Source organism: Phyllobacterium lublinensis (assembly GCF_020164435.1).
GTDB lineage: Bacteria > Pseudomonadota > Alphaproteobacteria > Rhizobiales > Rhizobiaceae > Phyllobacterium > Phyllobacterium lublinensis.
The window spans coordinates 1-55,702 of the sequence record NZ_JAIUDQ010000016.1; the positions used below are offsets into that span (position 1 = coordinate 1).

60 protein-coding genes, 1 tRNA gene and 1 pseudogene (1 of these 62 cut by a window edge) are annotated in these 55,702 nt (G+C 56.7%); 33 read left to right on the plus strand and 29 right to left on the minus strand.

Going from position 1 to position 55,702, the window contains the following annotated elements:
• From K9U38_RS17685 to K9U38_RS17715, 7 genes and pseudogenes are all read right to left on the minus strand, one after another.
• Positions 1-925 (minus strand): annotated as a pseudogene (locus tag K9U38_RS17685) (hypothetical protein); the annotation flags it as partial.
• Between the two features lie 1,033 nt (positions 926-1,958).
• On the minus strand, positions 1,959-2,117 hold the full coding sequence (locus K9U38_RS17690; protein WP_224495675.1) for a hypothetical protein: 159 nt from the start codon (positions 2,115-2,117) through the stop codon (positions 1,959-1,961).
• A gap of 157 nt (positions 2,118-2,274) precedes the next feature.
• Positions 2,275-2,715 carry a DUF982 domain-containing protein gene (locus K9U38_RS22150; protein ID WP_370631982.1) on the minus strand — a complete coding sequence of 147 codons (441 nt, stop codon included), beginning with the start codon at positions 2,713-2,715 and terminating at the stop codon, positions 2,275-2,277.
• A 418-nt stretch (positions 2,716-3,133) separates the two neighbouring features.
• Entirely contained in the window at positions 3,134-3,502 is a 369-nt protein-coding gene (locus K9U38_RS17700; RefSeq protein ID WP_224495676.1) for a hypothetical protein, read from the minus strand.
• Between the two features lie 182 nt (positions 3,503-3,684).
• A complete protein-coding gene (locus K9U38_RS17705; RefSeq protein WP_224495677.1) occupies positions 3,685-3,876 on the minus strand; it encodes a hypothetical protein in 192 nt (63 codons plus the stop codon).
• 769 nt (positions 3,877-4,645) lie between these two features.
• A complete protein-coding gene (locus K9U38_RS17710; RefSeq protein ID WP_370631983.1) occupies positions 4,646-6,052 on the minus strand; it encodes a DUF1254 domain-containing protein in 1,407 nt (468 codons plus the stop codon).
• Between the two features lie 821 nt (positions 6,053-6,873).
• Positions 6,874-7,128 carry a hypothetical protein gene (locus K9U38_RS17715; RefSeq protein WP_224495678.1) on the minus strand — a complete coding sequence of 85 codons (255 nt, stop codon included), beginning with the start codon at positions 7,126-7,128 and terminating at the stop codon, positions 6,874-6,876.
• A gap of 558 nt (positions 7,129-7,686) precedes the next feature.
• Here K9U38_RS17715 and K9U38_RS17720 point away from each other — a divergent pair.
• From K9U38_RS17720 to K9U38_RS17730, 3 genes are all read left to right on the plus strand, one after another.
• Positions 7,687-7,863, plus strand: coding sequence for a hypothetical protein (locus K9U38_RS17720; protein ID WP_224495679.1), 177 nt, complete (start codon positions 7,687-7,689; stop codon positions 7,861-7,863).
• A gap of 139 nt (positions 7,864-8,002) precedes the next feature.
• Complete coding sequence (locus K9U38_RS17725) at positions 8,003-8,233, plus strand: hypothetical protein (protein ID WP_224495680.1); 231 nt, start codon at positions 8,003-8,005, stop codon at positions 8,231-8,233.
• A gap of 4 nt (positions 8,234-8,237) precedes the next feature.
• A complete protein-coding gene (locus K9U38_RS17730) occupies positions 8,238-8,462 on the plus strand; it encodes a hypothetical protein (RefSeq protein ID WP_224495681.1) in 225 nt (74 codons plus the stop codon).
• Between the two features lie 808 nt (positions 8,463-9,270).
• On the opposite strand, the gene K9U38_RS17735 is transcribed toward K9U38_RS17730, so the two are convergent.
• The 3 genes from K9U38_RS17735 to K9U38_RS17745 form a co-directional block, all read right to left on the minus strand.
• Positions 9,271-9,468: a hypothetical protein gene (locus K9U38_RS17735; protein ID WP_224495682.1), complete on the minus strand. Its 198-nt coding sequence runs from the start codon at positions 9,466-9,468 to the stop codon at positions 9,271-9,273.
• 38 nt (positions 9,469-9,506) lie between these two features.
• Complete coding sequence (locus tag K9U38_RS17740; protein WP_224495683.1) at positions 9,507-9,719, minus strand: hypothetical protein; 213 nt, start codon at positions 9,717-9,719, stop codon at positions 9,507-9,509.
• 165 nt (positions 9,720-9,884) lie between these two features.
• Positions 9,885-10,085 carry a hypothetical protein gene (locus K9U38_RS17745; protein WP_224495684.1) on the minus strand — a complete coding sequence of 67 codons (201 nt, stop codon included), beginning with the start codon at positions 10,083-10,085 and terminating at the stop codon, positions 9,885-9,887.
• Positions 10,086-10,123: 38 nt separating this feature from the next.
• On the opposite strand from K9U38_RS17745, the gene K9U38_RS17750 reads away from it, so the two are divergent.
• The 3 genes from K9U38_RS17750 (at position 10,124) to K9U38_RS17760 (ending at position 12,142) form a co-directional block, all read left to right on the plus strand.
• Positions 10,124-10,372 (plus strand): hypothetical protein, encoded by a 249-nt coding sequence (locus K9U38_RS17750; protein WP_224495685.1) that lies wholly within the window; start codon positions 10,124-10,126, stop codon positions 10,370-10,372.
• A gap of 175 nt (positions 10,373-10,547) precedes the next feature.
• Positions 10,548-10,913, plus strand: coding sequence for a c-type cytochrome (locus K9U38_RS17755; protein ID WP_224495686.1), 366 nt, complete (start codon positions 10,548-10,550; stop codon positions 10,911-10,913).
• A gap of 908 nt (positions 10,914-11,821) precedes the next feature.
• The gene (locus K9U38_RS17760; protein ID WP_224495687.1) at positions 11,822-12,142 is read left to right on the plus strand and encodes a hypothetical protein; all 321 of its coding nucleotides are present in this window, start codon (positions 11,822-11,824) and stop codon (positions 12,140-12,142) included.
• A gap of 263 nt (positions 12,143-12,405) precedes the next feature.
• Here the strand turns inward: K9U38_RS17760 and K9U38_RS17765 are convergent, their stop codons facing one another.
• From K9U38_RS17765 to K9U38_RS17780, 4 genes are all read right to left on the minus strand, one after another.
• A complete protein-coding gene (locus tag K9U38_RS17765) occupies positions 12,406-12,741 on the minus strand; it encodes a hypothetical protein (RefSeq protein ID WP_224495688.1) in 336 nt (111 codons plus the stop codon).
• 160 nt (positions 12,742-12,901) lie between these two features.
• Positions 12,902-14,038, minus strand: coding sequence for a hypothetical protein (locus K9U38_RS17770; RefSeq protein WP_224495689.1), 1,137 nt, complete (start codon positions 14,036-14,038; stop codon positions 12,902-12,904).
• A 305-nt stretch (positions 14,039-14,343) separates the two neighbouring features.
• A tRNA-Arg gene (locus K9U38_RS17775) sits at positions 14,344-14,420 on the minus strand.
• 37 nt (positions 14,421-14,457) lie between these two features.
• A complete protein-coding gene (locus K9U38_RS17780; protein WP_224495690.1) occupies positions 14,458-14,787 on the minus strand; it encodes a hypothetical protein in 330 nt (109 codons plus the stop codon).
• On the opposite strand from K9U38_RS17780, the gene K9U38_RS17785 reads away from it, so the two are divergent.
• Positions 14,777-15,277, plus strand: coding sequence for a hypothetical protein (locus K9U38_RS17785; protein WP_224495691.1), 501 nt, complete (start codon positions 14,777-14,779; stop codon positions 15,275-15,277). The genes K9U38_RS17780 and K9U38_RS17785 overlap by 11 nt on opposite strands.
• Positions 15,278-15,493: 216 nt before the next feature.
• Here K9U38_RS17785 and amaB read toward each other — a convergent pair whose 3' ends face one another.
• Both amaB and hglS read right to left on the minus strand, forming a co-directional pair.
• Positions 15,494-17,005: an L-piperidine-6-carboxylate dehydrogenase gene (gene amaB / locus K9U38_RS17790; protein ID WP_370631990.1), complete on the minus strand. Its 1,512-nt coding sequence runs from the start codon at positions 17,003-17,005 to the stop codon at positions 15,494-15,496.
• 77 nt (positions 17,006-17,082) lie between these two features.
• Positions 17,083-18,489, minus strand: coding sequence for a 2-oxoadipate dioxygenase/decarboxylase HglS (hglS, locus tag K9U38_RS17795; RefSeq protein ID WP_224495692.1), 1,407 nt, complete (start codon positions 18,487-18,489; stop codon positions 17,083-17,085).
• 124 nt (positions 18,490-18,613) lie between these two features.
• Here hglS and K9U38_RS17800 point away from each other — a divergent pair, with 124 nt between their 5' ends.
• From K9U38_RS17800 to K9U38_RS17810, 3 genes are all read left to right on the plus strand, one after another.
• Positions 18,614-19,540 carry a LysR family transcriptional regulator gene (locus tag K9U38_RS17800; protein WP_224495693.1) on the plus strand — a complete coding sequence of 309 codons (927 nt, stop codon included), beginning with the start codon at positions 18,614-18,616 and terminating at the stop codon, positions 19,538-19,540.
• 106 nt (positions 19,541-19,646) lie between these two features.
• Entirely contained in the window at positions 19,647-20,930 is a 1,284-nt protein-coding gene (locus K9U38_RS17805; protein ID WP_224495694.1) for an NAD(P)/FAD-dependent oxidoreductase, read from the plus strand.
• Positions 20,931-21,048: 118 nt separating this feature from the next.
• Positions 21,049-21,891 carry an endonuclease/exonuclease/phosphatase family protein gene (locus K9U38_RS17810; RefSeq protein ID WP_224495695.1) on the plus strand — a complete coding sequence of 281 codons (843 nt, stop codon included), beginning with the start codon at positions 21,049-21,051 and terminating at the stop codon, positions 21,889-21,891.
• Here the strand turns inward: K9U38_RS17810 and K9U38_RS17815 are convergent.
• Together K9U38_RS17815 and K9U38_RS17820 are read right to left on the minus strand one after the other, a co-directional pair.
• Positions 21,863-23,323, minus strand: a complete 1,461-nt coding sequence (locus K9U38_RS17815) for a phospholipase D-like domain-containing protein (protein ID WP_224495696.1) — start codon at positions 23,321-23,323, stop codon at positions 21,863-21,865. The genes K9U38_RS17810 and K9U38_RS17815 overlap by 29 nt on opposite strands.
• Before the next feature lie 17 nt (positions 23,324-23,340).
• Positions 23,341-24,840 (minus strand): sensor histidine kinase, encoded by a 1,500-nt coding sequence (locus K9U38_RS17820; protein ID WP_370631984.1) that lies wholly within the window; start codon positions 24,838-24,840, stop codon positions 23,341-23,343.
• Positions 24,841-25,097: 257 nt separating this feature from the next.
• Between K9U38_RS17820 and rpmH the strand changes: the two genes are divergently transcribed.
• From rpmH to yihA, 4 genes are all read left to right on the plus strand, one after another.
• Positions 25,098-25,232 (plus strand): 50S ribosomal protein L34, encoded by a 135-nt coding sequence (rpmH, locus tag K9U38_RS17825; RefSeq protein ID WP_040853797.1) that lies wholly within the window; start codon positions 25,098-25,100, stop codon positions 25,230-25,232.
• A gap of 37 nt (positions 25,233-25,269) precedes the next feature.
• The gene (rnpA, locus tag K9U38_RS17830; RefSeq protein WP_224495697.1) at positions 25,270-25,632 is read left to right on the plus strand and encodes a ribonuclease P protein component; all 363 of its coding nucleotides are present in this window, start codon (positions 25,270-25,272) and stop codon (positions 25,630-25,632) included.
• Positions 25,633-25,665: 33 nt separating this feature from the next.
• On the plus strand, positions 25,666-27,513 hold the full coding sequence (gene yidC / locus K9U38_RS17835) for a membrane protein insertase YidC (RefSeq protein ID WP_224495698.1): 1,848 nt from the start codon (positions 25,666-25,668) through the stop codon (positions 27,511-27,513).
• Between the two features lie 122 nt (positions 27,514-27,635).
• Positions 27,636-28,307, plus strand: a complete 672-nt coding sequence (gene yihA / locus K9U38_RS17840) for a ribosome biogenesis GTP-binding protein YihA/YsxC (protein WP_224495699.1) — start codon at positions 27,636-27,638, stop codon at positions 28,305-28,307.
• Between the two features lie 91 nt (positions 28,308-28,398).
• Here the strand turns inward: yihA and K9U38_RS17845 are convergent, their stop codons facing one another.
• The 3 genes from K9U38_RS17845 to K9U38_RS17855 all read right to left on the minus strand — a co-directional run bounded on the left by K9U38_RS17845 (position 28,399) and on the right by K9U38_RS17855 (position 30,302).
• Positions 28,399-28,950: a fasciclin domain-containing protein gene (locus K9U38_RS17845; protein WP_224495700.1), complete on the minus strand. Its 552-nt coding sequence runs from the start codon at positions 28,948-28,950 to the stop codon at positions 28,399-28,401.
• A gap of 102 nt (positions 28,951-29,052) precedes the next feature.
• Positions 29,053-29,766 carry an anti-sigma factor gene (locus K9U38_RS17850; RefSeq protein WP_224495701.1) on the minus strand — a complete coding sequence of 238 codons (714 nt, stop codon included), beginning with the start codon at positions 29,764-29,766 and terminating at the stop codon, positions 29,053-29,055.
• On the minus strand, positions 29,763-30,302 hold the full coding sequence (locus K9U38_RS17855) for a sigma-70 family RNA polymerase sigma factor (protein WP_224495702.1): 540 nt from the start codon (positions 30,300-30,302) through the stop codon (positions 29,763-29,765). The genes K9U38_RS17850 and K9U38_RS17855 overlap by 4 nt, the downstream gene beginning before the upstream one ends.
• A gap of 166 nt (positions 30,303-30,468) precedes the next feature.
• On the opposite strand from K9U38_RS17855, the gene argB reads away from it, so the two are divergent.
• Positions 30,469-31,371 (plus strand): acetylglutamate kinase, encoded by a 903-nt coding sequence (gene argB, locus K9U38_RS17860; RefSeq protein WP_106711596.1) that lies wholly within the window; start codon positions 30,469-30,471, stop codon positions 31,369-31,371.
• A 22-nt stretch (positions 31,372-31,393) separates the two neighbouring features.
• Here the strand turns inward: argB and K9U38_RS17865 are convergent, their stop codons facing one another.
• Positions 31,394-31,876, minus strand: a complete 483-nt coding sequence (locus K9U38_RS17865; RefSeq protein WP_224495703.1) for an Lrp/AsnC family transcriptional regulator — start codon at positions 31,874-31,876, stop codon at positions 31,394-31,396.
• A gap of 123 nt (positions 31,877-31,999) precedes the next feature.
• Here K9U38_RS17865 and phhA point away from each other — a divergent pair, with 123 nt between their 5' ends.
• On the plus strand, positions 32,000-32,833 hold the full coding sequence (gene phhA / locus K9U38_RS17870; RefSeq protein WP_224495704.1) for a phenylalanine 4-monooxygenase: 834 nt from the start codon (positions 32,000-32,002) through the stop codon (positions 32,831-32,833).
• Positions 32,834-32,875: 42 nt separating this feature from the next.
• Here the strand turns inward: phhA and K9U38_RS17875 are convergent, their stop codons facing one another.
• The gene (locus K9U38_RS17875; RefSeq protein WP_224495705.1) at positions 32,876-33,631 is read right to left on the minus strand and encodes a GGDEF domain-containing protein; all 756 of its coding nucleotides are present in this window, start codon (positions 33,629-33,631) and stop codon (positions 32,876-32,878) included.
• 175 nt (positions 33,632-33,806) lie between these two features.
• Here K9U38_RS17875 and K9U38_RS17880 point away from each other — a divergent pair, with 175 nt between their 5' ends.
• The gene (locus K9U38_RS17880; protein WP_224495706.1) at positions 33,807-34,526 is read left to right on the plus strand and encodes a pyrimidine 5'-nucleotidase; all 720 of its coding nucleotides are present in this window, start codon (positions 33,807-33,809) and stop codon (positions 34,524-34,526) included.
• A gap of 1 nt (position 34,527) precedes the next feature.
• Here K9U38_RS17880 and K9U38_RS17885 read toward each other — a convergent pair whose 3' ends face one another.
• On the minus strand, positions 34,528-35,370 hold the full coding sequence (locus tag K9U38_RS17885; protein WP_224495707.1) for an LOG family protein: 843 nt from the start codon (positions 35,368-35,370) through the stop codon (positions 34,528-34,530).
• A 150-nt stretch (positions 35,371-35,520) separates the two neighbouring features.
• On the opposite strand from K9U38_RS17885, the gene dapD reads away from it, so the two are divergent.
• Complete coding sequence (gene dapD / locus K9U38_RS17890; protein WP_224495708.1) at positions 35,521-36,375, plus strand: 2,3,4,5-tetrahydropyridine-2,6-dicarboxylate N-succinyltransferase; 855 nt, start codon at positions 35,521-35,523, stop codon at positions 36,373-36,375.
• Positions 36,376-36,388: 13 nt separating this feature from the next.
• On the opposite strand, the gene K9U38_RS17895 is transcribed toward dapD, so the two are convergent.
• Positions 36,389-37,414: a 2-dehydropantoate 2-reductase gene (locus tag K9U38_RS17895; RefSeq protein ID WP_224495709.1), complete on the minus strand. Its 1,026-nt coding sequence runs from the start codon at positions 37,412-37,414 to the stop codon at positions 36,389-36,391.
• 96 nt (positions 37,415-37,510) lie between these two features.
• On the opposite strand from K9U38_RS17895, the gene dapE reads away from it, so the two are divergent.
• Positions 37,511-38,698 (plus strand): succinyl-diaminopimelate desuccinylase, encoded by a 1,188-nt coding sequence (gene dapE / locus K9U38_RS17900; RefSeq protein ID WP_224495710.1) that lies wholly within the window; start codon positions 37,511-37,513, stop codon positions 38,696-38,698.
• A 15-nt stretch (positions 38,699-38,713) separates the two neighbouring features.
• On the plus strand, positions 38,714-39,325 hold the full coding sequence (locus K9U38_RS17905) for a hypothetical protein (RefSeq protein WP_224495711.1): 612 nt from the start codon (positions 38,714-38,716) through the stop codon (positions 39,323-39,325).
• Here the strand turns inward: K9U38_RS17905 and truA are convergent.
• From truA to def, 4 genes are read right to left on the minus strand one after another with little or no spacing between them, the layout of a single operon-like run.
• Positions 39,277-40,062 (minus strand): tRNA pseudouridine(38-40) synthase TruA, encoded by a 786-nt coding sequence (gene truA / locus K9U38_RS17910; protein ID WP_224495712.1) that lies wholly within the window; start codon positions 40,060-40,062, stop codon positions 39,277-39,279. The two genes, K9U38_RS17905 and truA, sit on opposite strands and share 49 nt — an antisense overlap.
• Positions 40,062-40,559: a GNAT family N-acetyltransferase gene (locus tag K9U38_RS17915; protein ID WP_224495713.1), complete on the minus strand. Its 498-nt coding sequence runs from the start codon at positions 40,557-40,559 to the stop codon at positions 40,062-40,064. The genes truA and K9U38_RS17915 overlap by 1 nt, the downstream gene beginning before the upstream one ends.
• A complete protein-coding gene (gene fmt / locus K9U38_RS17920) occupies positions 40,556-41,485 on the minus strand; it encodes a methionyl-tRNA formyltransferase (protein ID WP_224495791.1) in 930 nt (309 codons plus the stop codon). The genes K9U38_RS17915 and fmt overlap by 4 nt, the downstream gene beginning before the upstream one ends.
• Positions 41,486-41,495: 10 nt before the next feature.
• Positions 41,496-42,026 carry a peptide deformylase gene (gene def / locus K9U38_RS17925; protein ID WP_224495714.1) on the minus strand — a complete coding sequence of 177 codons (531 nt, stop codon included), beginning with the start codon at positions 42,024-42,026 and terminating at the stop codon, positions 41,496-41,498.
• A gap of 195 nt (positions 42,027-42,221) precedes the next feature.
• Between def and K9U38_RS17930 the strand changes: the two genes are divergently transcribed.
• The 13 genes from K9U38_RS17930 to lnt form a co-directional block, all read left to right on the plus strand.
• Positions 42,222-43,457 (plus strand): DNA recombination protein RmuC, encoded by a 1,236-nt coding sequence (locus K9U38_RS17930; RefSeq protein ID WP_224495715.1) that lies wholly within the window; start codon positions 42,222-42,224, stop codon positions 43,455-43,457.
• A 97-nt stretch (positions 43,458-43,554) separates the two neighbouring features.
• Positions 43,555-45,570, plus strand: a complete 2,016-nt coding sequence (locus tag K9U38_RS17935) for a hydantoinase/oxoprolinase N-terminal domain-containing protein (protein WP_224495716.1) — start codon at positions 43,555-43,557, stop codon at positions 45,568-45,570.
• 104 nt (positions 45,571-45,674) lie between these two features.
• Positions 45,675-47,852: a malate synthase G gene (locus K9U38_RS17940; RefSeq protein WP_255607387.1), complete on the plus strand. Its 2,178-nt coding sequence runs from the start codon at positions 45,675-45,677 to the stop codon at positions 47,850-47,852.
• Positions 47,853-47,867: 15 nt separating this feature from the next.
• Entirely contained in the window at positions 47,868-48,383 is a 516-nt protein-coding gene (locus K9U38_RS17945) for a DUF3859 domain-containing protein (protein WP_224495717.1), read from the plus strand.
• A gap of 55 nt (positions 48,384-48,438) precedes the next feature.
• Entirely contained in the window at positions 48,439-49,263 is an 825-nt protein-coding gene (locus K9U38_RS17950) for a DUF2066 domain-containing protein (RefSeq protein ID WP_224495718.1), read from the plus strand.
• 60 nt (positions 49,264-49,323) lie between these two features.
• On the plus strand, positions 49,324-50,010 hold the full coding sequence (tsaB, locus tag K9U38_RS17955; RefSeq protein WP_224495719.1) for a tRNA (adenosine(37)-N6)-threonylcarbamoyltransferase complex dimerization subunit type 1 TsaB: 687 nt from the start codon (positions 49,324-49,326) through the stop codon (positions 50,008-50,010).
• Positions 50,007-50,510, plus strand: a complete 504-nt coding sequence (locus K9U38_RS17960; RefSeq protein WP_224495720.1) for a GNAT family N-acetyltransferase — start codon at positions 50,007-50,009, stop codon at positions 50,508-50,510. Before tsaB ends, K9U38_RS17960 begins: the two co-directional genes overlap by 4 nt.
• 1 nt (position 50,511) lies before the next feature.
• On the plus strand, positions 50,512-51,363 hold the full coding sequence (olsA, locus tag K9U38_RS17965; protein WP_224495721.1) for a lyso-ornithine lipid O-acyltransferase: 852 nt from the start codon (positions 50,512-50,514) through the stop codon (positions 51,361-51,363).
• A gap of 10 nt (positions 51,364-51,373) precedes the next feature.
• On the plus strand, positions 51,374-52,813 hold the full coding sequence (gene miaB, locus K9U38_RS17970) for a tRNA (N6-isopentenyl adenosine(37)-C2)-methylthiotransferase MiaB (protein ID WP_224495722.1): 1,440 nt from the start codon (positions 51,374-51,376) through the stop codon (positions 52,811-52,813).
• Between the two features lie 29 nt (positions 52,814-52,842).
• Positions 52,843-53,862, plus strand: a complete 1,020-nt coding sequence (locus tag K9U38_RS17975) for a PhoH family protein (protein WP_224495723.1) — start codon at positions 52,843-52,845, stop codon at positions 53,860-53,862.
• A complete protein-coding gene (ybeY, locus tag K9U38_RS17980; RefSeq protein ID WP_224495724.1) occupies positions 53,837-54,379 on the plus strand; it encodes an rRNA maturation RNase YbeY in 543 nt (180 codons plus the stop codon). Before K9U38_RS17975 ends, ybeY begins: the two co-directional genes overlap by 26 nt.
• A gap of 5 nt (positions 54,380-54,384) precedes the next feature.
• Positions 54,385-55,470: a hemolysin family protein gene (locus K9U38_RS17985; RefSeq protein WP_224495725.1), complete on the plus strand. Its 1,086-nt coding sequence runs from the start codon at positions 54,385-54,387 to the stop codon at positions 55,468-55,470.
• A 57-nt stretch (positions 55,471-55,527) separates the two neighbouring features.
• Positions 55,528-55,702, plus strand: partial view of an apolipoprotein N-acyltransferase gene (lnt, locus tag K9U38_RS17990; protein WP_370631988.1) — the 5' portion only. It continues 1,415 nt past the right edge of the window; only the first 175 of its 1,590 coding nucleotides appear in the window; the start codon lies at positions 55,528-55,530; its stop codon lies beyond the right edge, outside the window.

Below are 55,702 nucleotides of genomic sequence, written 5' to 3' on the forward strand. Positions count from 1 at the left end.
CGGGTGCTTCGGGTCGGTGCCACACGGTTTCGACTGCAACAGCCAGAAGCCCAAGGCCAATTATGTAAACGATCAGGCTCCTGACGCTGGGCGTAAAATTAAGCACGATCATAACGCGGGCCACCGCCCATCCGGTAAAGAAGATACCGGTGAACAAGGCAATCCGGCGATACCAAAAGGCTGCCATCACATCATCCATCGGGATCAGGCGAACTGTGGAGTGGTTGCCATCGTTCAGTTGCTGGCGATCAGTGCCGAGCAGGATGGCGGTCATTCGCATGATCACGCGCCACGCGATCAACGCGACCAGCATGGGCAACATGATCGCAGCCAGCAGCGGCGGCCAGGTAAAGGCCAGGAAAGCGCCGATGCTGGCAAAAGTAAAAACCATCAGTGGTGCGATAGCGGCGAAGATCGTCCGGCCAATCAGGTGGTGCCGTGCTGGCGTGCCTACCTCCACCGTGGCTGAGGCAACATTCCGGCTGCCCCCGGTCACTAAACGCCGGAAGGCAAATTCGGCGCCAAAGCCCAGCGCCGCAAATGTGACGAAGAGCACGAGTATCGCTCCCGGACGATGTCCGCTGATCTCAGTCATGATTGTGGAGCGAGCCTCCATAAATTCATCAGGTACCGCCGGAATGGCTTGCGCGATGCTCCGCAGATGCGCACGAACGGTATTCGACCAGAGCATGAAATCGCTCGCGGTTGGTACAGCAGGTACTTCTGCGGCGGAGGGTGCACCCTTCGTGTTGATCCACGCTTTGATTTCCGGATCATCCAGGAGTTTGATCAGTTCCTCAACCTTTGCGGGCGGCGGCGCTGCCGCGGTCTGCGCTGGCGAAGGCGTGATAGACGCACACAGCAGTGCAAGGCTTAACGACAGCCAGACGCCCACCTTGTCGGTCAAGATCGCACCAATTCGCATTCAAATCCCCTGACATTCGGTCCTACACCATACGCGCAATATATCGTCCTGTCTCGGGAAGTGGCCTCCAGTGCGCCGGCGAGCAATCGCGGGCGTCGGGCATTCGCGCGAGGTCAGGGCGACTTTGCTGATTTGGCTCGCGCTGGCGAAGGAACGATGCCTTCCCTGCCCGATAGCGGCTCGGTCGGTCGCTTGAGTGCGATAATTGGCGGACCTACAGGAGCTGGCGCAGGCGTAGGTGCTGGTGTTGGTTCCGCCATTGGAATGCCTTGGCTTGGGGGCGCGGTTGGAGCTGTAGCGCCGCATTTTGCAGGCCGTGCCGCGTTGACGGATTTGGGCTGCAAATACCTCGCCAATCAAATCAAGTCAGGTAGCGGCTTAAACCGGCAGGGAGTAGCCGCCGTGGTCCAGGCCCTGATTGCAAACATGGCCAGACAACAGGAGCAGTCGAAATGACATTTGCAACCTTCATCGTATGCATCGGGATAGGCATTCTTTTCAGCTGGTCCATCTCGATCGTCACGTGGTTATTCACTTGGCCCCTGCAACCCAAGAAACCAATCGAGCGAAACTGGCGGGGTATACCGAAATGAAAGTGCTGGTATTGATGTTTATGGTCGGCATGGCGTGACTTCCGCGCTGGCATCCGATGACTACAATGACGAGCGACTGCCGCTTCCAGTTGACTTATCTGGATCTAACGCGCGTAACGGTTCTGGAGCCTATTGATCCCGGTCTGATCGTTTATTTCGATTGCCGCTCTGATGTCAGCGCTGGTCCTGGCCTTTCCGTAGCTCAATCTTCGTTTGATTGATCCGGGACCTATTGCACTGGGGATTTGAGCGATAATGCTTGAATTGCGGCGGATCAGAATTGTAAGGCACTACATTCTTCATGCAATCAGGGCAGACGAAGATGTTCTTGGGAATTCGAAGCGCATCCTCAATCCCAATACGATCCAAGGATTGATCGTACAGTCTCCTGAAGGCAATAGTCATCGGCGGGGAAGCTGTCTTACTTTTTGCGTCTGACATTAGCGTTTTTTCTTGAATTTTCGCAGCTCCGTCTCCACGGATAGCAACACATTTTCATGCATAGCCAGGGCAGTATCATCCGCCAGCGCGATCATAGCCGCCAAAATTTCGTCTTTGCTCCAGCCGGCGTCGATCGCGTCCCCAAGCAGCCCAAGCATGTGGTCCTCTATTGCCCTCTGGCATTCGCCGAAGCGCTCAGGATGGAATGGAGGATGCTGTGGCCTCGGTATACTCATACCCGAGGATATCCTATCTCGGACGGAGTACCAATAAGCCTGCGATGGCGTGGCAGGCCGGGCCAAGAACGCATATGGATTACTTGGGTCTGCGATCCCGCGCCAAGGTTTTGCGCTTACCCCAACGCTGCAGCTTCTGGGGACCGGTAAACTCTGGCCGAGGGTTCGCCTCAACGTAGATGCCAGCTTCCCGCGCTGCCTCCACAAACGCCACACGCGCTACAGCAGCAGAACAGCCTCCCTCAAGGCACTTCAAAAAAATCTCCAGGCACATTAGGTATTTTGGACCGCGTTCCTCCGGCCGTTTCTGAACGGCGAACACGGAAGCGTCATACGCAGTGTTGATGTTCGTCGTGGTGCCATGCTGCATGAGGGCGACGTTCTGAAAATACTTGTAATCTTCCATGACCAGAAAACGGTAGCAGAATGGAGAGAGTTCCGGATTAGACCAATTGATGTAACGTCCAACGTCGCAAAAAGACCCGGTCTGCGTTGAAGGCGGGCCGGGTCCTTTGAACATGGCTTAGTCGAGGGGGAAACGGCCACGTTCGGCTGACAGGTAACAGCTAATGAGTAAACGAGTGTGAGAGACTAAGGTTCCAAGCGATGGACAGCTTCTAAAGAAACAGGCTCGGCTTTAGGGGGCGGGGGTTGGGGCACCTTCGCCGAGCCTATGCTGCAAGGGACACAGCACTTGGTAATCATACCCTGATGTCCGATATCAAACCATCTACAAGAATGGGCTATGCCGGGGCCCATCCTTCCGGAACTAAATCCCAGCAGTCCACTCGCAGTCAATAGCGGCAGTGGCCTGCCTTTGGATTGGAGCGCATTATTGCCTCCAGGTCTTCTAGAACCGAAAATACATCGTTGTCGGCGGTGGTGAGGCTGGTTAAGCCATTAAGCCTCTGCATCGCAGTTATCGAACAGGCATCGACCTAGATGGTCTGCCCGGTGCCAACTGAGAGTACGCAAGTGTCTTCCCCTTCGAATAGCTCGAAATGATTACGACGGTAAAACGCATGTCCGGTACTTAGTCCTTTCGGATTGGTCTTCACAATCTTCTTAGACCGCCTTGTCGTCGCGACCGCGACACGTTGCAGTTGCTCGATTTCGCAGCGGTTGAGCTCGATCTGCATGAGTTTGATTTTTTCTATCAGATCGGCCATCAAATCATCCATGACTCGCCCCAGAGATGCTTTCCTCACTTTTTGACCCAAATCGTCCATCTGCTGGCGTATGATCGCGGCTTCGATGGTTAGCGTGTCCAACTCAGACAATTCCGGCGATCGCCGTTTGGGTGTCATGGTTCATTCCTTTCGGATATGCCGTCAAATTTGTGCTCGCTACAGTACTCCTGGCCGTAACGCCTTTCGAAGCCAAACGCTCCCCACGACTTGCAGTCCTCATGCATGCAGTAGTGTTCGAAAAGCCCGGTCGCGCCTTCTCCATATGCGCCGGATAGGGTTGTGGCGGCAGACTAATGGGTTCATCGCTCATGTTTTTGGCGCTCCATGACTGATTCTATTTCGGCGACCCTATCTCTGATGGCTTTGAGGGCGTCTGGATAATCAATGGAGTTCTTGGCGAAGATTTCACTGCTTTCAATCACGGCGAGATCATCACGCAAATTCGACAGTTCTACCCGAAGCTCCTCCATTGTTGGCTCGTCTACGCCCATTTCCTCTCTCCCAACCTGAAGAAATGCAACGTCTCATATTAGAAGCGGTTCCCCCGCTGCCAGTCGATCAGAGAGGACCTTGACTTGGTGGGAATATGTTCTCATTTTGTTCTCATGACAAGAACGATGAGAACTTTGGGTGAGGCGGCTCGGCACAGCATGCTCGTGCGGGTAACTTGCCGCAAATGCAATAAGACCGGATTCTTCGTTGCAAGTGATCTGGCTACCGTCAATGGCCACGGTCGCACATTTAAAAGCCTGAAATTCCGCTGCCGGCAGTGCGATGTGGCTGACTGTGAAGTCGTACCATTCGAAGACGATCGTGACCGGGTTCACAAGAAGCGGACCGTGTGGCGTCCGGTACAGATGTAGCCATGATGATGTCACTCGGAACCATTGGAGCATTGATCGACACCGATCATGTTCTTAGCGCCTGCTGCAACAACCCGACGTGTCGGCATTACGCGAGGCTCGATCTAGCGTTGTTGGCCAGCAAGATTGGTCGCAATCACAGCAGCATGCGTAAAGACTTAGTGCCGAAGCTAAAATGTTCGAAATGCAAGTCGAAAAACATCAGTCTGATCCTATCAGCGAAGAGCACGGAGGGGTTTGGTCATATGTAATCGGTGGCGAAGAATCGAGTTTCAACTTTTGGCAGTTGTGCCGCACGTTGATGCAACGGAAATTTTGAAACGTTTGTTGATTTAAAAGGGCAATCTATCGGCCTGTCACGCCGGAAGTTTAGCCGCTCCTGGCCCTTGCGTAGGTTTTATTGCACCCGCCGGACATCGGGCAGGACCCAAGCTTTATCGAACAATGCTTTGGTCGGGGCGTAAAGTCGGAACATCAATTCGAAGTCTCGCTTAGGATCGGTGGGTATCCAGTTCGCGTCCTTGCCGTTCGGTGCTTGAGGTCCAAGAAAAATGTCGATCGATCCATCCCCGTTTTTTTGGAGATCCGATATCTGCGAAGAGCGGCTCGCACGAGGCATGTTGCGGATCAGAGCATGGGTTTCCCGGTCATATGCTGTCAGTGACCAATATTGCTCAACCGGAACGGCAGCGGGAACATTAAGGCGATATGTTTTAGCACCGTCAAAAGTCTCGCCATGCTCGTCCTTGATGGAAATCAGATAAAACTGTCCCGCACCCAGGCGCTTGATGCCGATATAGGCGTAGCTGTAAGTCAAACCTCGGATGTCGACCGGATAGGCGTCGGGTTCGTCAAACGAGGCCACTGCGGCCTTTACCAGGTCCGGATTTGCGGGAAAATTCCAATGTCCTTTTTCGTAAAAGGGTATCAGTTCTGTATCGTATTTTGCTTCGAGCCATTCGCGGGCTTCTTTGATGCCTCCCTCAAGCCGCTCGCGCGTCACCGCGTCCGGCTGGAATGGCTTGCCTTTCTCGATGCCCAACGATTTAAGCTGGTCGATCATGACCCGATCACGAGGCAGCCAGGGTTCACTCTGCACAATACGGTCGAGGGATTTGAAAAAGCTTGTGTCGTAGCGGATTGTCGAGTCGAACAGAATGTCGCTGGCATCGGTGAAGACCGTCTCCGGGGGATTGGCGGCTTTGGAAAGCGGATAGACCTTCAGCCCCTTTGCGTAAGTGACTGCCTTCTCGATATCGTTATCGCTGTGACTGGCGAGGTTTGAGCGGAGAAGCGCGTATCCGCCATAGGTATTCGATACCAGGGGAATGTAGCCATCGGGAACCGGCTCTTTGTATCCAGGAGGCAGGATCAGGTATTTTCCTCCTTTACCCTGGTCGGCTCCTGACGGTCCGGCATCCTCTAGCGGCATTTGCCAGACGTCGACGATGTTGCCGTTGATCGAACCGCCCTCAGCAGCGGGCACCTCGATAACGACAGGTCCGATATCTCGCGTGTCAGTGAAAGTCATCAGATAGATCGCGTCTGGATTCGGTGTCAGGGTCTGATTGTGCCAGTCAAGCGGACGCGACCAATAGATGATCTCATTCACCTTGCCTTTGGTCTTTGTGAGCATCTCCTGCAGCATCAAGTCATAATTGACCGCCGGGATTCCCCAAATGACAGCTTCGACCGCGCGGCGCTCAACCGTCCGTTGTTTCAGTCCACTGGGGGATAAGGCATTGGCTACCGATATCATCGCAACAAACGCCGATGCCGCCGCCACCAATTTAGCTCCTCTCATGCCGCCGTCCTCCTGTTGTCGACCTGCAGACTTGTTTAATTCGTCGGTCAGGGAAAGTACGTAACCGTAAATGCGGTTTCGTTTTCCGATTAATTGTGCGGTATGGATGCAGAATTTTTAGCTCCAGAATTAGGATAGCTTTTTTCTGGGTGGCTGGCCCAATTGAGGGCGGGTACAACCGATGATCATATAGAAAGGGGCCCGCATTGGTGGCCTATCCCCGCAGCGTGAATTTCTCGGCTTAACTTGGTTCTGATTTAAGCGCACTTTAGGCCACATATTGCGCCACATAATGCGCCACAACTTTGGTGCGTTAATCAGAAACTCTGAATGTGATCAATAGTGCGCGCATTCTGGATTTGCGTCTCTACCGCATCGAACTTACCGTCTCCCATTGGATGCTGCGAAAAAGACCCGGTCCGCGTCGGACGGGCCAGGTCTCCTGAACATGGCTTAGCCGGGGTGACAGCCACGTTCGGCTGACAGGTAGCAGCCAATTTGCGAACGAGTGCCAGAAATTAAGGTTCCACGGTTTTGTCATCATGCCCTGCGTATGATTTGGCCATCGTGCATTTCGAAAATTCCTGCGCACCCGCCTTGAGCAAAAAAATCCGCTTCAAGTTCGCGCCATGTGCCCAAATACGTAGCGCACGAACTGCAATGGATCGGGGTATAGCTGCTCACATTCTGCGTAAGGGCCAAATAGATCGTGTGGCAGCGGGGGCATTCCAATTTGTTATCAATTCGGTTCAGCTCAGTACTGGACATGCTCCTCTCTCCTCCAGCGGGACCCCTGTTGCGAAACTTGCGGGTAGACTGGGTTATGAGCCTTGCAAATTGGATCGCAGAGATAATGTTTCCGCAATGAAACGTTCCTGACGGACAGCGGCCGCCGCGATAACATTCTCATCGCGCAAACCACAGTCAAACAGCGTCATTACCCGTTTGGCCAGGCGGCGTTGCTTTTCCTCAGCGTTGGTAGACACCGAAAGTTCTCGGCAAGCACTGCGATGCGCTTGCTCCATCACATCCCAGTCTTCGTGAGAATAGAATTTGAATGTCTTTAGATTTCCCATGTTATTAACCTCCAGGGGCGGTGACGTGGGGGAACGACCGTCGTCTGCCACACCCGATTGTCATTCGAAGCCTTGACCCACGTTTCGGTCACTGTGGCTTTCAGGACCGCGCTGTCTCGCTGGCTCCAGATATTGGTCACGGTAACTTCCTGCTCCACGGCCCGCGTGGCAATCAGCAACTCATCGCGCAAGCCTTGGCCGAAAAGATTCATTAAGTCCGAGCAAGTCGGTTAGCGTTCTTGTGCGTCTTGGGACAGCGATGCAGGATCGCAGATGCTTTGGCATGGCAGCGCTGCATCAGAGCCCAATCTTCGGAAGAATAATTATACTGAATGAGAAGGTGAAGCATGGAGTTCTCCCCATGGGTGTAAGGCGGGAGCACGTTCCATCTCTCTAGCACCAGTGGCCACAAATGCCTGGCGACTTTGGAATTGTCCTCCAGTGGACGCTTGGAGTCAATTTAATCGAATTAATCGAACAAATTCGGACGCTTGTATCGGCCAGTTGGAACCATGCCTTGGCGTTTATCGTTTTTCCCCTCCGGAAAGGTCATGTGTGGTGAACGAAAAAGAGGTAAAGCCGGACATCGCAAAAGTGGTCAGAGAACAACTGAACCGCAGCGCCTATAAGCATGCGCTGCGCAGTCGCTACAAGCCGATCTCCGACGAGCCGATGAGTGATGAGCTGCTAAAGCGGCTGGCAGAGCAAGAGGCCAAGAAGGACTCCGAAAAGTAAACTGTTAGACTTCGACGTCGGCATGTGTTCGCTGCAGTAGGGCCCGCATGCCCTGCTAGTGTAACCGGGAATTTATTTGATTGGGCGGAAACGTCGCTGTAGATCAAGCAGCCAGTCAAGATCACGGTGGGAGGCAATGGTGACCAGCCTAGTCGACAAGGTGGCGATAGCCATGATCGCGGCAATGGACAGGAAACAAGCTTTTATACAGCATACGTCGAACCTCAAATCCGTCAGCATTGACGGACATGTGGACATGAAAGCGCTAGCGCGTGCTGCGATCCTTGCAGTACGCAGCGACCTTGACGCCGGGACGATGCGTGATGGCGATATCATTCCCTACCTGGACAGGTGGTTAGACGGAGCATGAAGAAATGAGCAGTTTACGTGTGATCGATATGACGCTGGATCAGGCCTTGCAGATCCTTGCACGAGTGCATTTGCGCGAAGACAGCGAAGTGGGCTTCGTCATCGAGATAGGTGCAACCCCCAGCTTCGGCTCAATGGTGAGTGAGGGTGAATACGTCGACGCTTGGGCAGTTGTGTGGCAGTACACCCAAGGCGACAAGCCGACGCACAAGCCTGACAGCATAAATTGACCGATCAATCCGACAACGGCATGTTCGGTGGGCTGATCGATCATCATGCAGATCTGGATATCGATGCCCTTGCGTTGAAGTTTGGCCGCAATCACGTCGATCACAGTTGATCTGTTGCGATTTTTAAAGTGCTCTAAATGCGGTTCTAAGAGGTTGACGTTAATATACTCTCCGAAAGAACGATCGGCTAACATAGGCAGAGCGCACGAGAGTCCCAAACTAAGAAAAACCGACCGCTGATGGGGAGCAGCGGCCGGGTGCACTGACCAGTATCAGGGACTTGGGTGGGGTCAGCCACTCAAGGCTGCTCCTGCATGGTTAATAAATGATTAAGGTCGCGGGGATGGGTGAGGCCTGATGCGTTGAACGGGGTGACTCTTCATCAGGCCTCTGTCGGGGACGGGCCTCCAACGCGCTATAAACTTGCGAATGTGACAAACGTTCCGTTTGCCGACCTGTGATGAGTACAACCCCTTGCGATATTCAGGGAAACCCCGATTGTCCCTCGCAACAATTGGGATAAACTTGATGGTAGGCTTTGGTCCCCCCTAACCAGCCTAACCTCTCACACCGCCGCTGCCTCCCAGCGGCGGTTTTTTGATTCAACGCGGCCCAACATGGAGCGACAGCATCGGTCGGACGGGATATGCGCTCGCCTGCCATTTCGTTGGCCAAGACCGGAAACCAGAAAAACTGTCCTGTCCGCCCTGCCGTCACGTCTGGTTAACACAACCGACGCTGTCGCAGCATAAACGGGGTTTCACCGGAACTGTTCCGTCGGCTGAGCGGCCTTGCCTGTCTGGAGCATTCATTTGAGAGATGCGTCGGAGACAAGCATCGTGGTCTCGCCGACCTCGTTAATACTCGCCCTGATCTGTCTAGCCTCTTCAAACGCTTCGTTGATGAGATGTTGCAGGAGCCCGTATCCTTCATGATGGGCTCTATCCCGAACTTCGACCAGGATATCGCAAATGTCGTCAATGGCGAGGCGATTGGGTCTATCCATTTCAAACTCCCAGCGTGCTTTAAGCGTTCAGGGCACGGTCATTTCTTTCTCTTCGACTTTGTGGGTGACGCATCGTTGCGCGCCACGATTTCCGCGTAGTGGGAAAGCAGCCGCCTATAATGGTCAGCAGTCTGGAGAGAAATATCTTCCTTCTCGCCAGATCGGCTCGTTCGATAAACTTTTTCCTGCCCGGTTTCCAGCCGATCGATCGTCACCTGATACTCGCTGATGACTCTCTTCAGGCGCTCCATAAAGGCATTACGAGTACTATTGATGGTTTCACTCCACGCCCCGTTGCATCGAGAGTGTTAAACAATCTTCGGTTGTGTGCAAGAGAGAGCCGGGCACCATCGTCGACCTTGACTTGGTGGGAATACGTTCTCATTTTGTTCTCTATGACTCGAACCCTCAAAACTCTAGGGCAGGCCGCTCGGCATGGCATGCTGGTGCGGGTGACTTGCCGGAAATGCGAGAAGACGGGATTTTTCGTTGCGAGTGATCTCGCCACCGTCAACGGCCACGGTCGTACGTTCAGGAGCCTGAAATTCCGCTGCCGGGAGTGCGATGTAGTCGACTGTGAAGTAGTGCCATTCGAAGACGATCGGGACGGGGTTCATAAAAAGCGGACCGTCTGGCGGCCGGTGCAGATGTAGCCATGGTAATGACACTCGGCACCATTGGAGCATTGATCGATACTGATCATATGCTGCGCGCCTGCTGCAACAATCCAAAGTGCCGCCACTACGCCAAGCTTGACCTGGTGCTGCTGGCTGCAAAGCTTGGGCGAGATCACAGCACCATGCGGAATGATTTGGTACCCGAACTGAAATGTTCGAAATGCAAGTCGAAGAACATCAGTCTGATTCTCTCGGCGAAGAGCACTGAGGGGTTTGGACATGCGTGATCAGGAACGGCAATCTATCGGCCTGTCACACCGGAAGTTTCAAGGTGAGATTGACAACAACCGTTAAATGGTCACCCATCTGCTGTGAACAATTTTGCGGGTTGAATAGCGCCAGCCTCGCGGAACGACTTTGACCGGCAGACGTTGTGCTCCGGCACCAGAACCGGAGAAAGTCATGAACACGCGCTTTTTCGCGCTGGGTCTCGTCGGCGGGCTGACGTGCCCTCTCGCGCTTGCCCAGGACGATGGTCAGACCGCTTTCAACAATAGCTGCCGCACTTGCCATACGATGAAGGAAGGCGACAACCGGCAAGGTCCGAACCTCGCCGGCATCGTCGGCCGCAAGGCCGGCTCATTGCCGGACTACAACTACTCGTCGTCGATGAAGCAGTCCGGCATTATCTGGGACGAGGCAAATCTCGACCAGTTCATCGCCAATCCCGACCAGGTGGTAAGAGGCAACAGCATGAAACCCTATGGCGGCATTACCGATGCCACGCAACGCAAGACGATCATCGAGTTCCTGAAGTCCGGCGACTAATTCTTTTCGGCATGAAACGGTCGGCACAATGGGCCACATTTCGTTCCACATTTCGCGCCACATAGCATAGAGCGAGGCGGGAAAATGCAACAAAAACAATAAACATGTTTTTCCTCGGAAGCCACCCGACGGAACCGAACTTTTATAAAAACCTAGCCGGAGATATGCGCGACTCATCGATCAAATTGAGCAAAATTCTTCCCACAGCTGGCTGGGGATGTCCTTACGGAACACTGCCGTTAGCTGCGCGTTGGTCCTCTATCAGACGAGGCAAGAGGTGGGGTTGGCAATGTTTTCGACCGTTTCAGCGGAACTATTTTCAACCAGTAGGATAGCATATCCATTAGGGGCCATCGCCGCCATCGTGATCATCTGGGCATTTTTCATAGTACGACGACGAATGCGGTAAAGCACTAATTGACATTGGTGATTAAAGGTATGCTCTCTCCGCCTTGAGCATTCAACCTCGCCTTAGTCAGGAGAGCTTCCCTCTCTGATCGGGTACGGTCTTTCATTGTTTTGAGAGCGGTACGAGAGACTCGAAAGCGACCGCAATTAGGGCAGAGAAACTCGACGAAATCCCCAGTGCGGGGCAATACCTCGTGCACTGGATCATCCGAAATCGGGCAATTGTGGTAGGTTCTTTTCATTGTTCCTCCGGAATTGGGTAGTGGCCTACACCTGAGAGCTCTCGGGTCATCACTATGCAAAAGTGGATCAATTTTTTGCGGTGTCAGCAGCTAAATAAGGCTTGGTCAGTCATCGATGTTTTCGACCGCCCAAGCCCTATGCGTACAATATTGGGTTGAAGGGGGACCCAATGTTGTTCAACTTGCATGAGACGAATTGGGTTCCGGAAATGATCCGACAGTCTTTGCTAAGGTGGTGCAGTTTGGAGGACTAAAATGGTGGGTGGTCATCTATCAATCGCGGCAATCAGCGCCCTGGTGCTTGCAAGCAGCGAGCAATCCACGCCTGGAGCTTCGATCGGCGTCGGCAACCCCTATCCCGTCAGCAACTACACGTGTCAAGACGGCACGCATCTGGCAGTGCGTCTCCTCGGCGATAGAGCTTCGGTATCCGTCAACGGCGCGAGCGCAGTCGATCTGCCCTCCATGGGACCAGATGGAACGACCTTTTCGAATGGCCAGCGGACGCTGACCATCGTGCAGGGACAGCTATCGTGGGGTGTTGGCCGGGCGGCGCCCTCCGCATGCATCGGCGGTTGAGCGTCTAGCAATGTGGGACCGCTAAATGGGTACACTCGCCATTTCATATCGGATTTCGAACAAGACCGTAAATGGGCAGGGCTACAAGGAGCGGCGTCAATCCTTGCTTGATGCTGTATTGGCCAATTCTAAAAGCTGTAGTTCTCGTCGCCGCCGCTTTGCAAATGGTGCCCCATGACTTCACAGTTTCTTGGACCGCCACAGCTCGAACACTCGGCTTTAACCACAGTTCCTATCTTTGACTCTGCGACCAAAATCAGCTCCTACCTGCAACCCTTGCTTCTGATTGCCGATTCAATGGCATTTACCTTCCCTTTGGAAACCGCAACTTGACCTTCTTTATCGCCGCCAAAGGTACTAGATGCCGGGACGCCCAGTAGGAATACACCTACGGCATCACCCGTAGCCGCTTGGTTCTGCTGCTTCGAAAGACTCGCTAGCGTATTTTGCTCTTTGACCAGTTCCTGCGCCAAACCCTGACAGCCTAAGTTGGTATAAGCTGCCATGGGAATATCGACAGGCACGATTGCGTCCGGCCGTTTCGCACAGCCGGCCAATCCCACGGCCACAACGACCGCAGCGGAAATTGACTTGTTCATGATACTGCCCCCTAGACACTGCCCCAGCGTCGATCCGTAAATGAGCGGCAAAACTTGTGGGCTGTCAACACGGCTCCAGCGAAGTCGCCTGAAAACAAATGTGGATACGACGATGCGCCCCGCTTTCGTCGGTGGTTACTACGGCAGCGGGGGAATTTCATTAGAACAATTTAACAGAGCTCATTTGGTTGAGCTTTGAATCGTAAGCAGCATTCAAACACATGACGTCTGAGCCGCATTTGTTTCGTTCCGCCAGAAATGACCGTTGTGCGGCGAGGAGGCGTTTACGCAAGCCGGATTCGACATTGTTTCTTATCCAAAAATAAATTTGACCTAGAGCCCGATCTTTTGAGCGTAGGCCTCCATCAGAGCAGATCGCGCGTTCGGTGGGAGTTTGGGCTTTCGAACACGAGAAACTGGGCTCATGAATGCCTGTTGGCTGAGCCTGCTGGCGAAGTGATTCTTCTGCATCCAAACAGACCTTGATTCCCTCCTTACTGGTGCGCTCTTTCACGACGTCGATATAGGGCAACCAAAGTTTGATCCATTGTTCAGCTCCCACCATTGCATTTCCTCGCTCAAATGCATCGCGGAAGCCTGATTCTAGATCGGCTGGTTCTGGCTTAAGTAATGATTGACAGAGAGGGGATCGAAGTAGCGCATATGAAATCCACCGGTTGACATACACATCAACGGTTGGCGCATCCCTAGGAGTAGTTAAGGCTGCTCCGTCATTCTCGAAAACATCAATCCCGAGCGAGCGTGCGAGTTCTGGAGTAAGCAGCGAAAACTGGCTTGGTCCTGCGACGGTGAAAAAGCGAATGGCTTCGATTCGATATCCCAGATAGGTTAGAAATGAACCAATTTCCGCGTTTGCTACCCCGCTCTCACGGTATTCGCCATTTTCTTCGCGAAAGGCGGCATGAAATCCTATTTTGGATGAGGCAGACATATATCGCCTCGCTCCAGACAACCAAAGTAACCCGCAGGCAGAATAACACTCGCCATCTGGTAAAACTAACGTGGCAAAGTCACGGCGACGAATTTCAGCCCCTATCTCCAAAGACTCGTGGACCAATCCACCGGGACTGTTCAAGATAATTGTGGCTTTTGCCAAGTCCTTGGCGGCCTTGAAAAATCTGCTCGCGTCTCCGTCTACGATTTCGCCCTTCAATGTAACGAACGAAACGTTCACTCCGTCAATTTTTAATACTTCAAAGTCTGCCGCCAGGCTTGCTCCTGGAAATGGCAAGTTGAAAGCCAGCAACGCCATAGCTATTCGCACGGCGGATGCCATAAAGGAAATTCGCAATCTCACCTAATAATCCCCCCAATCAAGATCGTTGCACTCAGCTTTTCGCTAAATGCGATATCAACTTCGCGAAAACATTCAAGCCGGCGCGCAGATACGCTTATCGTCGTATTAACTAATTGGTCTCAAACGAACCGAGTCTACTGACCAAACCGCGCTCGGGATTGCTGGTGGTGCCCCCAAAGCTCATCCAATCTCCGCGCCATGTTTACCCCCTGCTTACCTAAAGTATGCGAGGGTTTTTGCCGACTCTCAGCGTCGCTGTATCTAATTGATTTTATTGGGAAAGTTGGCGCACCCGACAGGATTCGAACCTGTGACCTCTGCCTTCGGAGGGCAGCACTCTATCCAGCTGAGCTACGGGTGCTGATACAAGGCGTTGGCCTTACATGCGCGAAGCGTTTCTAACCGATGCGGGGCAAGGCTTCAATGGCGAATTTTGGAAACGGTGCGGATATCCCAAGCCAGAGGTCGAACGAGTGGCGATCTGTTTCAGTCGTAACTCGACTGGGCGATGATACACCAATGGCCTGTGCAGCACGCTCTACCAAACCAAGGTTCAGGATGCGCTCGCATTTCGGTTCCAGGAGGTGGATGAGCTTTGCCGTAGCTTCGACAGGATTCGTCACAATAACTCCGTTGATTCCTGTGGTGCATGGCGCGATGATGTCTGCGAACTGCTTGGCGGCCTTGAGCCGCGTCCACTGAAAAGGGAGACTTCCCATGGCGACCAAGACAGATTTCACTACGGCGGAATGGAACGAACTGCTGGGCAGCGTCATGCTGGCGGGAATGGCGATCACGCTCGCGGATCCGAGCGGCCTGATCGGCATGACCAAAGAAGGACTGGCGAGCGGCAGTGCCTTGCTCGCGGCCAAAGCCGATCCCAGTTCGAACACCCTGATCAAGTCGCTGGTTGCCGATTTCGAGACATCGGAGGGACGCTCAGCAGCGCGCGATGCTATCAAGGCAAGACTTGCTGGCAAGCAGCCGGCCGAAATGAAAAGCGCCATCCTGGAGACGCTCGGTCAGACCGCCGCGCTCGTTGACGCGAAAGCGCCGGCCGATGCGGCGGGGTTCAAGGCGTGGCTCCGTAGCATCAGCGAGCGCGTGGCGAATGCGGCCAGCGAAGGCGGTTTCCTGGGCTTTGGCGGTGAACAGGTGAGCGACGCCGAACGTTCGACACTTGACGAGATTTCAAAGGCGCTGAAACTCACGGCCTGACCGATCGGATCGACATCATGTGGAGGTGGCTGGCGCAGATTGGGGCGCCGCCTCACGGCGACCGGCTTGATATTTAACGACAAAGTAAATTTAAGAAAAATATGAATATCGACGACAGGTTTTGTACTAAAAACCGCACCGCGTTACAAATGTTCGCATGACGCGATAAGGCGGACGTTCCCGGCGATGCGGGAACGTCCAAAGGCAGATGCGGGATCACTCGATGTCGAATGAAACCCCCTGTGCCAGCGGAAGTGCAGACGAATAATTCACGGTGTTCGTCGCACGGCGCATATAGGCTTTCCATGCATCCGAGCCGGATTCACGTCCGCCACCGGTTTCCTTCTCGCCGCCAAAGGCGCCGCCGATTTCCGCACCGGAGGTTCCGATATTGACATTGGCTATGCCGCAATCCGAGCCATCCGCGCTCAGGAAACGCTCGGCCTCCTGCAGGTTCAAGGTAAAGATCGACGATGAGAGGCCCGCGCCGACAGCATTGTGATCAGCGATCGCCTGGTCGAAATCGCTGTACATCATCACGTAGAGGATAGGGGCGAAGGTCTCCTCGAGCACAGGCCCAGCTTGCTTCGGCATTTCGACGATGGCAGGGCGAACATAATAGGCATTGTCGTGACCTGTATCGACACGTGCGCCGCCGGTCACTTTGCCGCCATGGTCAACGGCCTCGCGCAGTGATTTCTGCATCGTGTCGAATGCCGCCTTGTCGATAAGCGGTCCAACGAGGGCCGACGTTTCCAGGGGGCTGCCCACAGTGACGCTCTCATAGGCCTTTTTCAGGCGCGGAACCAATGTGTCATAGACGCTTTCATGCACGAAGAGGCGGCGGAGCGTCGTGCAACGCTGGCCGGCCGTTCCCATGGCACCGAAGGCAATGGCCCGCAGGGCCATGTCGAGATCGGCCGAAGGACAGACGATACCGGCATTGTTGCCGCCAAGCTCGAGAATCGAACGCGCAAAACGCTTGGCAAGACGCGGTCCTACCTCGCGACCCATTCGTGTCGAACCGGTTGCCGAAACGAGAGCCACCTTCGGATGATCGACGAGGGCCTCACCAATGGTGCGGTCGCCCATCAGGGTCTGGGTAAGCCCGGCGGGGACGTCCCCAAAGCGGGCTACGGCGCGCTCAAAAATGGCCTGGCAGGCAAGGGCTGTCAGGGGTGTTTTCTCGGAGGGTTTCCAGACGACCGCATTGCCGCAGACGAGTGCCAGCGCCGTATTCCACGACCACACCGCCACGGGGAAATTAAAGGCAGAAATGACGCCGACGACGCCAAGCGGATGCCAGGTTTCCATCATGCGGTGACCTGGCCGCTCAGTAGCAATCGTCAGGCCATAGAGCTGACGCGACAAGCCGACGGCAAAATCGCAGATGTCGATCATTTCCTGTACTTCGCCCAGACCTTCGGAAGGGATCTTGCCTGCCTCGATCGAGACAAGGCGGCCCAGTTCGGTTTTCCGGGCACGCAGTTCTTCGCCAAACAGGCGCACAAGTTCGCCGCGCTTTGGCGCCGGCACAAGGCGCCACTGGCGGAAGGCTGCGTCAGCCTTCTCGATCGCCTTGGCCGTATCGCTGGCGGAATGAGTGGCGATATCTGCGATCTTCTCGCCGGTCACCGGACTGAAGGACGGCATGTTGCCGCCCGTATAGGCGGCCTCGTTAACTTCGAGTTTCGTGAGGAGCGATCTTACTTCCTGAGCAATGGTCATCTTGCTTCCCTTCATTACTTGTATGTTTGACATGACCGGCTCCTATCAGCCGGACTGGATTTTTTTGACGCTACGGCTCAGTCTGCCATCACGACAGGCTTGAAGTGCTGCCGGCAGCGCTCAATGGATGCCTTTTGCAGGCCCTCATAATGCGCGAATGCATCCAGCACAGGCGCGCCGAGATCAGCTTCGAACTCCCGTTGGCTCGGGCTCGCAGCAAATTTCTGGCTGGCATCGTCACCGAGATTGGATTGGAAGATACCAGCCGCACTCACGGGCAGGAAGTCTTCATAAACAATCGGATCGAACTGCACGGCACCAAGCGCCACGAGCGCTTCGATATCCGATGCGTCACGCGGTGACAGGCTCTTGTGCGGGAAACTCTTTACAACCGTATAGCGGAAGTAGCCCAGACCTTGCCTGCGCATGCTATCCCAATCGTCTGGGAAAGCTTTGAATACCTCAGTGAGGGCTGCGGTGTACTCGTCCGCATTGGAGCCATCGGGTGCAGGACGGACCACCTTGCGCGACTCAGTGAGCAGGCGGTCATAGAGAGCTCTTCCCTTCGGCGTCAGGGCGACGCCGCGCTGCTCGATCTCTCCAAAACGCGCCGTGTGCGAGCCGGCTTCCCATGCACCATTGGCGTTCTGGAAGGAGACGCTCTCTTCCAATGCCTTGAACGACGTTTGCCGCAACAGGATGGGGCAGGCACGTGTGGGCGGACCTTCGATCACTGCCTTGGGCGAGATGCCGTATGCAGGCATCAACGCCTGCACGGCATCGATGTTGAGCGTACGGGGTGTCAGGTGATTGATATGAGGCCCTTTGAAGGAAACCACGTCGGCGATCAGCCGATGTGCATCATGCAGGCGGCGATAAAGGTCTCCGCTCACGCTGGCCCGATCGTGCCAGCGAAAAGTCTCAACGATTTCCTTGACGAAGAGTGCCGCATCATCAAGTCCAAGGCCACCCTCGGCTTCGTTCTTCTCAACGAGAGAAATGGCTGTTGCGGTAAAGATCTGTCGGGCCTGCAGTGTTGTGCGAGCTTCCTCGCGCAGTGCGGCGTCGGCGATGAGGTCGAGCCGCAACAGCGATGTGAACACACGAAACGGGTTGATCTTCAGCGCGGCATCGCCAACCGGACGAAACGCCGTTGAATGCACAGGCACCCCCGCTTCGCTGAGATCGTAGTAGCCCACGGGATACATGCCCATGACGGCGAACACGCGGCGGAGCATCGAAAGCTCGGCTGGCGTGCCCACGCGGATCGCCCCGTGACGTTCTTCCGAAATACGGTCAAGCGTATCGGTCTGTTCCAGCCGGTATCTGAGCTCGGGCGAAGCCGCAAGTGTGTTGGAGTTGACCTTTGCCACGAGGGAAAGAAGAGTTCCGTAGGCCGGTACCTCGGCCCGGTACATGGACGACATCGCTGAAGAAAATGACGCCCGGATCACGTCTGTAGAGATAAACGTGGCTGATTTCATGGTGATAAGTTCCGCTTTATTGATGCGACAGCAAATTCTTGTGCTGTCATGCTCAATCTGGATTATAGATGGGAATAGTGCCCGGCAATTACGATGATTCAAACTGGGTTGATGCGAGAAGAGAATGAAGTTAACGCGGCGCCTGATCCCTGACATCGATATCCTGCAGACATTCGAATGTGCGGCAAGGCATGGCAGTTTCACGCAGGCGGCAAGGGAGTTGAACCTGACCCAGAGCGCGGTCAGCCGCCAGATGAGCGAACTGGAGGGGCAGATCGGCGTGCTGCTGTTCGAACGGGTGCGACAGCGAGTCGTGCTTTGCGAGGCGGGTCAGAAGTTCCTTCCGGAAGTGCGGCGTTTGCTTGGCCTGACTGAGGAGACCATGTTGCGCGCCATGGCGGCCTCACAATCGGGCTCATCGCTAAGCATAGCGACGCTCCCAACATTTGGCAGCCGCTGGCTCATGCCACGACTGCCGGATTTTTTGAGCCGACATCCGGAAATTACACTCAGTGTGGCCTCGCGTTCGCAGCCCTTCGACTTCGAGGAAGAGCCATTCGACCTTGCAATCCACTACGGTCAGCCGGTATGGGCGCATGCTACCTGCACCTATCTGTGCAGCGAACTGATCGTGCCCGTCGGAAGTCCAGGACTATGCGCCTCGAACCCCGTTGCGCTACCCTCGGACCTTGCAGCTTCGGCGCCGCTTCTGCATCTGTCGACGCGCCCCAAGGCCTGGGCTTCCTGGTTCGAGACTGCAGGAGCAGACGTCTCCAGTCCCTACAAGGGTCATCGTTTCGAGCATTTCTCCATGGTCATCGAAGCAGCGCTGGCGGGGCTCGGTTTCGCTTTGTTGCCGCGCTATCTCATTGAACACGAACTGGAAACGGGTCGACTTCAGGTTATGTTCGACCAGCCGCTCCAGACTGAAAACAGCTACTATCTCGTTGTTCCTGACCACAGACGAGAAAATCCGTTGGCTCAGATATTCTTCACATGGATCGCCGATCAGGTGAATGACCCCAAGACCGAAGCGCAGGTCATTCGCTAGCCGCATCATGTCTTCGACGATTTTCACTTCCGCTGGCGAAAACAGGATTTATAACGACGAATGACCAAGACTGCCGGCCACTGCCGGCCCGACCCGACGGTGACCCATGTTGAATGACGATCGCTCCCACGGCCTTTGGGAAAAGACGGCCCCGCCGGCACCCGCAACTGAACGGTTGCAGGGAAGTATCAGCGTTGATGTGGCGGTCATCGGTGCCGGGTTCACCGGACTGTCGGCGGCATTGCACCTGGCGGAAGCTGGATCGAAGGTCGCCGTCGTGGATGCTGTCGAAATCGGATTTGGCGGATCGGGTCGCAATGTCGGACTAGTCAATGCCGGCATGTGGGTGATGCCGAACGATTTGCCGGGTGTTCTCGGCCAGCTGCATGGTGAACGCCTTCTGGATCTTCTCGGCAATGCGCCGCAGTCCGTGTTCAACCTTGTGGACCGGCACAAGATCGATTGCGAGCTGGAACGCACCGGAACCCTGCATTGTGCTGTTGGCGCTGAAGGTGTCAAGCAACTCGAACAGCGCGCCGAACAGTGGCTGGCGCGGGGTGCCGCTGTCCGCCTGCTCGATGCGAGGGAAACCGCAACCAAGGTTGGTTCCACGGCCTACATGGGCGCGCTGCTGGACAACCGCGCCGGCACGATACAGCCGCTAGGTTATGTGCGCGGATTGGCAAGGGCAGCGCTTGGTGCTGGTGCAGCAATCTACACCGGAACGCCAGTGGCCGCGACGGAGCGCGCCGGCAACCGCTGGATCCTGCGCACGCCGCACGGAGCCGTGTCGGCGGACTGGGTGGTGGTTGCCACGAACGCTTACACGACGTCGCCCTGGCCGGAACTTCGCTCGGAACTGTTGCACCTGCCCTATTTCAACTTCGCCACCACACCGCTGCCCGAGGATGTCAGGAATACGATTCTGCCCGAGCGGCAGGGTGGTTGGGATACGAAGGAGATATTGAGTTCCTTCCGCATGGACCAATCCGGGAGACTGGTTTTCGGCAGCGTCGGCGCCCTGCGCGGTACCGGCATGGCGGTTCACAAGGCCTGGGCGGCACGGTCGATCGCCAAGATATTCCCGCAGGTCAAGGACATCACCTTTGAAGCGGGATGGTATGGCCAGATCGGCATGACCAGTGACAGCCTGCCACGGTTCCACATACTGGCGCCGAATATCATCAGCTTCAGTGGCTACAACGGGCGCGGAATCGCACCAGGGACAGTGTTCGGACGCATCCTGGCAGAGCACATCATCGGCAAGATCACCGACGCGGACTTGCCGCTGCCTGTGTCCCAGCCGAAAGAACAGGGCCTGCGCGCCATCCGCGAAGGCTATTACGAAGTCGGGGCGCAACTCGCGCATCTGGTGGGGAACCGGTTCTAAGACTCATCGCTTGTTGTGGTGTTCGTTTAGACGTGCCGCCGCGTTAACCTGACCTTCGCAATCGCTTGCCATTCTTCGCGTGCCGACATATTTCTAACGGATGGATAGCAGGAAGCCGATGCGGCACACCAGACCGAGCGTCTCAGCCAGCATTCTCGCCGCGGTCAGGAACCGCAATAAACGCCCGATGGGCGTCACAAGGATCGTGCGTAACGATCTGCTGATCGCTTCCTACAATGTCCACAAATGTGTTGGCATCGACAAGAAATTCGATCCCGATCGGATTGCCCATGTGATTGGCGAGATTGGTGCAGATGTCATCGCCATTCAGGAGGCCGACAAGCGGTTCGGCGAACGGTCAGGTCTCCTCGACCTTGCACGCCTTCATCGTGAGAACAGTCTTGTCCCGGTGCCCGTGACATCGCTATACCCGAAAGGCCATGGCTGGCACGGCAATCTCCTGCTGTTCCGGGAGGGTGTCGTTCGACGGGTTCAGCAACTCGGTCTCCCAGGGCTCGAACCGCGGGGCGCACTGGTGGTCGACATCGATCTTGAAGCAGGCCCCTTACGCATCATTGCGGCGCATCTGGGCCTGCTCAGACATTCCCGGCAGCAGCAATCGGAAGCAATCGTGCGCGCCGTGCAGTCCGATCCTGGCCGCCCGACCTTGCTGATGGGTGACCTGAATGAATGGCGCGTTGGCAAGGGCTCCTCGCTGCATTTCCTGCATCCGGTTTTCGATCCGGCGAAGAATGCCGTGCCGAGTTTCCCGTCGCGATTCCCGGTTCTTGCGCTTGACCGGGTTCTCGGCCATCCGCACAATCTGGTCACGGCCATCGAGGTTCATGATACCCCATTGGCGCGTGTCGCATCCGATCATTTGCCCATCAAGGCCCATGTCGACCTGAAATCTGCCTTGGCCGAGAGCGAAGTCAGAGATAAGGCGAGCCTAGCCAGATAATCCGGTCGATCAACCGTACCCAGAACGACCGTGCTCGCAGACTCTGCAGGAGGACGGGCTTTGCCGTCGCCATGGCGGTATCAACGAGACCTTCGACGTCGCGTGCAAATTGTGCATCCATGACCTCGAGGTCGACCTCGAAATTCAGCCGTAACGAGCGCGGATCGAGATTCGACGAGCCGACATAGGCCCACAAGCCATCGATCACCAACAGCTTGGAATGATTGAAATTGCCGCTGGCACGCCAGATGCGGCAATGGCCCTTGAGTATCTGGTCGAACTGCGCCGTCATGGCGCGATCAACCAGCTTGAGATTGTTGATGGCCGGAACGATGACGTCGACTTCGACTCCACGACGTGCAGCCGTGACGATGGCGCTGACAAGTTCCCGGTCCGGCAGGAAATAGGGTGACATGATGCGGATGCGCGACTGCGCGACGGAGAATGCGCCCATCAGCATGCGGTGATTAGCTTCAAGACTCCGGTCGGGACCCGATGGTACCGCGCGGATGAAGACAGGTTCTCCGGCGCGTTTTTCCGGTGAACCAATGAGCCACGGTTCGCCGGACAGAACTTCCCTGGTGGTAAATCGCCAGTCCTCAGACGCAATATGGAACAGATCCGTGACGATGGGACCGGTAAGACGGAAATGCGTGTCCCGCGCATTGTCTTCGCCCACGACTTCCGCCGAAAAGCCGGCGCGGATGTTCATGCCCCCGGTGAAGGCGATAGTGCCATCCACGATCAGGATCTTCCTGTGGGTTCGAAGGTTCGCATAGGGCAAGCGGAGGCCCATGATGATGTTGCCATTGAACACATTGACCGGGACGCCGCCCTTGGCCAGATAGCCGACAATGCTTGGGATGGAATAGCGGGCGCCGACGGCATCAATGAGGACGCGAACCTCAACCCCCCGTTTGACCGCTGCTATCAGGGCATCGGCGATGCGCAGCCCGATCTTGTCGCGGTCAAAAATATAGGTCTCCACCAGGATGCTGCGCTTTGCCGTATCGATCGCTTCAAGCATGGCGCAATAGGCTTTGTCGCCGCTTTGCAGCATGGCAATCTCGTTGCCAGTCGTAAGCCTGCAACGACTCACCCGATCTCCGACTGTCTTCATGGCTACAAAGCGCTTGTCGAAATGGGCCAGAACGTTCTGCTCGCTTGCGTCAAAGCGCATGAGATGGTCCTGGCCGATCTCGTGCAGGAAAGCGCGTTGCGAGGAGATTGAAGAGCGGCGGATGCGATTGATGCCGGCGACCGCATAGATCACGGCGCCGATCACCGGTGAAAGGATGATGACGCCGACCCAGCCGATGGCCGCGCGCACTTCCTCCTTGGTCATCGTCGCGTGAATTGCGGCAGGAACACCGAGAGCGAGAGAGAGCACGAAGAGGATGTGCGGCCAATAGGTAGGGAGAAAATCACCCATCGTTGCTTGGCTTCATGTCAGGACATTGAATCCCGGCGCGAACGCCATTCGGCCAGTGATACTGGTTGATCTGGAATGCGAATCTCAAAGCTCGTCCCCGCCCCCTCATTCTCGCGCAATTCGATGGTTCCTCCATGGGCCCGTACCAGCTCATGTACGATGGCCAGCCCAAGACCGGTGCCGCCCGAGCGAGCGGAGCCCTTGAAGGCCGTGAACAGGTTTTCTCGCGCCTTTGGCGGCAGGCCCGGTCCCGTATCCTCCACCCCGATTATCGACGTCGTGCCGATTTGCCCTGCCGTGATTGTCAACCGCTTGACCACTGACGGATCACTGCGGGTGTCTCCCGCCATGGCCTGAACGGAGTTGCGGCAAAGATTGGAAATGACCCGGAAGAACTGGTCGGGATCGGCATCGATTTCAAAAGTTTCCGGCACCAGATTCCTGAATTCTATACCGGACTTGGCATCCAGATTGAGCATTTCCTCAACGTCACTGACGACAGTGCGCAGTTTTACGCGCCTGCGTTGCGGCGGTGCCTCCTGCGTACCGCCGTAGGCAAGGACGGTCTGCGAATAATGGATGGCTCGGTCGATTGTACGCACAAGCTTCGGGACGAAGCGTTGCATGGTCGGATCGCTCGTATTGGCGAGGTGGTCGGACATGAGCTGCGCCGACGACAGAATATTGCGCATGTCGTGGTTGATCTTGGAAACGGCAAGACCGAGATCGGCAAGGTGCTTTTGCTCTGACAGTGTGCGTTGCAATTGGCGCTGCATGTCTGCGAGCTCGCGCTGGGCAATGCCGAGTTCATCCTCCCGCGGCTCCGGCTTTATAATCCTTTGCGGATCATCGGGTGATTGTGCGAACGCCAGCATATTGGCGCTCATGCGCTGGATGGGGCGAATGAGCAGGCGGCTGATGGCAATGAACACGAGACTGGCTGTGATCAGTGAAATGAACAGAGAAATGAGTGCCACATTGCGAGCGTACTGCAGCATGGCATTGCGCAGCGGCGTATCGGATGTGAGCAGTTCGATGACCTTGCCGGTATCGCCGACGGGGCCATAGACCCTGATAACGCGGTGTCCTCCATTGATCAGGGTGTCGAGGGCATCCCGGATTACGGTAACCGGGTCAGTCACGGTAATGTCGATGTGCTTGTCGACCTTCGAGGGCATTTCAGACACCGCGAGCAGTCGGGATGCGCCTTGCTCACGCAGTACTATCGCCTTCGTACCGGTTGCGAGCAGAACGTCATCCTGGACTGACTGGGGTATATCCTTGTCGTCGCTTGCTGCGAGCACCACGCTGGCCGCGGCAACCGTGTTGAGCCGGTCCGAAAGCCAGCGCATACGCATGTCGGCAACGGTAGGCACGAAAATCATGACTTCGGCGAGCAGCCCGAAGAGAAGGGTGAGACGCAGCAGTTTTCCGGAAAGGCGCTTCAGAACCGGCAAGCGCTGGCCCGCATGCAACTGCATGGCGGTCATTTCTGGCTTTTGCTGCGTTGCCGTCATCTGTACTCCGTCAACGTTCGGGTGTAAGCCAAACGCCTGACTGGCACAATAGAACCTTTCTTGCCTGGAAGCATTTGCCTTTTTTGATTTTTTTGAATCGCTTCCGTGAATTGACTTATCTTTATCATCACTCTATAAGCCGCGCACGTCCGGGTTGACCGCCCCGGCGGCGTATTTTTATGCGCTAATGGCGGTCCTGATATGCTCCTGTCAAAGAACAGACCACAAGAAGGGCCGCACACCGCGGTATTTAACAAATGAAGCGTACTTATCAGCCATCCAAACTTGTCCGCGCACGTCGTCACGGGTTCCGCGCCCGCATGGCAACGGCAGGCGGCCGCAAGGTTATTGCAGCGCGTCGCGCTCGTGGTCGCAAGCGGTTGTCGGCATAAGGCAGTCCGCACGGTTCCGTGCGGTTGGCACTACAGAATGAATGAGCAAAAACCACTCCGCCTTCGCAAGAGAGCGGAGTTTTTGGCTGTTCGGGGAGGAGAAAAGCGCCGTGGCGCTTATTTTCTGATCGAAGTCAAGGAGCGGGAGGATCAGGGTGGTCCTCCACGCGTCGGTTTTACGGTCACCAAGAAGAACGGAAATGCTGTTATCCGCAACCGCATCAAGCGCCGCCTGCGTGAGGCCGTGCGCGTCAATGTTGCAGATGACATGCACCCCGGAACAGACTATGTGATCGTTGCTCGTCGCGACGCGCTCAATGCGCCGTTCGTGGATCTGACCCGGGAACTCTCGAAACGGGTTTCCAAGAAAACACAGACTCGGCGTTCGTCGAAGCCTTAACGGCGCGGCCGGACCCGACCCCAAGGACTGACAATGGAAACCAACCGTAATTTCTTCATCACCATTGCCTTGTCCATTGTGATCCTGACGCTTTGGCAGGTGTTCTACATGAACCCCAAGATCGAAGCGCAGCGCGAACAGGCCCAGATCGAGGCTACGCGGCAAGGACAGACGCGCGTTGATGGACAGCCAATTGCACCCGCCGGCACCGCTGAGGGGGCAGGCAACCTGCCATCCTCGACGCCTGCCACGCCCGGCGCCAATATTCCTGGCCAGTCGCAGGATGCCGCTCAGGCAGGTAGCTTGACCCGCGCTGCCGCCCTTGGTCAGTCCGGCCGCGTCAAGATCGACACACCGAGCCTGCGGGGATCGATCAATCTCACCGCGGCGCGCCTCGACGATTTGCAGCTCAAAGAGTATCACGAGACGGTCGACAACAATTCGCCGAACATCGAGTTGTTGAGCCCTGCGCAGTTGGCAGACGGCTATTTTGCCGAAATCGGCTTTACCGGCAACGATTTGACCGGCACCGTCCCGGGCCCGACGACAGTCTGGACCGTGGAAGGCAACGACACGCTGACCTCGACAACGCCAGTTACGCTTGTCTACACCAATGACAAGGGCCTGACGTTCAAACGCACATTCAGTGTCGATGACCATTATATGTTCGCCGTGAAAGATACGGTGACAAACAACACAGGCGCTCCCGTCTCACTTGCCTCCTATGGTCGTGTCACACGCTTCTCGAAGCCGGTACATCCCAGCACATATGTTCTGCATGAAGGGCCGATCGGTGTGATTGGCGACGATGGACTGCAGGAAGTTACCTTCGCCAAAATCGAGAAGGAAAGAGAAGTCCAACTGCCGAAGTCATCCACGGGCGGCTGGATCGGGATCACCGACAAGTATTGGGCGGCGACGCTCGTTCCTCCGGCGGACAAGCCGTTCCAGGCGCGCATGGCCTATTTCGATGATGGGCGCGCGCGCTACCAGACCGATTTTCTGTCGGACCCGACCACGATCGAAGCTGGCCAATCTGCGACGATCGAGAACCTGATTTTCGCTGGCGCGAAGGAAGTCGGCAGGATCAATGCCTATGAAAAAGACCGCAACATCCGGCAGTTCGAACTGCTGATCGATTGGGGCTGGTTCTATTTCATCACCAAGCCGATGTTCTACCTGATCGATTGGCTCTATAAGGCCATCGGCAATTTTGGCGTCGCGATCCTGGTGGTTACGGTGCTGCTCAAGGCCGTATTCTTCCCGCTGGCCAACAAGTCGTACGCGTCCATGGCGCGCATGAAACTTGTTCAGCCGAAGATGACCGAAATCCGCGAGAAATACGCGGACGACAAGGTCAAGCAGCAGCAGGCGATGATGGAACTGTACAAGACGGAAAAGATCAATCCGATCGCGGGTTGCTGGCCGATCCTGATCCAGATTCCGGTGTTCTTCGCGCTATACAAGGTTCTGTACGTCACCATTGAAATGCGTCATGCGCCGTTCTTTGGCTGGATTCAGGATCTCGCCGCGCCGGATCCAACATCATTGTTCAATCTGTTCGGATTGCTGCCCTGGGCTGTTCCAGCCTTCCTGATGATCGGTGTCTGGCCGTTGATCATGGGTGTGACGATGTTCCTGCAGATGCGCATGAACCCCACGCCCCCCGATCCGACACAGCAGATGATCTTCAACTGGATGCCGCTGATCTTCACGTTCATGCTCGCGAGCTTCCCGGCTGGTCTGGTCATCTACTGGGCATGGAACAACACGCTGTCGATCATCCAGCAAGGGATCATCATGAAACGGCAGGGCGTGAAGGTCGAGCTGTGGGACAACCTTGCAGGCATGTTCAAGAAAAAGCCCAAACCTGCAGAGTAACGGCAGGTTGATTGAAAAACAGACGAAAGCCCCCGGTACGCCGGGGGCTTTTGCTTTGCAGCGGTTGACAAGCTGCCAAGAAACATTGATTGCAACGCTAACGACGTCAGATGGACAATGAATTGAGCGAAGCGCAAGGCAAGACAAACAGACTGATCGAGAAAGGCAGATTGCTTTTCGCGCAGGGCTGGGTATTCATCCGCGGCGTTCCCGCCATGAAGTTCCTGCCACCCGAGGGGCCGCTTGAGATCGCTTTCGCGGGGCGGTCCAATGTTGGAAAGTCTTCGCTGATCAACGCCATCATTGGCCAGAAGGGCCTGGCACGGACGTCCAATACGCCGGGTCGCACGCAGGAACTCAACTATTTCGTTCCAGATGGCCATTCAGGCGAAAACGGCGATCTGCCGCCGCTCGCTATTGTTGATATGCCCGGTTACGGGTTTGCAGAAGCGCCAAAGGAACAGGTGGATGCCTGGACCCGGCTGGTGTTTGATTATTTGCGCGGGCGGACGACTCTCAAGCGCGTATACGTGCTTATCGATGCTCGGCACGGCGTTAAGAAGAACGATGCCGAAGTGTTGGATCTGCTCGATCGCGCAGCGGTTTCCTATCAGATCGTCCTCACCAAGATCGACAAGATCAAGGCCGCAGGCGTCCCGCGTCTGATGGAAGAAACGGCGCAGGCCATCAAGAAACGCGCGGCCGCCTATCCGCAGATCCTCGCAACGTCTTCTGAAAAAGGAGCGGGGCTGGACGAACTGCGCGCCGCTGTCGCACTGCTCCTCGAAGAATAGGCACGCAGGCGTAAAAAGGCCCCGCATGTTCCGGGGTGGACCATACGGGGCAAGTGCGCAGATGCCTGTCTGCGCAAAGCAGGCAAAAGCCCTACATTTTCGGCAGCAGAACCTTGTCGATCACATGGATGACGCCGTTCGACTGCTTCACATCGGCAATCGTTACATTGGCGACGGTACCGTTCTCGTCGGTCAGCGTAAGCTTCTTGCCCTTGTACTTGGCAGTCCAGATGCAGCCGCCCACGGTCTTGACCGGGTGGGCGCCCTCATCATCATCGACCATCTTCATGATCGCTTTGGCCGACGCGTCAGCCGCGACTACGTGACAAGTCAGGATCTTCGTCAGCCTGTCCTTGTTTTCCGGCTTGAGCAGGGTTTCGACGGTCCCTTTGGGAAGGGCGGCGAATGCTTCATTGGTCGGGGCGAATACCGTGAACGGACCTTTGCCTTCGAGCGTCTCGACTAGGCCTGCCGCCTTGACGGCGGCAACCAGAGTAGTGTGGTCCTTCGAGTTCACGGCGTTTTCAATAATGTTCTTGTTTTCATACATGGGAGCGCCGCCCACATTCGGGTTCTTGGCGAGCGCCGCACCGGCAATAAGGATGGTTGAAAGCGCGATCAGGCGAAGCGATTTGTTTAGCATCTTTATCTCCACTGTTTGGGTCCCCTCTGTTGAGGTTCAGTGGAGATACGGCAGCTCGGATGCTAAAGTTTCAGCCCAACGCATATTTTGTTGAAGTTTTTCTCAGATCCCCCGGACTGTTCCGGCGGCAACCACGGCGCCGGTTGGTGCTCCGCTCGGTGAGCCGCCCACGGGTTCGACAGTAATGGCCAGTGTTGTGCCATCACGCAATTTATCGGCAACAGGCTGGGGCAGATCAAACGCGGTTACCTGCGGCGACGTAATCACTCCTAGCGAGACGGGAGCCTCGTTGCCGGCGATGAGCCACAGTTCAAGCGAACGGTCCTGTGGAACGTCACCGGCGACAAGGGAGACCTTCAGTAGTCTCGTTTGATCGTCAAAGACCGCGAGCGTGCGGACAGGACTTCCATCTGCGACCATGGAAGCGACCAGTTGAGGCGAGGACGTCGTAGTGGGGGGCTGGATCAGATCGCGGCCAAAGCCGAATACGGCAAGGGCGAAGGCGGCGAATGCCAGACCTCGCCAGAAGGTGACGCTGTTCCACAACGGGATGCTTGCCGGCGGCTGTTCTGTTCCAAACAAGCGATGATCAATCCTGTTTTTCAAGTCGCCCGGAGCGGGTTCAGCCACGAACTGCTCGTTGAGCGGATCGAAGTGCTGCTGCCAACGCGCAACAAGCCGGGCAAAGGCCTGGTCGGTTTCGATACGGCGCGCGACCACGCGCCGCTCCTCGGCGGGAAGCACGCCCAACACGTATTCAGCGGCGATGAGGTCATCGCCTTCCGGGATTGTGTCTTCGGGTGGTATCGAGCTCATCCCTCCAGGCATTCCTTCAGTTTCATCAGGCTGCGACGCAGCCACGTTCTCATTGTATTCAAGGGCACGCTGTAGCGGTTGGCCAGTGCCTCGTAGCTGTCGCCGTTCAGATAGGCGCCGCGTACGGCCGCGGCCCGAACCGCCTCCAATTGGTCGAGGCAGTCATGCAGACGCTGCGCCTCGCCCCTGGTCACGGCAGACTGTTCGGGATTGGGCGAGGGCTCGGCAACGTCCACGGCCTGATCCAGTTCAGCCGCAACCGGCTTGCGTGCCCGCAGGGTATCGATGCAGTGATTGCGTGCGATGGCAACCAGCCACGAAATGGGGCTGGTATCAGCCACGGCAAATCGATCTGCCTTGTTCCATATCCTGACGTAGATGTCCTGCAGCGCGTCCTCAGCTTCCGTACGGTTACCCAAGACACGCAGACAGACGCCAAAAAGTTTCGCGCTGGTAGAGGCGTAAAGAACGTCGAAGGCTGCGCGGTCCCGTAGCGAGACTCGTGAGATAAGCTCCGATATGCCTTCAGGCGTCATGCGGTTGGGGTTTCCAGCTGACCGATGGGGTAAGTTAAATCCGTCGAGACGTTCTGCTGTCAATGGAGGATGACAAAAACCTATCCGAAGTTCCTAAATCATGTTTGCCCGAAACCGTCTTTAACGGTAAGAACCCCCGACCTTCCCAAGCCGGAGCCTCGCATCCATGTCCTCCACGTCCGACATCGACCAAACCGCCGAAATCCAGGCGAGCCTTCTCTCTGCGGCACTGCCTTACATGCAGCGCTACGAAAACAAGACTGTCGTCGTGAAATATGGCGGTCATGCCATGGGCGATGCGACATTGGGCAAGGCCTTTGCCCGTGACATCGCTCTCCTCAAACAGTCCGGCATCAATCCGATCGTTGTACATGGTGGCGGCCCGCAGATCGCTTCAATGCTCGCACGCATGGGTATTGAATCGAAGTTCGAAGGCGGCCTTCGCGTTACCGATGCGAAAACCCTCGAAATTGTCGAAATGGTCCTCGCAGGATCCATCAACAAGGAGATCGTTGCTCTGATCAATGCTGAGGGCGAGTGGGCGATCGGCCTCTGCGGCAAGGATGGCAATATGGTCTTTGCCGAGAAGGCCAAGAAAACCGTCATCGATCCTGATTCGAATATCGAAAAGATCGTTGACCTTGGCTTCGTCGGCGAACCCGTCGAGATAGACCGTACGCTCCTCGATCTGCTTGCCCGGTCCGAGATGATCCCGGTTATTGCGCCCGTCGCTCCCGGACGCGATGGCCATACCTACAACATCAATGCCGATACATTCGCTGGAGCCATCGCGGGTGCGCTGGCGGCTTCACGCCTGCTGTTCCTCACCGATGTGCCAGGTGTTCTCGACAAGAACAAGGAACTGATCAAGGAGCTGTCCGTCAGTCAGGCCCGCGCCCTCATCAAGGACGGTACGATTTCCGGCGGTATGATCCCGAAGGTTGAAACCTGCATCGATGCGATTAACCGCGGCGTCGAAGGTGTCGTCATCCTCAATGGCAAGACGCCCCATTCGGTCTTGCTGGAGCTCTTCACGGAACGCGGTGCCGGCACGCTGCTCGTTCCTTAAGGGGAGCAGTACCGCGCTCTGACTATCGCCGGAGGTGTTCAAGCGGGATTTTACCCGGTCCCTTGATGTTTTGCAGGACGAGTTGGGTGTGTACATCCCGCACACCCTTCAGCCGCATCAGCCGGTGCATGACGAAGTCATTGAGGTCGTCCACTGTTGGCACCATGACATGCAACAGGAAATCGTGTTCACCCGTCATGGTCCAACAGGATGAAACTTCATCCATGCGCTGAATCTCGGCGATGAAGCGTTCGGGCGAATCATCGCTATGGGTGTTGAGCCGGACTTGCACGAAGACTTCCACCATCAGACCTATCGCCCGCCTGTCGATGGTGGCTGCAAAGCCCTTGATCACGCCGCTGTCTTGCAGGTGCTCGAACCGACGAGCGCATGGTGTCGCAGAAAGCCCGATCATTTGCGCAAGGTCGGTTACAGCAATCCGGCCATTGTCCCGCAGGATTTGCAGCATCTTGATCTCGAAATCGCTCAATTGAGTTGATGTCACTCAAAGCACTTCCATCTTGGTGAGTTTTCACCCAAATCTATGCGATATTGAGACGATTAGGTCAATGTCCCTCCTGTCCTCGTTTTATCCTTGTACAAAGATCATGGATTGGAGGAGCATCCGATGACTATCACCGTCGAAGCCTATGCCCACGAATGTGCCGCGCAGGGATTGCGAGGCAATTATGCCGCGTGCCAAGCTGACTTCACTGTCGAACAGCGATATGACTATTCGGACGAGGATCAGGAAGTTTGGCGCACGCTTTGCGATCGTCAGACACAATTGACTTCGAAACTTGCGCACCACTCCTACCTAGACGGGGTCGATGCGCTAGGGCTGCTGGACCGCATACCGGATTTTCACGAAGTCAGCGATCGTTTGCGGAAATTGACCGGATGGGAAATCGTTGCCGTACCGGGGTTGATTCCGAATGAACCCTTTTTTGACCATCTTGCCAATCGGCGTTTCCCGGTGACGAACTGGCTACGTAGCAAGAAAGAGCTCGACTACATCGTCGAACCCGACATGTTCCATGACTTCTTTGGTCACGTCCCGATTTTGAGCCAGCCTGTCTTTGCCGATTTCATGCAGCTCTATGGTGAGAAAGGTGGCGCTGCGGCACGCATGGGCGGCGAGCAACTTGCTGCCAGGCTCTATTGGTACACGGCGGAATTCGGGTTGATGAAGGAAGAGGGAGCGCCACTCAAAGCATTTGGCGCTGGCCTCATGTCGTCATACAGCGAACTGCAGTTCGCTGTAACAAGTGTCGACGCCCATCATGTGCCGTTCGATCTCGAAACCGTGATGCGCACGAACTACGAAATCGACAAGTTTCAAAGAGCCTATTTTGTCCTGCCGTCATTTACAGCGCTTAAAGAATCGTTCGAGCAAGCGGACATGGCGCAACTGATCGAGCGATGGAAGGATGCGGAGCCCTTGGATCCGGCAGCCGTCTGAGCCAACTATACAGCCAACGATAGTTTGTTGGTTGTAGTCGGCTCACGCGGCATGTTGCATTTTGGACTGAATGCAGACGCAATTGCGACCGCTGCGCTTGGCCTCGTAGAGCCGACGGTCGGCGATCTGGAAATAGTCGGCGATGGTTCGCGATGAAACGCCGACGACGCCGCCAATGCTGACGCTGAGGGGTATAAGCTCATTCTCCGGCGTCCGGTATTCGATGTTATTGACTTCCAGACGAATGGTTTCGGCGATGGACTTGACCTGGGCTTCATCGTCGGTTGCAAGATACACAGCGAACTCCTCGCCGCCGATGCGACCCAGGCTGTCGTCCGGTCCAATCGAGTCGTCGATTCGTTGTGCGATTGCCATCAGTGCGCCATCACCATTGTAGTGCCCGTGCATGTCGTTGATTTTCTTGAAGTGATCGGCATCGATGATAAGCAGCGAACCCCTCTGGCGCACGCGCATGTCTTCCATGTGGTTGAAAAAGGCTTCGCGATTGAGCAAGCCCGTCATGCTGTCACGGGATGATTTTTCAAATAGCTTGGCATTGGTAATCTCGAGCTCAAGCATGACCGTGTTAAGCGTCGCAAGGGTTTGCCGCAGCTTTTCGGATTGCCGGAAGACCAGAAACGAGATCGCGGGCGAGATCACCAGGGGGCAAACGGTGGCAATGACGTAACCTCTTGGGTCGTGCATGTCGTTGGCGCTCATCATGACGCCGGTGATCAGCAGTGAACATGCCACTGAAATGACCATGACCATCGCGCATTTGAGGAGAATTCTGTTCATGAAGTTGCGACCTGCAGCACCATTTGGGTACTACGACGAATGAATGAACCGGCTGTTAGCGAAAAAATTAAAAACGGTCGTAGTTCAGACTTTTTTCGTCTATTGATTCTGGATTGAAACAGGATCGCTTCTTGCTGTTTCGGTTTTTCGTAAAACGGTGGAACTTGAGTCGCGTATGACAAATAAACCGGATCCTTTGAATTTTGCCCATGTGACCGATTGGGTGTTCGACCTCGACAATACCCTTTATCCGCATCATTCCAATCTGTTTTCCCAGATTGATGTGAAGATGACGGGATATGTCGCTGATCTCCTGAAACTGTCCCATACCGACGCGCGGGAACTTCAGAAACGGTTCTACAAGGATTACGGCACCACGCTCAAAGGCCTGATGGATCGCTATGATATCGATCCGGATGATTTTCTGCAGAAGGTTCACGACATCGACTATTCGTGGCTCGTGCCGAACCCTTCGCTGGCAACAGCCATCAAGCAGCTTCCAGGCCGCAAGTTCATCTTCACCAATGGAGATCGCGGTCATGCCGAGCGCGCTGCCCGCCAGCTTGGCGTGCTCGATCAGTTCGACGATATTTTCGACATACGGGCAGCGGCACTAACGCCAAAGCCAGCGCGCGAAACCTATGACCGGTTTCTCGACCTGCACAGGATCGAAGCCGGCAGTTGCGTCATGTTCGAGGACCTCGCGCGAAATCTCGTCGAACCCAAGGCTCTCGGAATGACGACTGTGCTGATTGTTCCGCACAATTTCGAGCCGACATTCTCTGAGATATGGGAGCGGGATCCCGGCAATACTGATCATGTCGACTACGTGACAGATGACCTTACCTCGTTCCTCAATTCCATCCTGCCGATGAGCGCGCGCGAGACCGTCTGACCTATTCCAGGTCGTAGAAGGTCCGAATGACTTCCCAGGCTTCGTCGGCTTTGTCGACGAAGGTGATGAGTTCGAGATCAGACGGCGAGATGACTCCTTGCTCGGCGAGAAAATCGAAGTCGACGGCCTTTTCCCAGAATGACTTGCCGAACAGCAGGAACGGAATACGCTCCATTCGCCCGGTCTGGATGAGCGTAAGTGCTTCAAATGTCTCGTCCATCGTGCCGAATCCGCCGGGGAAGATCGCCATGGCTTTTGCGCGCATGAGAAAATGCATCTTGCGGATAGCGAAATAATGGAAGTTGAAGCAAAGCTCCGGCGTGACATAGGCATTGGGAGCCTGTTCGTGCGGCAGAACGATATTGAGGCCAATCGTTGGCGCGCCAACATCAGCTGCTCCACGGTTGCCTGCTTCCATCACGCCAGGACCACCGCCCGTGACAACGACAAATTCACGATTATACGTCGTCGATGAATAGGTTGAGCAGAGCTGGGCGAATTTGCGTGCCTCAGCGTAATAATGCGCATTGGCTTCCAGGTTCTTCTTCTGCGTCGCATTCTTGGCTGCCCAGGCAGCACCGCCCGGCTCAGGAATGCGCGCTCCGCCAAACATTACCACGGTAGAGCGAATTCCCCGGGCGGCGAGTGCCATTTCCGGCTTGAGCAATTCCAGCTGAAGCCGAACGGCGCGCAACTCGCGGCGCGTCATGAATTCCGGGTCTGCGAAGGCAAGGCGATAGGTGTCGGACTGCGTCTGTGGCGTTTCCGGCGCGGTTTCGACGCGGCGCACCGCTTCGGAGGAGTGGGAGAACGGTGTCCAGCTATTCTTTTCGTCAGTATTCAATTGTTTTACTCCTTCTGCGGACGCCCGTGACGTTTACAGACATAAAATTCCACTCGCCATCAAACATGGTAGCGCCGAGATTGACCCTCTCACAGACTTATCTTACTAGGCCAGTGTTCTTAACCGCCCGTGTAATGGAGTGACCAGCAAATGTCCAAGCCCGATCTGAGCAGCCTCGAAAAGACGATCGACAAGGCCTTCGATGAGCGCGAAACGATCAGCACCGAAACGCGTGGCGAAGCTCGTGATGCCGTCGAGACCTCCCTGCTGCTGCTTGACAGCGGGCAGGTGCGTGTCGCCGAGAGACAGCCCGACGGTGTCTGGAAGGTCAATGAATGGCTGAAGAAGGCCGTACTCCTGTCGTTCCGACTCAATCCGATGGGATTGATCGACGGGGCGCCTGGCGGTTCGGTGTGGTGGGACAAGGTGCCCTCGAAGTTTGACGGCTGGGGTGCAACGGAATTCGCCAAGGCGGGAATAAGAACCGTTCCCGGCGCCATCGTTCGCCGATCGGCCTACATCGCACCAGGTGCAATCCTGATGCCATCCTTCGTCAATCTCGGCGCCTATGTCGGCGAGGGGACCATGGTCGATACCTGGGCCGGTGTCGGCTCCTGCGCGCAGATTGGCAAGCATGTGCATTTGTCGGGCGGCGTCGGCATCGGCGGGGTGCTTGAACCCATGCAGGCTGGTCCGACCATCATTGAGGACAATTGCTTCATCGGTGCGCGTTCGGAAGTCGTCGAAGGCTGCATTGTGCGCGAGGGTTCGGTCCTCGGCATGGGCGTTTTCATTGGCAAGTCGACAAAGATCATCGATCGCGCGACCGGAGATATCTTCTATGGCGAAGTTCCGCCCTATTCAGTGGTCGTGGCAGGGTCGCTTCCTGGCAAGACATTTGCCAACGGCCAGCCCGGCCCCAGCCTCTATTGCGCCGTAATCGTCAAGCGCGTCGACGAACAGACCCGTTCCAAGACATCGATCAACGAATTGCTGCGCGACTGATCAGGCAGATAGCTCAAGGAAGGTTGTTCCGGATCTGCTCGACCGTATGGGAGCGGAGCGGCTTTCCTTCAGCCTGCTTGATGCTGGCGACGATCCGCCGGGTAAAAGGTGCGTCGATGTTCTTTTTGCCCGCCAGATCGAGAATAACGCCTTGGAGATGGTCGATTTCCGTGGGGCGTCCGCGTTCCAAATCCTCCCACATGGACGATCGGGCACGCGGATCGATATTGAGCATCTTTTTGGCAATGATACGGAAGAGGAAGTTAGGCAGGCGCAGGATCCACGGCAACAGCAGCGGCGATAGGCCCTGAACCTTGCCTGGCTTGATACCATTCGCTTTCAGCACGTTGATGCCTTCGCTGATTTGATCGGCGAGGAGCAGTCTCCAGTTTCGATCTGAAAGCTGCGCCGAAAGCGGAAGGTTCGACAAGGCGTTAGGCGCGTTGTTGAGATTTATCAAGAGCTTGCCCCACAACACACCCTGCATGTCCGGTTCGTGACGAACATTGAAGCCAGGCACTGATAGGTCATCGGCAAGGTCACCTGACTTGTCGTCGATGAGGACTGTGCCTTCGGTCGTGCGCCTGACCGTCAGCGGAACAACGTCTAGCTCGGACTGGACGACGTTGAAGGGCACCATGCCGGAAACGACGGTGAAGCCAGCCGGCAGTTTCCGGTGCAAAACCTGGGCGTTCCCGACGCCGTTCTGCAGACTCACCACGCTTGCCGTGGTTGGTGCGTGGTGCCCGATGAGTTCTGCCATCTCCTCGGTAGAGCCGCTCTTGACGGCAACGAGGATGATGTCTGCCCGGTCGAATGCGACGACTGGGTCGACTGTCAAGATCAAGCGCTCCGGCGGGATCAGCTTTTCGGTCCCATCCAGGTCGACGACTTTCAGTCCGTGTTCGCCGAGCGCGGCTTCGACCTGTGGTCTGACCAGAAAGATGACGTCCTTGCCCGCCGCTGCGAGGCAGCCGCCCGCATAGCAACCGATCGATCCGGCACCAGCGATGACAATACGGATATCGTTTGCGATCATGATGCTGTCCTGGTTGACCCGAGGGGTATTTAAACAGATGCCGCCAATGCGATCCAGTAGGTGACAGCATGACGCTTTTCATTTATCGCTTTTTGCATGAAATCCTCGACCGATCCCGTACAAAATCTCGCCCAGCTCATTGCCTGCCCGTCGGTTACGCCCGCGGAAGGTGGCGCCTTGACTGCCATCCAGACCATGCTCGCCCCGCTTGGCTTTTCAGTTGAAAGGCCGGTCTTCAGTGAGGCGGGCACGCCCGATGTGGAAAACCTTTACGCGCGTCGCTCGGGCAATGGGCCGCACCTGATGTTTGCGGGCCACACGGACGTCGTGCCGGTCGGCGACGAAATTGCATGGACCGTTCCGCCGTTCTCAGCCGAAATTCGCAACGGGGAAATGTATGGCCGCGGCGCCGTGGACATGAAGGGCGGTATCGCTTGCTTTGTCGCTGCGGTGGCGCGCTGTCTTGAAAAGAATTCTGCGCTCAAAGGCTCGATTTCCTTCGTGATCACCGGTGACGAAGAGGGCCCCTCGATCAATGGAACAGGCAAGCTGCTGGAATGGGCCAAGGCAAAGGGTGAAAGCTGGGATGCCGCCATTGTCGGTGAGCCGACCAATCCGGCCAGGCTCGGCGACATGATCAAGGTCGGCAGGCGCGGCTCCCTGTCAGGAACCATCACAGTGCAAGGCGTTCAGGGGCATGCTGCCTATCCGCACCTGGCGGACAATCCCGTACGTGGACTCGTGACGCTGGTGGACAGCCTGCTCTATCCGGTATTTGACGAGGGCACCAAAGATTTTCAGCCGACCAATCTCGAAGTGACCACGATCGATGTCGGCAATCCGGCGGTCAATGTCATCCCCAACACCGCCACGGCTACTTTCAACATCCGCTTCAATGACACGTGGACCGACGAAACCCTGATGGCGGAAATTCACAATCGCCTTGATCAGGCATCACGCCGGCACAAGCTTCGGCCCGGCAAGAGCGAGCCCGTGAACTACGAGCTCAACTGGCGGAACCGGGTAAGTCACGTCTTCCTGACCCATGACGAGAAGCTGATCGGCCTCCTGAGTTCGTCCATCGAGAAGGTTACGGGCACGCGGCCGCAGCTTTCGACATCGGGCGGCACGTCCGATGCCCGTTTCATCAAGGACTATTGTCCGGTCGTCGAGTTCGGGCTGGTCGGCAAGACGATGCATATGGTCGACGAACGTGTGGCCATTGCCGATCTCGAAACGCTGACCCAAGTATATGAGCGGTTCATCTCCGATTTTTTTGCGTAATGAACATGAGTGATCATGCCGGATTTTGATGAAATTCAGCGATATCTGTGGGGCGCCTGGCGGATGATGAATGGTCATGCCGACGGGCTTGATCTTCTCGATTTTTCCGAGGACGGGTTTTGGCAATCGTTCCATGCCATCACGATTTCGCTGCCGCCGCTCATTCTCGGATGGATCATCTTCGCCAATGACATGATCGCGCTGCGCCCGGAGACGGGCAACCGTTTTTCTATCATGGGCCGGGTAGCTTTTGTTGATCTCTCCTCCTGGGTTCTACCGTTGGTCGTGATCGCCCTCAGTGCGCGGCAACTTGGCATTGCCAAGCGTTTCAGCCCCTATGTCGTGGCTAGCAATTGGGGCACCGCCATCGGAGCCTGGCTGATGGTACCTGCGACGCTCGCGCGGGTACTGCTGCCAGGTTGGCCAACCCTCGCCACGGGTTTCGGACTGCTACTTTACGGCGCTATCTTGTTCCTGACCTATCGCCTGACCCATATCGCACTGAAAAAGTCACATGCCTATACAGTCATGTTCTTCGTCGCGCTTGTCGCCGGCTCGCTGTTCCTGATGGTCCTGCTTCAGGCAGTACTGGGGATTTCTCTGCCTGATCCGGCGGTCATCGGATAATCGACGCCCATGAGGTATAGACCGTAGGGCGGGGCGACGGGACCGCACGCCCTGCGGTCGCGTGCTTCCAGAGCAGCGCTGACGTCATCCGCATTCCATCGGCCGCACCCGACTTCATTGAGGGTTCCAGCGAAGGAACGGATCTGGTTGTGCAGGAACGATCGGGCCGAGGCACGGATTTCGATGATTTCGCCGTTTCGCGAAACGCTGAGGAGATCAAGCGTCTTTACCGGGCTCTTGGACTGGCACTGGGTCGCGCGGAAGGTGGTGAAGTCATGCGTTCCAATGAGCCGTTGCGCCGCATCGTGCATGGCTTCTGCGTCGAGAGGTTTCTTCACCCACCATGCGCGATGTGCTTCGAGAGGAGCAGGCGGCCGGCGATTGACGATACGGTAGAGATAGTGCCGGCCGGTCGCGGAAAACCGGGCATCAAATTCATCGCCGACGAGTTCGACATTGATGATGCCGACTGTCTCTCCAGCGATCACGAGATGCGCATTCAGGGCCTCGCGCACTTTGGAACTGCTCCAGTTCCTGGTCAGGTCGACATGGGCGATCTGCGCAGTCGCGTGAACGCCTGAATCGGTGCGGCCCGCTGCGCCAAGCGCAACCTTGTCGCCGCAGAACTTGAATATTGCCTGTTCTATGGCAGCCTGAACCGTATGGCCGTTGTCCTGCCGCTGCCAACCCGCATAGGGTGTGCCGTCATACTCGACTGTGAGTTTGTAACGGGGCACTAAAGCACTCCGAAAGCGGCAGCATAGATCAGCGTGCCTGACGACGGTGCGTCACCAAAGGCCAAGGCTTGCAGGTATTCGCCTTGATACTGGCTTGCAAAACCTGATGCACGCCGGTGCTCGTAGCCAAAGCGCCCGTAATATTCGGGTTCACCCAGAACCACCGAAAGCTTTTCACCGGCATATGCCAAGTGCTCGTGTGCGCTTCGCACAAGTTCGCTTCCTATCGCCTGTCCCTGGTAATCGGGAGAAACTGCGAGCGGCGCCAGAGCCACGGCATCGAAGTCCCGCGTTCCGGTCACCTTCAATCGCGAAAACAGGATGTGGCCGACCATGGCCTCCTGTTTCAAAGCGACGAGTTCGAGCACCACATCATGGTCCTGTCGCAGACGGCTCACAAGGTCATCTTCGTCGGATCCCTGAAAGGCTGATCGAAGAAGGTCGGAAATGGACGCATGGTCCCCGGAGACTGCCGTACGGATCGATACGCCATTCATGGCAGCCGCGTCCCCTGCATGATCTTCGCGCCGCGCTGGAACTCTTGTCCGTCCATGGCTTTGCCACCGGCTCGCTGCAGCGAGCGCAGGCGTACTGCTCCTTCGCCGCAGGCAATGCGCAGGTCATCATCCAGCACCGACCCCGGTTCGCCGACGCCGGTTGCCAGGATGGAGCGCAAAAGCTTCACACGTTCAAGGTCGCCGCCAATCTCCATCTCGCACCAGGTGCCAGGAAAAGGGGCAAGCCCGCGGATGCGGTTGTGGACGTCGATGGCCGGCCGCGTCCAGTCGATCCGGGTTTCTGCCTTGGTGATTTTCGAAGCGTAGGTAATGCCGTCGTCCGATTGCGGCGTCAGGGTCAGGCTGTCCCGCTCCAGCGCCGCCATGGCGCGGACCATGAGATCCGCACCGGCCATGCTCAGGTGATCATGCAGTTCGCCTGCGGTCATGTCGGCCGTGATCTTGATCTTTTCCACCATGGCCACCGGACCGGTGTCGAGACCTTCATCCATCTTCATGATCATGATGCCGGTCTCAAGATCGCCAGCCATGATTGCCCGCTGGATCGGCGCAGCACCGCGCCAGCGCGGCAGCAGCGAGGCATGGCCGTTGTAGCAACCAAGACGCGTTCCCTCCAGAATCGCCGGGGGCAGGATAAGTCCATAGGCCACGACAACGGCAACATCGGCCTCAAGATCGCGAAATGCCTGCTGTTCGTCTTCACCCTTCAGGCTTGTGGGCGTGCGCACCTCTATGCCGAACTGCTCCGCATTTCGCTGGACGGGGGAAGGCGTGAGTTCCAGGCCGCGGCGACCTGCCGGCCGCGGCGGCTGGCTGTAAACGGCGACGATCTCATGGCCCTGGCCGATCAAGGCATTGAGGATGGGGACCGAGAAGTCCGGCGTCCCCATGAAGATGATGCGCAAGCTCATCGGTCTAGACCGCCAGTTTGCTCGGTGGACGATCCTTGGCGAGCTTCTTGAATTTCTTGACGACCATCTCGCGCTTCAACCGGGAAATATGGTCTATGAAAAGAACGCCATTGAGATGGTCGATCTCATGCTGAAGGCACGTGGCGAGCAGGCCATCGGCAGGGATTTCCTGGCTCTTGCCGTCGAGATCGACATATGCCACGCGAACTTCCGCGGGACGCTCCACTTCCGCATAGTAATCGGGGATGGACAGGCAGCCCTCTTCGTAGACATTGCGTTCGGCGCTCGACGACAGGATCTGCGGGTTGATGAAAACCTGCGGTGCCCTGGGTTCGTCTTCCTTGGCCAGGTCGATGACCAGCATCCGCAGCGGCTCGCCCACCTGGATGGCGGCAAGCCCAATGCCCGGAGCATCATACATGGTGTCCAGCATATCGGTGGCGAACTTGCGCAAATCGGCGTCGAAGCGCTCCACCGGCTTTGAAACCTGGCGCAACAATGGATCAGGAAGGATGACAAGTGGTTTGATAGACATGAGCATTCACCTAATATCTGAAGCCGACTTTGTCCATATGGAGTCGTTGTGACGAGCCATTCTGGAAAACAGCACAATACCTATCGATAAAGGTCATCGTTGCTTTTGGTTGCAGGATCGAGGTGAAAGTCGCCTGCCAGAAAATGTTCTTGTTTTGATCTCACATTTGCCGACCGAATCGGTTAATCTGCGTGGATGGAAACGTCAATTTCGCTCAACCAAACGCTGTTTCAGCTCGGTGCCAGCTCGATATCACTGGGAGCTACGCTGCTCGCAGGTGCGATTATAGCGGTACTTGTCATTGTTTTCGCCGGCATTGCGGTGTCGCGCGCGACACGCATGCGGCTTGTTGCTGAGGTACAGGCGGAGGATCGGGCACGCGATGCCGAGGCGCGGATGGGCGAAATCCTCAAGAGCCAGGCCGAGATGCAAGGGCGGATGCAGACCATGGCCGAGTTGTTCGGCTCAAGGCAGGCTGAACTCAATCAGTCAATCCGCGAACGGCTCGACGGGATGACCAGCCGCATCGGCCAGACGATGACCGAACAGACGCAATCGACCCATGCAAATCTGGCCAAGCTGCAGGAGCGACTGGCTGTCATTGACACGGCTCAGAACAATATTCAGGCGCTTGCCGGGCAGGTGGTCCAGCTGCAGGCCATTCTTGCCAACAAACAGACCCGAGGTGCTTTCGGTCAGGCGCGGATGGAAGCGATCATAGCCGATGGCCTGCCACAGGGCGCTTACGAATTCCAGTCAACGCTCTCCAACGGCAGCCGGCCGGACTGCGTGGTACGCATGCCCAATGGTGCGCCGAATCTCGTGATCGACGCGAAATTCCCCTTGGAGGCCTGGAATGCCATTCGCGACGCTGAAGGTCCAGAATCGAAGAAAATCGCACTGGCGCAGTTCCGCCGTGATGTTGAGGTGCATATCCGCGATGTCGCCGAGAAATACCTGATCAATGGCGAAACGCAGGACACAGCCTTTCTCTTCGTGCCGTCCGAATCGATATTTGCCGAGATTCATGAGAATTTTGAAGGTGTGGTCCAGAAGGCTCATCGTGCGCGCATCGTGATTGTTTCACCGTCGCTCCTGATGCTGTCCATTCAGGTCATTCAGGCGGTCCTCAAGGATGTGCGCATGCGGGAGCAGGCCCATCTCATTCAGGGCGAGGTTATCCGACTCATGGAGGATGTGGGCCGCCTTGATGACCGCGTTCGTCGTTTGCAGACGCATTTCGGCCAGGCGAACAAGGACATTGACGATATCCTGGTTTCGTCAAGCAAGGTAACCAAGCGCGGACAAAAGATCGAGGCTCTTGAGTTTGCCGAACCGGTCGGTGAAGCCGTTAAGGATGTGGATGCTGGCCGTTCTGCCGCCTCGGCGACGGGTCAGTTGCGCTTGCGCGTTGTCGAAGGTGATGATTAACGATGACGACAGGGCCCAGCTGCGGCCCTGATGTCGGAATGACGCTAGCCGTACCGCGTTTCATGCGCTAACCCTGCCTCAAATAGCGCAGGACATCATGGCTCAATCGACAACTGAACAGGCAATTTTCCTCGGCATCGACACTGGCGGTACCTATACCGATGCGGTGCTCTGGTCGGAGCAACGGGGCGTCATTGCCAAGGCGAAGGCGTTGACCACGCGGCATGACCTCAGCGTCGGCATTTCGGGGGCGGTCGAGCGTATTGTTACGCAAGCATCGGTTCGTTCTGCCGACATCAGGCTCGTTTCCATGTCCACGACGCTTGCTACCAACGCTCTTGTCGAGGGACAGGGCGGCCGCATCGCACTGGTCATGGTTGGTTTCTCGCGTGGTGATCTGGAAAAGGCCGATCTCGCCACAGCCCTTGGGTCGGATCCGGTCGTTTTCCTTCCTGGTGGCCATGACGTTTATGGCCGTGCCCAGCCGTTCGATATGGCCGAATTGGTGGAAGCCTTGCCCTCGCTGTGCCAGGAGGTAACGGGTTTTGCCGTCTGCTCCTACTTTGCCGTACGAAATCCTGAACACGAAATCGCCATACGCGACTTGATCCGCAAGGAAACCGGGCTCCCCGTCACCTGCAGCCATGAACTCTCGGCCAAGCTCAATGGTCCGCGCCGTGCCCTGACGACGGTCCTCAACGCCCGCCTCATTGCCATGATCGACAGGCTGGTGGCCGCAACCGAAACGTTTCTCGACCGGCGCGGCATCCATGCGCCGCTGATGGTCGTAAGGGGCGATGGCGCGCTTGTTTCTGCCGCCTTCGCTAGGCATCGTCCAATCGAGACCATATTGTCAGGGCCGGCAGCAAGCCTCGTCGGTGCCCGTCACATGACCGGGCTGGACAATGCGATTGTCTCGGATATTGGTGGAACGACCACCGATGTTGCGGTTCTGGACAAGGGGAGACCGCGCCTCGATCCCAATGGCGCAACGGTCGGTGGATTTCGCACCATGGTGGAAGCCGTGGCCATGCGCACCTTCGGCCTCGGCGGCGATTCGGAAGTATCGCTCGATGACAACACCATGGCTCCGCGCATCAAGCTTGGTCCACGTCGGCTTGTTCCGTTGTCGCTGCTGGCCGCAAATCATGGGGCAAACGTCATCGACCACCTGGCCCGCCAGGTCAAGGCGACCAATGCCGGACGACTTGATGGGCGATTTGCACTCCTTACCGGCGTCCCTGCGCAGATGGCGTCTGGCCTCAGCAAAGGCGAAGCCGAGCTTTACGGACACATTACCAACGAGCCGCAACCGCTTGACCGGCTGCTGGGTTCTGTTTCCCAGGCTGCAACAATAAACCGCCTCGTCGCGCGGGGACTCGTGCATCTGTCGGGTTTCACGCCTTCGGATGCGTGTCACGTCCTTGGGCTGCAGGGCAACTGGAACGCGGAGGCAGCCCGTTACGGCGCCATTCTCTATGCGAGGCGCAAGGACGGTTCTGGGCGACCGCTTTGCGATACGCCGGAGGAAGTGGCTCATCGCACCTATGACGCCCTGATTCGACGTTCGTCCGAAGTAGTTCTCGAGACTGTATTCGCCGAAGACGGACTGGAAGGGCCGGAGACAGTGGCAAGCCCCCTCATTCAGCGTGCACTTTCGCGCGAAACTGGAATTGCCGGTGCCAGGTTGAACATCGACCGGCCTGTCATAGGGCTCGGAGCTTCGGCGCCGGTCTATTATCCCGCGGTCGGCGAGATGCTTGGCACGCGGTGCATTGTTCCGCACGATACGGATGTGGCCAATGCGCTGGGCGCCGTTGTCGGCCAGGTGCGCGTATCAGTGGAAGCACATGTCAGCCAGCCGGTCGAAGGCCTATATCGTGTCATGGCCGGAGAGGTGGTCAAGGACTTTCAGATCGAAGACGAGGCAATTGCGTTCGCTGAGGCTACTTTGAGAGTCCAGGCCGGGCAAATGGCGCTGGATGCGGGCACCGACGAAGCCGAGATCCGTATCGCCAAGGAGATCAGTGCTGCAATGGTCGAGGATCAACGCAAATTCATCGAAGCGATATTGATTGCGACTGCCTCGGGCAGGCCGCGTATCGCCCATTGAGCATTCTTTCCGCCAGAGCATAAATCCTGTTCACTATTGATCAATTGACGGGGAATACCGGAGCGTGTTCAAGGATAGGATAGGAAATCTGGAAGGAACGGATCATGAGTGAACGCATCGAAATCAATGGTTTGAAGGTGGCCAAGGAGCTGTATGACTTCGTTGTGAACGAAGCCATGCCGGGGACCAATGTCGATGCCGAGCAGTTCTGGTCCGGTTTGGTGCAAATCATCCATGATCTCGCGCCGCGAAACCGCGAACTCTTGCAGAAACGCGACGCTTTTCAGGAGAAGCTGGACACCTTCTACAAGGAAAAGCGCAACACTGGATATAGCCACGAAGAATACGAGGCTTTCCTCAGGCATATTGGCTATCTGTTGCCGGAGGGCGCGGCCTTTTCGGTCTCGACCAGCAATGTGGATCCGGAAATTGCCGTAACCGCAGGCCCACAACTCGTCGTCCCGGTAATGAACGCCCGTTATGCCCTTAATGCAGCCAATGCGCGCTGGGGCTCGCTCTACGACGCGTTGTATGGCACCGATGCCATTCCCGAAGCAGGCGGCGCCGAAAGAGGAAAGACATTCAATCCTGTGCGCGGCGCCAAGGTCATTGCCTGGGCCAAAGCCTTTCTCGACGACAGCGTGCCACTGACAGGAGCGAGCTGGAACGATGTTTCAGCACTGCGCATTGACAATCAGGAGCTTGCCTTGCAAGCCGGCGGGCAATCGGTTTCCCTGCAAGATGCAGCACAGTTCGCAGGTTACAGGGGCGAGGCCAATGCGCCGACCGCGATCCTCCTGGTAAAGAATGGATTGCATATCGAGATCGTCATCAATGCTGATCATGCCATCGGCAGGAGTGATCCCGCTCATATTGCCGATGTACTTCTGGAATCTGCCCTGACGACCATCCAGGACTGCGAGGATTCCGTTGCGGCGGTGGATGCAGAAGACAAGGTTGTGGTCTATCGCAACTGGCTCGGCCTGATGAATGGCGATCTCGAAGATACGTTTGAAAAAGGCGGCAAAAGCGTTACGCGCAAGCTTAATGCTGACCGGGAATATATCGGTAAGGACGAAAAACCGCTGACGGTACCCGGTCGCTCTTTGATGCTGGTGCGTAATGTCGGTCACCTGATGACCAATCCGGCGATCCTGGACAGGGATGGCAATGAGGTTCCGGAAGGCATCATGGATGCGGCGATCACAGCGCTGGCATCCCTCCACGACATCGGACCGGGTGGCCGCCACATGAATTCGCGTTCCGGATCGATGTATGTGGTCAAGCCGAAGATGCATGGCCCGGAAGAGGTGGCGTTCGCGTCCGAATTGTTCGGACGTGTGGAAGAATTGCTCGGCATGAAGCCGAATACGATGAAGATGGGGATTATGGATGAGGAGCGCCGCACGACGGTCAACCTCAAGGAAGCCATTCGCGCCGCAAAGGAACGGGTTGTCTTCATCAATACCGGATTCCTCGACCGCACCGGTGATGAAATCCATACTTCCATGGAAGCAGGTCCGATGATCCGCAAGGGCGACATGAAGCAGGCCTCCTGGATCGGTGCCTACGAGAACTGGAACGTCGATGTCGGTCTTGAATGCGGACTTTCCGGCCATGCCCAGATCGGAAAGGGCATGTGGGCAATGCCCGACCTCATGGCAGCCATGCTGGAGCAGAAGATCGCACACCCCAAGGCGGGCGCGAACACCGCTTGGGTTCCGTCGCCAACGGCGGCAACTTTGCATGCGACGCATTATCACAAGGTGAATGTCGCTGAGGTTCAGACTGGATTGAAGGCGCGTGGCCGGGCGAAGCTCAGCGATATACTGTCGGTGCCCGTTGCTTCGCGTCCTAACTGGACGCCTGAGGATATCCAGCGGGAGCTGGACAACAACGCCCAGGGCATTCTCGGCTATGTCGTGCGTTGGGTGGATCAGGGGGTGGGCTGCTCGAAAGTGCCCGACATCAACAATATTGGCCTCATGGAAGACCGTGCGACCTTGCGCATATCCGCCCAGCACATCGCGAACTGGCTGCATCATGGCGTTGCCACCGAGGCGCAGGTGCTTGAAACTTTGAAACGCATGGCAGCTGTCGTGGACAAGCAAAACGCCGGCGATCCGCTCTATCAGCCGATGGCGACGGATTTCGACGGCTCCATCACCTTCCAGGCCGCATGCGATCTCGTGTTCAAGGGCCGCGAACAGCCCAATGGCTATACAGAGCCGGTCTTGCATCGGCGCCGGCTTGAGCTCAAGGCCAGGCAGGCCAGCGCTTAAGACCGCGCGAAACCAATGGCCCGCGTCCGCCCCGTCAGTTATCTCACCCTCATCTTCTGGATGATGGCGAGGCTGGCGGTCGCGGAAGAGGCGCGACCGGCCGTTGAAATTGTCGATTGGGGACTGACCGGCGCCAAGGAAGTTGGCTCGGAACCGTCACCGGATACGCCTACGGGCGTAAACCGGCTGGTTGAAGGACCGGTCGAGGTGACACGCACCACAAGAATTCATGCCTGCATAGGTACGAGTTTCGGCGTTCTCTATCGAGTGTCTGCGGCTGATGACGCTGGTGCTGTGCCGATCAAGGTCGTGGTTCTCCACCCACAGATCAGCACTCCGGATGGTAGGCTCATGGAAAAGAGCAGCTGGCCCGATACCGCCGTTTCCCAGCGTCGCTATGCGGGGTGGGTCTTCGAGGAGAATTTCGAGCTCGTCTCCGGTTCTTGGACAATCTCGTTGGAGGACATGGCCGGCAAGGAACTGACCTCAAAGAGCTTCAGCGTGACTGCAGGCAATTGCCCGATTTCATGAGCTGATGATTCTGATACGCTAACCAATCAACGGGTGGCGAAGGACGTTACGTCGAATGAGCTGCACAAGGAGTTCCGCCTGGCTTGCCAGGCTGTTTGTCATTGCGCTTGCGTGCGGCGCTGGCCTGCCTGCTGCTGCGGGCGCTGAATCCGATCTTTATCGGGCCTCCGCCGTCGTTTCCGGCCAAGGTGAGGAGAACAGGGCGATTGGACTGGCCCAATGCCTGGAGGACGTCCTCGTAAAGGTATCGGGCGATCCGCGTCTGATGACGGACCGGAATGTCGCCGAACTCAAACGAAGGGCTGGCGAGTTCGTGGATCGGTTTGCGTACCGGGACCGGATGTCAGGCGTCCCGATCCATGACGAGCAGGGATCCTATGACCGCCCGCACGATCTGAGTGCGGAGTTCGATGTGGCGAAGATCGATGAGATTTTAAGGTCACTCGGGCGGCAGCCCTGGCTCTCGCCGCGGCCGCGTGTTGTAGTGTTTCTTGCAGTATTCGGGAGGAAAGCAGATTTTGCCCTGGCCAGTGATGGCGATGCCGATATGCGCACATCGCTTGCAGCTGCAGCGGCACGGGTGGGGTTGCCGATGGCCCTGCCGACAAGCGCTCAACTCGAACAGCGAGAACTGAATGCCAGCACGTTGTCACGCGCGGATGTTCCGAAACGCGAAACTCTGGCCACCACCGAAGACGTTGCGCTGGCCGGAACATTGCAGTGGAGCGACGAGGCGCTTGGCTGGGTCGCAAGCTGGCGCATGCGATCAGATGCAACGGATTATCGATGGCAAATTCGCGGTGTCGGCTTCGACGACTCGTTCCGCAATGGCATGCGGGGTGCAGCGCAAGTCCTTTCCGGTCATGGCAAGCCGCAATAGGTTGACCGCAATGATGCACGCCTACTTGTTTGCTGGCTGATTCTTGTTTAGGCGATGCGCATGAAACTGCTCGCGATCGACACCGCCGCCAATCTTTGCTCCGTCGCCGTTTTTGATGTCGGAACGGGGTCTTTGTTGGCTGAAGTTATCGAGGATATCGGCAAGGGGCATGCCGAGCGCCTGATGGCGGTGATCGAACAGGCACTGGAACAGAGTACGAGTCTCATCACCGATATTGGCAAGATCGCCGTCAGTATCGGCCCGGGCTCCTTTACAGGAGTCCGTGTCGGCGTATCGGCCGCACGCGGCCTTGCGCTTGCGCTTCGATGCCCCGTCGTCGGAATCAGCACCCTGCAGTCGCTGGCCCATGACGCTGCAAGGTCAAATCCGGGCAAGGCGATCCTGTCTATCATCGATGCGCGCCGCGAAGAACTCTACGCCCAGTTCTTCAACGCAGATGGATCGGCGGAATCGGAACCCATGGTGACGAGCCTGCCGCTGATACTTGGACAATTGGCAGAGCGGGTAACTGTGCATGTCCTTGCTGGTTCAGGTGCGTCGCTCGTCAATGAAAAGCTCGGTCAGCGCCTCGACATCGCTGTGGAGGGGGCGACCGGAAGCATTGAGGCCGTCGCGCGGCTGGGAGCGATCCTTGTTTCCGATGGCGCGCCAAAGCCGCTTTACTTGCGCGGTCTCGATGTCAAACCGCAACAGGGCTTTGTGCTCAAAAGGAAGGTTGCTGAATGATCGGCTTTCCCTTCGACAATATGCGGTCGCGCAGCTTTGTCATCGAACCTGTTGTGCGCGCCGATGCGGTACAACTTGCAGCTCTGCATGCCCTGACCTTCCGGCAGCCCTGGAGCGATGATGATTTTCACGCGCTGCTGGTCGAAGACAATGTGTTCGGATTCATTGCCCGGGAACAGGGAAATCCCAAGGCAATGGCTGGCGGCTTCGTTGTGGCAAGGCTCGTTCTCGACGAGGCGGAAATCCTGACGATCGCTGTGGCACCCCCGGCGCAGCGCAAGGGGCTTGGGCACGCCTTGATGGATGCAACGCTTCGTCACCTGCACAATGCCCGCGCCAGTATGCTCTTTCTGGAAGTAGATGAACTCAATATACCGGCTCTGGCACTTTATCGCAGGCTCGGTTTCAAACAGGTCGGAAAACGGCCAGGCTATTACGAGACTGCCGCAGGACGTTCGAGTGCATTGACCATGCGCCGCGACCTCAAGGCAGGTCGCTGACATGATCTCCTGGCTGCGGTTCATAGTCATGGCGACGGCATTTGCCCTGACGATTCTTTGCCTTGTGCCACTGCAATATGTGTTCCTTAAAACGGGGTGGGGTCCCCGCATTGCCACGCCGATGCTTTTTCACAGGATCGTCAGCCGCTTGCTTGGCTTCCGCATCCGTTTGCACGGCGAGATGGCAAAGGAACGGCCACTCCTGCTCACCGCCAACCACACGTCCTGGACCGATATCGTAATCCTTGGTTCCCTGCGTGAAATGGCCTTTATTGCCAAGGCGGAAGTGGCCACGTGGCCACTGTTCGGCATGCTTGCCAAGCTGCAGCGCACGGTCTTCATCGAACGCGAGAAGCGCGGCAAAACCCACCATCAGGCCAGCGTCATCGCAACCCGTCTTGCGGCAGGCGACCCAATGGTGCTTTTTGCCGAAGGCACAACGTCCGATGGTAATCGTGTTCTGCCGTTCAAGACGTCACTTTTCGGCGCCGCGCAGGTTGCAATTCGCGAAACCAATGTCGAGACGGTAACTGTGCAGCCTGTTGCAATTGCTTATACCCGCGTTCACGGCATGCCGATGGGCCGCGTCCACCGCCCCCTTGTTGCGTGGCCAGGTGACGTGCCGTTGGCTCCAAGCCTGATTGGTCTACTCAAGGACGGTGCCGTCGACGTTGACGTATGGTTTGGCGAACCGGTGGTCATCGACGCAAAAAGTGACCGCAAGGTATTGGCGCGAACGATGGAAGAGCGAGTGCGTGCCATGGTTCATACCTCGCTCATGGGGCGAGACCTCGTCAGCCTTCAGGGCGAAAGCCGCGAGGACCCTATTCTCAACGGCACCAAAAACCGTTAGAAGCCTGCCCATGGACGATATCAGCATTACAAACAAGCCGGATGAAGACTCCGGATCCCTGGCGCATTCGGTGGCGCTTGGCAACACGCGCAAGGTCTATGTCAAGACCTATGGCTGCCAGATGAATGTCTATGACAGCCAGCGCATGGCCGACAGTCTTGCGGCTGAGGGCTACAGTGCAACCGACAATGCAGACGACGCAGACCTGGTGCTGATCAATACCTGCCATATCCGCGAGAAGGCTTCGGAAAAGCTCTATTCGGCGCTTGGCCGCCTGCGCAAGATGAAAGATGCAAGGGCTAAGGAAGGCCGCGAGTTGACTGTCGGCGTTGCCGGTTGCGTCGCCCAGGCCGAAGGCGACGAGATTACTCGCCGGGCACCGGTCGTCGATCTGGTGGTTGGCCCGCAAACCTATCACCGCTTGCCGCTGGCGCTCGCCCGCGTGCGCCAGGGGGAGCGCGTGGTCGAGACCGAGTATGCGATTGAAGACAAGTTCGAGCATCTGCCCGCGCCTGGCAGGGAGCAAACAAGGAGCCGGGGCGTAACGGCATTTTTGACCGTGCAGGAAGGTTGCGACAAGTTTTGCACATTCTGCGTCGTGCCCTATACGCGCGGATCGGAAGTTTCACGCCCCGTCGCCCAGATTGTCCGAGAAGCCGAGAAGCTGGCGGATGCGGGCGTACGCGAACTGACTTTGCTTGGCCAGAACGTCAATGCCTGGCACGGCGAAGGTGCTGATGGACGCGAGTGGGGTCTTGGCGAGTTGCTGTATCGTCTGGCGGAGATCCCCGGCATCGCGCGTTTGCGTTACGTGACCAGTCATCCGCGGGATATGGATGACACGTTGATCAACGCCCATCGCGACCTCGAAATGCTGATGCCCTATCTGCATCTGCCGGTCCAGTCGGGTTCCGATCGGATACTCAAGGCCATGAACCGCAAGCACACCGGCGCGGACTATAGGCGTCTGATCGAGCGTATTCGCGGCGCCCGCTCGGATATCGCACTGTCGGGAGACTTCATTGTCGGCTTTCCGGGTGAGAGCGAGCAGGATTTCGAAGACACGATGCAGATCGTCCGGGACGTCACCTACGCGGCAGCCTACTCGTTCAAATACTCGCCACGACCCGGTACGCCCGGCGCAGACATGGATGGTCATGTCGAAGAGGCGGTAAAGGATGCCAGGTTGCAGCGTCTGCAGGCGTTGCTCAGCGAACAGCAATATGCGTTCCAGCGCAGCCTTATCGGAAAGTCGATGGATGTGCTGATTGAAAAGGCCGGTCGTGTGCCGGGCCAGATGGTGGGACGATCTCCCTGGTTACAACCTGTAATTATAGATGTACACGGCGGTCGAATCGGCGACATTATCAATGTGCGAATCATCGACACCGGCACCAACAGCTTGATTGGTGTCCGGGAGATGAACTCGGCGAGCAATGGGACTATATAAGAGGCTGAACACTTTTTCAGGAGAGCCGTTTGAACGCCACCGAAAAGCTGAAACCCACTCCCTCCGGAGCCTCGGATCTGGCGCATATCGTTCTGACTTTTGACAATAACCGGCTGGCAAGTGCGCTGTTCGGTCAGTTCGATGAAAATCTTGCCCGCATTGAGCAGAAACTGGGCGTTGACGTTCGCTCCAAGGGTAATCAGCTTGCCATCCGTGGTGAGCCCGGCGCGACCGAGCAAGCGCGCAGGACACTCGACAGGCTCTATGAACAATTGCAGAAGGGCCATGATATCTCCGCGTCCGATGTCGATGGCGCATTGCGCATGGCGATTGCCGCCGACGATCAGTTGACGCTCCCGACGATGGAAAACAAGAGCAAGATGGCTGCTGCCCAGATATCAACGCGCAAAAAGACAATTTTTGCCCGCACACCGACGCAGGATGCGTATATGCGGGCGCTGGACCGTTCGGAACTGGTGTTCGGAGTGGGGCCCGCTGGTACCGGCAAGACTTATCTGGCAGTGGCTCATGCAGCAATGCTGCTCGAGCGCGGCCTTGTGGACCGGATCATTCTTTCAAGGCCTGCGGTGGAAGCCGGCGAACGGCTTGGGTTCCTCCCCGGGGATATGAAGGAGAAAGTCGATCCCTATCTGCGGCCGCTCTATGACGCGCTCTACGACATGATGCCTGCCGACAAGGTCGAGCGAGCCATTGCCGCCGGCGTGATTGAAATAGCACCGCTTGCCTTCATGCGCGGACGAACGCTGGCACATTCGGCAATTATTCTCGACGAGGCACAGAACACGACATCCATGCAAATGAAGATGTTCCTGACACGTCTCGGTGAAAATGCCCGGATGATCATCACTGGCGATCCGAGCCAGATTGATCTGCCGCCCGGGCAAAAATCCGGTCTGGTCGAAGCGCTTCGTATTCTTGATGGCGTCAGCGGCATCGTGACCGTCCGGTTCACCGACGTGGACGTGGTCCGGCATCCGCTGGTCGCTGCCATCGTCCGGGCCTATGACAAGGAAGGCGCCAAGCCCTGAGCGGCGTGGCGACAATAGCTTGATTACGATCGATGTTCTTGTTGAGACGGGCGGCTGGGCCGACGAGTCGGCGCTACGCGATTTGTCGACACGTGCCATCGCTGCCGCCTGGCAGCAGCTGGATGATGGTGAGCAACCGGAGAGCGAGCTTAGCCTCGTGTTCACCGATGATGCCGCGATCAGGGAGCTCAACAATGATTGGCGTGACAAGGACAAGCCAACCAATGTCCTGTCATTTCCTGCGTTCGCGCTGACGCCGGGCCAGAAACCTGGACCCATGCTTGGCGACATCGTCATTGCCCGGGAAACTGTGGCACGCGAAGCACTGGATGAGCAGAAGCCCTTCGACGATCATCTGACGCATCTTGTTGTCCATGGATTTCTGCATCTACTTGGCTATGATCATCTGACGGAGGCAGAAGCCGAGGAGATGGAGGCGTTGGAACGCAAAATTCTGGCGCGTCTTGCAATCCCGGACCCATATGCGCTATCCGTCATTGACGATCAATCCGATTGAGGACCATGTCTGACACGTCGCACCAGAACGATCCTGCCGCGCCCGCCAAGGGAATAGCGGGGCAGGAGAGTGATGCCGAAGGGCAGAGTATCACCAGAGCGCACCCAGAAAAGCGCTCGCTTCTTTCCGCAATCTTTCCATTCCTGCGTGCCCGTCCAGGGACCTCCCTGCGTGAGGACCTGGACGCCGCCTTGGCTGAGGATCATCACGGCGATACTGCGTTTTCGCCGGAAGAGCGTGCCATGCTGCACAATATCCTGCGTCTTCGCGAATTGCGGGTCGAGGATGTGATGATTCCACGCGCCGATATTGAGGCAGTGGAAATCGCCACAACCCTCGGCGACCTTCTTGAGCTGTTCGAGAAGTCGGGCCATTCGCGCATGCCGGTCTTTGCCGAGACCCTGGATGATCCCCGCGGGATGGTGCACATCCGTGATGTGGTTAACCACATCACCAAGATATCGAGGGTCAAGGCTTCCCGCAGATCGTCTGCCCGGACACCGAAGGCGCCCATTTCAGCGAAGTTCAATCTTGCGAATGTTGATCTTACCAAGTCGATCGCAGAACTGAACCTGATGCGGCCGGTTCTGTTCGTGCCTCCGTCAATGCTGGCCAATGATCTGATGGGACGCATGCAGGCGCAGCGCATCCAGATCGCCCTGGTCATCGATGAGTATGGCGGGACCGATGGGCTGGTATCGCTTGAAGACATCGTCGAAATGGTAGTTGGCAATATTGAAGACGAACATGACGACGATGAAGTCATGATCATCGAAGAGCCGGAAGGCGTGTTCATTGCCGATGCGCGCGCCGACCTTGACGAGGTTTCGGGGAAGATCGGCGCTGGTTTCGTCATTGGCGAACATGGCGAGGATGTTGATACTGTCGGCGGGCTGATCTTCTCGATTCTTGGCCGTATCCCTGTGCGCGGCGAAATGGTGCAGGCGGTACCAGGTTATGAATTCCACGTGCTGGAAGCTGATCCACGCCGTATCCGCAAGGTGCGCATTGTGCCGTTGCGCCATGTTGAACGCCGACCGCGCACGGTACGACAAGGCATGGCCGAGGAGCCGGCGGAAACGGACGAATGATTGGCACAAGTCTCACCGTATAAGACTGAAGAAAGACAGGAAGTGGTGGGGCTTGGCATGATCCAGCGTCTGGCAGGTAAGGTCATCCTTTTGTCGGGCTGGCGGCGGGCCGGCTTGGCCGTTCTCATGGGCGCACTGGCGAGCTTCGCGCTCCCTCCTTACGATTTTTTCGCCGTTTGCCTCGTATCATTCCCGGTTCTCGTCTGGTTGATCGACGGTGCCGTGGACAATG

Coding starts and splice junctions, on each gene's coding strand:
- K9U38_RS17855 (WP_224495702.1), bottom strand. CDS start 30,302: ATGACGCCTGAAGGCATATCGGAGCTTATCTCACGAGTCTCGCTACGG.
- K9U38_RS17960 (WP_224495720.1), top strand. CDS start 50,007: ATGATCGGCTTTCCCTTCGACAATATGCGGTCGCGCAGCTTTGTCATC.
- K9U38_RS17875 (WP_224495705.1), bottom strand. CDS start 33,631: ATGAACAGAATTCTCCTCAAATGCGCGATGGTCATGGTCATTTCAGTG.
- K9U38_RS17715 (WP_224495678.1), bottom strand. CDS start 7,128: ATGGGAAATCTAAAGACATTCAAATTCTATTCTCACGAAGACTGGGAT.
- yidC (WP_224495698.1), top strand. CDS start 25,666: ATGGAAACCAACCGTAATTTCTTCATCACCATTGCCTTGTCCATTGTG.
- K9U38_RS17690 (WP_224495675.1), bottom strand. CDS start 2,117: ATGCTTGGGCTGCTTGGGGACGCGATCGACGCCGGCTGGAGCAAAGAC.
- K9U38_RS17705 (WP_224495677.1), bottom strand. CDS start 3,876: ATGGGCGTAGACGAGCCAACAATGGAGGAGCTTCGGGTAGAACTGTCG.
- K9U38_RS17770 (WP_224495689.1), bottom strand. CDS start 14,038: ATGGCATCCGCCGTGCGAATAGCTATGGCGTTGCTGGCTTTCAACTTG.
- def (WP_224495714.1), bottom strand. CDS start 42,026: ATGTCTATCAAACCACTTGTCATCCTTCCTGATCCATTGTTGCGCCAG.
- K9U38_RS22150 (WP_370631982.1), bottom strand. CDS start 2,715: ATGTTCAAAGGACCCGGCCCGCCTTCAACGCAGACCGGGTCTTTTTGC.
- K9U38_RS17800 (WP_224495693.1), top strand. CDS start 18,614: ATGAAGTTAACGCGGCGCCTGATCCCTGACATCGATATCCTGCAGACA.
- K9U38_RS17935 (WP_224495716.1), top strand. CDS start 43,555: ATGGCTCAATCGACAACTGAACAGGCAATTTTCCTCGGCATCGACACT.
- K9U38_RS17730 (WP_224495681.1), top strand. CDS start 8,238: ATGAGCAGTTTACGTGTGATCGATATGACGCTGGATCAGGCCTTGCAG.
- K9U38_RS17750 (WP_224495685.1), top strand. CDS start 10,124: ATGGTAATGACACTCGGCACCATTGGAGCATTGATCGATACTGATCAT.
- K9U38_RS17880 (WP_224495706.1), top strand. CDS start 33,807: ATGACAAATAAACCGGATCCTTTGAATTTTGCCCATGTGACCGATTGG.
- K9U38_RS17985 (WP_224495725.1), top strand. CDS start 54,385: ATGTCTGACACGTCGCACCAGAACGATCCTGCCGCGCCCGCCAAGGGA.
- K9U38_RS17745 (WP_224495684.1), bottom strand. CDS start 10,085: ATGAACCCCGTCCCGATCGTCTTCGAATGGCACTACTTCACAGTCGAC.
- K9U38_RS17710 (WP_370631983.1), bottom strand. CDS start 6,052: ATGAGAGGAGCTAAATTGGTGGCGGCGGCATCGGCGTTTGTTGCGATG.
- K9U38_RS17735 (WP_224495682.1), bottom strand. CDS start 9,468: ATGGATAGACCCAATCGCCTCGCCATTGACGACATTTGCGATATCCTG.
- dapD (WP_224495708.1), top strand. CDS start 35,521: ATGTCCAAGCCCGATCTGAGCAGCCTCGAAAAGACGATCGACAAGGCC.
- K9U38_RS17950 (WP_224495718.1), top strand. CDS start 48,439: ATGAGCTGCACAAGGAGTTCCGCCTGGCTTGCCAGGCTGTTTGTCATT.
- rpmH (WP_040853797.1), top strand. CDS start 25,098: ATGAAGCGTACTTATCAGCCATCCAAACTTGTCCGCGCACGTCGTCAC.
- K9U38_RS17850 (WP_224495701.1), bottom strand. CDS start 29,766: ATGAGCTCGATACCACCCGAAGACACAATCCCGGAAGGCGATGACCTC.
- K9U38_RS17915 (WP_224495713.1), bottom strand. CDS start 40,559: ATGAATGGCGTATCGATCCGTACGGCAGTCTCCGGGGACCATGCGTCC.
- K9U38_RS17815 (WP_224495696.1), bottom strand. CDS start 23,323: ATGGGTGATTTTCTCCCTACCTATTGGCCGCACATCCTCTTCGTGCTC.
- ybeY (WP_224495724.1), top strand. CDS start 53,837: ATGACAAGGAAGGCGCCAAGCCCTGAGCGGCGTGGCGACAATAGCTTG.
- K9U38_RS17820 (WP_370631984.1), bottom strand. CDS start 24,840: ATGACGGCAACGCAGCAAAAGCCAGAAATGACCGCCATGCAGTTGCAT.
- K9U38_RS17765 (WP_224495688.1), bottom strand. CDS start 12,741: ATGAACAAGTCAATTTCCGCTGCGGTCGTTGTGGCCGTGGGATTGGCC.
- K9U38_RS17785 (WP_224495691.1), top strand. CDS start 14,777: ATGGCGACCAAGACAGATTTCACTACGGCGGAATGGAACGAACTGCTG.
- K9U38_RS17810 (WP_224495695.1), top strand. CDS start 21,049: ATGCGGCACACCAGACCGAGCGTCTCAGCCAGCATTCTCGCCGCGGTC.
- K9U38_RS17740 (WP_224495683.1), bottom strand. CDS start 9,719: ATGGAGCGCCTGAAGAGAGTCATCAGCGAGTATCAGGTGACGATCGAT.
- dapE (WP_224495710.1), top strand. CDS start 37,511: ATGAAATCCTCGACCGATCCCGTACAAAATCTCGCCCAGCTCATTGCC.
- K9U38_RS17945 (WP_224495717.1), top strand. CDS start 47,868: ATGGCCCGCGTCCGCCCCGTCAGTTATCTCACCCTCATCTTCTGGATG.
- argB (WP_106711596.1), top strand. CDS start 30,469: ATGTCCTCCACGTCCGACATCGACCAAACCGCCGAAATCCAGGCGAGC.
- amaB (WP_370631990.1), bottom strand. CDS start 17,005: ATGACCATTGCTCAGGAAGTAAGATCGCTCCTCACGAAACTCGAAGTT.
- K9U38_RS17930 (WP_224495715.1), top strand. CDS start 42,222: ATGGAAACGTCAATTTCGCTCAACCAAACGCTGTTTCAGCTCGGTGCC.
- K9U38_RS17805 (WP_224495694.1), top strand. CDS start 19,647: ATGTTGAATGACGATCGCTCCCACGGCCTTTGGGAAAAGACGGCCCCG.
- olsA (WP_224495721.1), top strand. CDS start 50,512: ATGATCTCCTGGCTGCGGTTCATAGTCATGGCGACGGCATTTGCCCTG.
- K9U38_RS17755 (WP_224495686.1), top strand. CDS start 10,548: ATGAACACGCGCTTTTTCGCGCTGGGTCTCGTCGGCGGGCTGACGTGC.
- rnpA (WP_224495697.1), top strand. CDS start 25,270: ATGAATGAGCAAAAACCACTCCGCCTTCGCAAGAGAGCGGAGTTTTTG.
- tsaB (WP_224495719.1), top strand. CDS start 49,324: ATGAAACTGCTCGCGATCGACACCGCCGCCAATCTTTGCTCCGTCGCC.
- K9U38_RS17905 (WP_224495711.1), top strand. CDS start 38,714: ATGCCGGATTTTGATGAAATTCAGCGATATCTGTGGGGCGCCTGGCGG.
- hglS (WP_224495692.1), bottom strand. CDS start 18,489: ATGAAATCAGCCACGTTTATCTCTACAGACGTGATCCGGGCGTCATTT.
- K9U38_RS17895 (WP_224495709.1), bottom strand. CDS start 37,414: ATGATCGCAAACGATATCCGTATTGTCATCGCTGGTGCCGGATCGATC.
- K9U38_RS17845 (WP_224495700.1), bottom strand. CDS start 28,950: ATGCTAAACAAATCGCTTCGCCTGATCGCGCTTTCAACCATCCTTATT.
- phhA (WP_224495704.1), top strand. CDS start 32,000: ATGACTATCACCGTCGAAGCCTATGCCCACGAATGTGCCGCGCAGGGA.
- K9U38_RS17940 (WP_255607387.1), top strand. CDS start 45,675: ATGAGTGAACGCATCGAAATCAATGGTTTGAAGGTGGCCAAGGAGCTG.
- miaB (WP_224495722.1), top strand. CDS start 51,374: ATGGACGATATCAGCATTACAAACAAGCCGGATGAAGACTCCGGATCC.
- K9U38_RS17700 (WP_224495676.1), bottom strand. CDS start 3,502: ATGACACCCAAACGGCGATCGCCGGAATTGTCTGAGTTGGACACGCTA.